Raw genomic sequence first — 57,671 nt, forward strand, 5'->3', positions numbered from 1 at the left:
CAGCAGTTCAAACGTTCTTGCCTACCGGATGGCCCCAAGGTAGGAAGCATCACACTTAGCCCCCGTGGGGATTGGCGTATGCCAAGTGATGCCAGTTCCGCTACCTGGTTGCGTGAAATTGAGGAGCTTTAAAAGCTCCTCACATTAATTCGACAGTAGATTTTTATCTTCGCTTAAGCTATTATAAAAGAAAACCAGAGAATGTCAGCTTCTCAATGTTCTGATTTATCCTTTATTATCGACTTCTTTATTCACACGCCTCTGATATATTGCTACGATCTCATTAGCATCTCTCAGCAAATTCTGAGCCAATGGAGTTCTCGCCGCCCTTGTTCCTGTTAATACACAACGAACATATACATCTGAGCAATCATGTTTGTCAGCCAAAGCAGTAGTTTTTACCATTTTAATGGTATCCCTAGTCAGCAGTTTAAATTTCTTTGTCATTCTGTTTGTTTTTTATCGTCTTGTTTTTATTATATTTGTATATAAGAAAACGATTTGCAAAGTTAATAGATTTATATCTAATTTAAAAATTTTTTGGAAACTTTTTTTCCAACTTTTTATATGACAGCTAAAAAACGAATAATTAAGTACTTGAAATACAAGGATATTTCACAATACGACTTTTCAAGACGAACCAGACTATCAAACGGATATTTAAACTCTGGCGAGAATGTTACTTCCGCCAATCTGGACGCAATCACAAATATATTCAGAGATTTAAATCTAATATGGGTAGTCAAAGGAATTGGACCAATGATCATTCCGGAGGATACTAAACAATTAGGATATGCAATGGAGATGGAAGAAAATTCCGATAATATTTTGAATGAAGATTACCTGGACTGGACTGCGGAAGATGCTGATAAGAAATTATTAAATATGACTCCCCAACAACTCATCCATTTGAATAAAGCGTTCAAAATAGCCATCAGATCAAAAGACCAGACGATTCAAGCCAAAGATGATATTATTGTAACGTTAAAGGAAGTAATCGCCGAAAAAGAGAATTCAAATAAACTCAAAGATGAGATGATCCTTGAGTTACGACAAAAACAGTCCAAAGGGTAACCTACAGGCACCCTTTGGTTGATGGTAAATGAAATTGGTATACATCTCTTTTCACAGCCATCTTCATGGCGCGAGCCAAAGCTTTAAATATACCTTCTATTTTATGATGTTCGTTTTGGCCTTCTGCCTTAATATTCAGATTCATTTTAGCTGAATCGCTTAATGATTTAAAGAAGTGCAGAAACATTTCAGTAGGCATTTCGCCAATCTTTTCCCGTTTAAATTCAGCATCCCAAACCAACCAGGGACGACCTCCGAAGTCGAGAGTTACCTGACATAAACAGTCATCCATTGGGAGGGCATAACCATAACGTTCTATTCCCCGTTTGTTTCCCAAAGCCTGGTAAATGCATTCGCCCAAAGCAATGGCAGTATCCTCTATGGTGTGGTGCTCGTCTACATTCAAATCGCCTTTAACTTCAATTGTCAGGTTGATTCCCGAATGTTTACCAATCTGCTCGAGCATATGGTCGAAGAAACCCAACCCGGTAGAAATCCGGCAAGTGCCATCTCCATCAAGGTCTAACGCAATATAGATATCGGTTTCCTTTGTTGTGCGACGCACTTCGGCTTTACGCTCTCCGGCAAACAGGTATTCGGTAATACGATCCCAGTCGGTGGTTGCCAAAGCGCAATATTCCTCCAATCTGTTTTCTTTCAGAAGTTCGGTAGAATCTTGCAGGAAAACAGCGCGACACCCAAGGTTCTTAGCAAGTTCAACGTCGGTGGCACGGTCGCCAATAACAAAACTACCAGCCAGATCATACTCCGGGTTATCTATATACTGAGTCAACAATCCGGTACGGGGTTTACGTGTAGGCGCATTATCTTCGGGGAAACTACGGTCGATCAGAATATTGTCAAACGCAATTCCTTCACCTTCAAAGGTTTTCAGCATCAGGTTATGAGCAGGCCAGAAAGTATCTTCCGGGAAGGAAGAGGTACCTAAACCATCCTGATTGGTTACCATAACCAACTCAAAATCAAGTTTGGAACGGATAAAGCCCAGGTTGCGGAATACTTTAGGGTAAAATTCTAACTTCTCCAGTGAATCCAACTGGTAATCTACAGGTGGTTCAATCACAAGAGTGCCGTCACGATCTATAAATAGTACTTTTCTTTTCATTTTAATCTTCATATTCTTTTAGCGCTTCCATTAGCTGGTTATTCTCCACCCGGGTACCTACGGTGATTCGCAAACAGTTTCCACAAAGGGCAACCGAATGACGGTTACGCACAATAATCCCCAAAGATACCAGATAGTTATAAATTTTCACCGCATCGGTTACGCGGGCAAGAAAGAAATTAGCATCGGAAGGAAAAACCTGTTCTACACAGGAAAGCTTTGCAAAATCCTTCATAAAAGACTCCCGTTCTTCAATCAGCATCTTTACCCAACGTTCTATTTCGTAATACTTATGCAATGTATTAAGCCCCTCTTTCTGAGTCAGCAAATTCACATTGTACGGGTACTTGATCTTATTGAGAAGGCCGATTATTTCGGGAGAAGCAAATGCCATTCCCAAACGAATAGCTGCCGATCCCCAGGCTTTTGAGAATGTCTGCAAAACAATAAGATTTGGGTATTCGCTCAATTGCAACAACATGGAAGGAGCACCAGAGAAGTCACTATATGCCTCATCTAATACTACCAAACCATCGAATTCATTGATTACTTTCTCTACTTCCGAACGAAGAAGTTCGTTTCCTGTAGGATTATTGGGCGAACACAGGAAAATCAGTTTGGTATGTTCGTCTGTTGCAGCAAGCAATTTATCCGCAGAAAACTGAAAAGAACCATCCAATAAGACCTTCCGGTATTCCACATTGTTTACGTCGGCGCAAACCTTATACATACCGTAAGTAGGATCTATAGCCACAACATTATCCTGAGCCGGTTCGCAGAAAGCACGGAACACCAGGTCAATCGCTTCATCACTACCATTCCCCAGGAAGATTTGCTCCGGCAACACTTTCTTAATTCTCGAAAGTTCAGACTTCAAATCATGCTGTAAAGGGTCCGGGTAACGGTTATTGGGCGAGTTATACGGATTTTCATTCGCATCAAGAAATACGGAAGCCGTAAAACCTTTATATTCATCGCGAGCCGATGAGTAAGGCTTAAGATTCCAAATATTGGGACGGGTAAGTTCCTGTAATGTTTTCATATCTGTTTTTTATTAGTAGTAAGAAGTAAGGAGTAAGGAGTAAGGAGTAAGGAGTAAGAAGTTAGGTATATTTTATTTTAGCTACAGTACATGACCTAGCTACTAACTTCTAGCTACTAGCTTCTTACTTCTAATCTCACCGTTATAGCATTCTTATGCGCATCCAACTCTTCATTTGCAGCCATCACTTCTATGGCAGGACCTAATATAGCCAAACCCTGAGGTTGAATTTCCTGAAAAGTTATTTTCTTGATAAAACTATCCAGACTCACACCACTGTATGCTTTTGCATAACCATTGGTTGGGAGTGTGTGGTTTGTACCCGATGCATAATCTCCTGCACTTTCGGGGGTAAGATGTCCCAGAAATACAGAGCCTGCATTGGTAACCTGCTGAGCCAGCTCCATATAGTCCTTAGTTTCAATAATCAGATGTTCGGGGGCATACGCATTGGTCAGTCGCATGGCTTCTTCCATATCCTTTACGAGTATCAGCTTACTGTTTTTCAATGACTTCTCAGCGATATCCCGTCGTTTCAGATAGCCCAACTGACGCTCAACCTCATACATCACGTCCTTTTGCAGTTTTTCGGATGTAGTAACTAATATCGCCTGGCTATCCACACCATGTTCCGCCTGCGACAATAAATCGGCAGCCACAAATACAGGATTAGCGGTTTCGTCTGCCAATACCTCTACTTCCGACGGACCAGCGGGCATATCAATAGCGACATCACGTAGGCTAACAAGTTGCTTGGCAGCCGTTACATATTGATTCCCCGGACCAAAAATCTTATAAACCTTTGGAATACTCTCAGTACCGTAGGCCATAGCACCAATAGCCTGGGCGCCACCCACTTTGAATATCTTGCTTACACCTGCCAGTTGAGCGGCAAACAATATAGCAGGATGGATTTTCCCCTGTTTATCGGGTGGGGTACAAAGCACAATCTCCTTGCATCCGGCAATCTTTGCCGGAATCGCCAACATCAGTACAGTAGAAAATAACGGGGCAGTTCCACCTGGTATATAAAGCCCCACTTTTTCAATGGCCACGGCTTTCTGCCAACACGTCACTCCATCCATCGTTTCTACTTTCTTCCCTTCAAAACGTTGGGCAGCGTGGAAGGTTTCAATATTACGCTTTGCCATATAGAGCGCAGACTTCAACTCGATACTTACCTTAGCATCTGCCTCTTTCAGTTCCGCCTCGGTCACGGTTAATGAACTCAACTCCACTTTGTCAAAGGTTGAAGCATATTCAAGCAGTGCTTTATCTCCGTCTGCCTTAACCTTATTTATAATTGTGCGAACTGTATCGAAAAGACTCTCTGTCTCCAATACCGGGCGCTTCAAGATCTCTGCCCATTGTTCTCGTGAAGGATTCTTATATATTTCCATATATCAAAGTATCATTTTCTCAATCGGCAATACGAGGATACCTTCTGCTCCCAGTGCTTTTAGCTTTCCGATGATTTCCCAGAAACGTTTTTCGTCCAGAACGGTATGTACAGAGCACCACCCTTCTTGCGCTAACGGCATTATTGTAGGGCTTTTCATACCCGGAAGAACAGAAATAATCTCTTCTACTTTATCTTTCGGGGCATTCATCAATACATACTTTTTATCTTCGGCAGCTTCCACGGCATTCATGCGGAAAAGAAGTTCGTTCAGGATTTCTTTCTTTTCGTCAGTCATTCCTTTATTACCGATAAGTAATGCTTCGGACTTCATCACCACTTCTACTTCCTTCAGGCGGTTGCTAACCAAGGTCGATCCGGAACTTACAATATCAAAAATTGCATCGGCCAGTCCTATTCCAGGGGCTACTTCCACCGAACCGGTTATGACATGGATTTCGGCTTTTACCCCACGAGCACTCAGAAAGTCTTCAAGGATGACCGGATAAGACGTTGCAATCTTCCTACCATCAAACCACTCCACTCCCGGATATTCAATATCTTTCGGCATAGCCAGTGATAAACGACACTTGCTGAATCCCAGACGCTTAATGATTTCGGCATCTTCTTTCTTTTCAGCGTATTCATTCTCTCCAACAATACCCAAATCTGCTACACCTGTAGCTACAGATTGAGGAATATCATCGTCGCGCAAGAACAAAACCTCAATCGGAAAGTTAGACGATTGTACCAATAATGTACGTTTTGCTGGTCTAAGTTTAATATCCGACTCGGCCAATAACTCCATTGTTTCTTCAAAAAGACGGCCTTTGGCCTGTACTGCAATTCTTAACATAACATCATTTATAATTTAGACGAAAAAAGGCTTACCATGATCCGGTAAGCCTTGTTATTATATTATCTTCATACACAATATCCTATCTGCCCACCGAGTTATCCGTTAGGTAAATGATGATGATGTGTAGTTGAAATTATCATAATTTTCTGTTTTAATGCGACAAATGTATAGTATTTATTCCAATACTCCAAACTTTTATCACAAAAATTCATTCTTCGACGTCACAAGAGTGAAAATGCATTTCAGTTTCAGACTTCTCCCGTGAAAAAGTAAAGTAAGTACAAACAGCTTTCGTACATAATTCATCTTTAGAATCATACAAACCAGCTTCAACAATTACGATATTGCGTTTCGTCTCTACGATACGAGCGCGAAGTGTAATATGTTCGTCTGTTGTCATGATGGGTTTCATATAGCGGGTTTCCATTTTAGACGTCACCCCTGTGGTTTGTAGTTTCCGCAGAATAACCCAGGCGCATATCTCATCCAGCATTACAGCCTGAATGCCACCATGCAAGGTGTTGATCCATCCCTGATATTCCGGACGGGGTTTCCAAACGCTAATCACTTCGTCGCCCTCTTCATAAAATTCCATTTTTATACCTGCCGGATTACCCGGTGCACAACCGAAGCAATTATATCCTTCTACTCCCTTCCAGGGGTTAATAATCTTTTTCATCTTCCTATCGTCTTATTTATAGTATACATATTTTCGTTCTTCATAACCCACCGGAACATCATCAACATATTTAATCCGAAGCACCCAATTTCCCTGATTGTCATTGCTGAATTTATATTTATAGGGAACTATAGGTTGTCCCTCGAATTGCTCCGTTCCCGAAACTAATTCGCCTTTGGTACTGTATTTATAGGTAAAAAGATCACGTCCCACACCTGGAATTTTTGTGAACTGCTCTTCAAGCAGTCGTCCCCGGAAGTTCCAGTATCGCCTCACGGAATAGAGTTTCTCCCCTCCTTCCGCATGAGCAACAGGGTTTACACCAACCTGTTGTCCGTAAGGGTTATACTCATAACTTACATCGCTATATAACGTTGCATCCGGGTTTTGCCAAACTTCCTGTATACAATTATATTCCAGATCGTAACGGAATGTTCCCATCCGTGTCATATCTCCTTGCGCATTATGCCTGACCTTTGACCTCACATTGCCATCCCGGTTATATGCCCAGAGATCATAAGATTGCACAGCATTGCCGGATGATTTATGCGTTTCCTTCTCAATGCGTCCATTCCCGTCATATTCCCATTCGGTTTTACCGATCAAAGCTCCGGTAGCAGCGTATGTTTCTTTGGAGAGTTTCCGGCCGTCTTCATCAAAACGATATTGGCAGGATTCTCCTATCCTATCTCCTTTATATACCACTTCACTGTTTGTAGGTATGGGAACATAGGCTATCTGTTCGAAGCTTTTCACTTTTCCACGTAAGAGCATATCATCCAGATCGGTTCTTTCTCCGTAATACTCAATGTCCCGTAAGGTTATTGCTTCGGGAACCCCATTCTTGCTCTCGGTCATTTTCACCCAATGATGATTCTCATCATACTCAAAGACTGCATTTTCCCGTTTGGGTTTACGAAGATACTCCGCAGCAGTAACGACAAAACGAGGTACTAACCAAACAGTATCAGTTTCTACAAAATCTCTCACAAATTGCTTTGCCGTGGTGCTGGTTACCATAACTTTCGACTGGCCGCCATCTTTGGCGTATACGATATCGTATGTGGTTGATTTTCTTTCATCCAGGTTGTCTACCACACGTTGAACAATCCTATCCTGATCATCGTAACTCACACTTTTTACGTAATGGTCTTTTCTGTTTAGGTCCTTTTCCGTAACCTGTACAATACGGTCTTTTTCGTCATACTCATATGCATATATCGTCCAGACATCTCTTACACCGGAATAGTCGGCCTTTTCGATAAGCCTGTTCTCATCGTCATAGAAGTAGACATTCTTCCCCTGGGTACTTGCATTAGGGTTAAGTAGATTCTCTATTACTTTCAGACCTTTCTTGTTGAACTTAATAAAGCGGATTCGTTCTATCACCGGGCCCGTGGTCCATGTTGTATCTTTCTGTACAGCTTTATAGGTCACCGTACGTACAACCATTGGGGTTTGATTCTGGGCATAACTTTCACCGAATAGCGCTAAGGATAGAAACAATAACAGGATATATCGCATCGTATATAATTTAAAAGATACCAAATGTATAATCTATTTTTTATAGTTCTTCAGCCCTTCCTGTAGGAACTTTACATACTTATTAATATCCTCATCGTATGCATATGACTTATTGAGTGGCTTGCCTTCGTTATCAATTAAAACATAGAAAGGTTGTGCGTTTGCCCCGAACTTCACGCGTTGCAGATAGCTCCATCTGTCTCCTAATGTACGCAACGTCCGCTCGCGTCCATTCTCTGTCACTTTAATATGCTCAGGCAGTGGTTGTTTGTTATCTACGTATAGGGTGATTAAGACATAATCATTGTTGATGATCTGGCTGACTTTCGGATCTGTCCATACGGCAAGTTCCATCTTACGGCAGTTTACACAACCATATCCGGTAAAGTCGAGCATCACGGGTTTTCCGTTTTTGCGGGCGTACTCCATACCTGCATCGTAATCGTCGAATTTGGCGTGTACTTCTTTGGTGTACAGGTTGAAATCCTGTGTATTCATGGGTGGAGCAAAGGCACTGACTGCTTTTAATGGCGCTCCCCAAAGGCCGGGTATCATATATACGGCAAATGCAAGAGAGATTAATGCCATAAAGAAACGTGGAACGCTGACTTTGGTGTTATCGTCATCGTGCGGGAATTTGATCTTACCCAGCAGGTATACTCCCAGCAGGGCGAATAGTACGATCCATAAGGCCAGGAAGGTTTCACGGTCAAGGATACCCCATCCGTAAGCCAGGTCGGCAACGGATAAGAATTTCAAAGCAAAAGCCAGTTCGAGGAAACCTAATGTTACTTTTATTACATTCATCCATCCGCCCGATTTCGGCATAGATTTCAACCAGGAGGGGAACAGGGCAAACAGAGTAAACGGTAGAGCCAGTGCCAGAGCGAAACCGAACATACAAATGGCCGGTCCGACGATGTTTCCGGTTGTAGCAACCTGAACCAATACAAAACCAATAATAGGACCTGTACATGAGAAAGAAACCAATGCCAGTGTAAAGGCCATCAGGAAAATGCTGATCAATCCGCTGGCTTGCTCGGCTTTATTATCTACAGAAGTACTCCACCTGGATGGCAAGGTTATTTCGAATGCACCAAAGAAAGAGGCTGCAAAAACAACCAGCATCAGGAAGAAGATGATGTTGAATATGGCGTTGGTAGACAGGGCGTTTAAAGCATTCGGTCCGAAAGCCAATGTAATTACAATGCCCAATGTTACATAGATCACCACGATTGATATGCCGTAGGTTATCGCATCACGGATACCTTTTGCCCGGTCTTTCGTACGCTTCATAAAGAAGCTCACTGTCATAGGTATGATAGGCCATACGCAAGGGGTGAACAAGGCAAGTAGTCCGCCAACAAACCCGGTAAAGAAGATATATAACCATGACATATCTTTTTGGGAGGTTGTTTCGCCAAAGGATTGCAACTCAGTGATGACGGGCGACCACCAACTGCTTGAAGAAACGGCACTGGTCTGTGTATTTTCGGTAACGTCTTCGCCGCCTAAAGTGCCCAGTTCAAGGGGTTTGGTTTCTACCACACTTGCCGCCGGTTCTTCGGTTTTTACTTCCTGAGGGTCTTTAGCCTCTACTTCTGCTTTTGCTGTTTTAGAAACTCTTCCCGAGAAGGTGAATGGCACCTCGGTTGGTGGCAAACAGGTTTCATCATTACATGCACCATATTCCAGATAGCCGGTAATGGTATATTCCGGTTTGGTGAACTTTACTTTCTGTACGAACTCGCCTTTCTTTTCAAAGTAGCGCACGTCCATCTGGAATATCTGGTCGAACTTCTTCACCTCATTGCCACGGGGTTTGAGTTTGCCTACGGCCTCTACTCCATCCGTACGCTCGATATTAAATGATGCGGAGATGGGTCCATCTTCCAGATCGGTTGAATACACATGCCAGCCGGCTTCTATTGCCGCAGTAAATACAATTTCGGCTTCTGTGTCGGATAGCGGATGTAAGGCTGTCTTAAACTTTACCGGATCGTATATCTGTGCGTTTATTACAACGAAAGCACCCAACAACAGCGTGAGTAAGGAAGTAATCTTTTTCATAAACAAAGTTTCTTTTTAGAATTCATAATCTACACAAGCCCTGTTCTCTTTTGCGTCGGCTATAATCTTTCCGGCGGCAACATGTTCGGGGTGGGTAGCGTAGGCTTTCACGTCTTCCAATGAATCGAATTCACTATATAAAGCAATGTTCCAGGTTTCTGCCGGATTGATATTTAACCCGACTTCTATTTTACGGATAAACGGAATTTTAGCAGGAAGGCTTTCGATAGCAACCTTAAATCGATTCATAATATCCAGCTTTTCTTCCTGTGTTATTTCGTCTCTCAGTTTAAATATAACAATATGCTTTACCATAGATTTGTATTTTTAATTATTTCTGTATATTTGTATTACGCAAAAATACGTCTTTTGCTTTAAATACGCATTAAATATAGAATAAACTGATGTTAATTATAGGAATTGCAGGTGGTACAGGGTCGGGAAAAACCACTGTTGTACGCAAAATTATCGAGAGCCTTGAACCGGGCGAGGTGGTTTTACTGCCTCAGGACTCGTACTATAAAGATAGCAGCCATGTTCCGGTAGAGGAACGGCAGAATATCAACTTCGACCATCCGGATGCTTTCGAATGGAGTCTTTTGTCGAATCATGTATCCATGCTCAAAGAGGGACAGAGCATCGAGCAGCCTACTTATTCTTATTTAACCTGTACGCGTCAACCCGAAACGATTCATATAGAACCGCGCGATGTGATTATCATTGAAGGTATCCTGGCTTTATGCGATAAGAAGCTGCGCAACCTGATGGACCTGAAGGTTTTTGTGGATGCCGATTCGGACGAGCGCCTTATCCGTGTTATCAAACGTGATATCAGGGAACGCGGACGTACGGCGGAAGCGGTGATGGAGCGCTACACGCGGGTGCTCAAACCCATGCATCAGCAATTCATTGAGCCTTGCAAACGTTATGCCGACTTAATTGTTCCGGAAGGTGGGAAAAACAAAGTGGCTATTGATATATTGACTAATTATATAAAGAAACATTTATGATTAGTAGCTAGTAATCCTATGAAAAAACTACTTTATCTGTTTTTGCTCCTCCTTATTGCCGTTATTGCCTGCAAGAACAAGCCGGTGAGCCAAGAGAGTGTGGCGTATGATTTGCCGCAGATCAAGGATAGTGGAGAATTAGTTGTACTCACCTTATACAGTTCTATTTCATACTTCAACTACAGGGGTCAGGAAATGGGTTTCCAATATGAGCTTAGCGAACAGTTTGCCAAAAGTCTGGGGCTAAAGCTGCGTGTTGAAGTGGCTAATAGTGTTCCCGAAATGATCGATATGCTTTTGGCCGGCGATGGCGACCTCATAGCCTATCATGTGCCCATTACTAAAGAACGGAAAGACAGTCTGCTCTTTTGTGGGGAAGATGTGATTACTCATCAGGTGTTGGTCCAGAAGTCGGGCAGGGATATTCTAAAGGATGTTACCGAACTTATTGATAAAGACGTCTATGTAAAACCCGGTAAATATTATAACCGCCTGGTTAACCTGAATGACGAGCTTGGCGGAGGTATCCGCATTCACCGGGTGGAGAATGATAGTATTACTTCCGAAGATTTGATTGCACAAGTGGCGCAAGGGAAGATTCCATATACGGTGAGCGACAATGATGTGGCCCAACTTAACAAGACTTATTTTCCTAATTTGAATATCGGTTTATCGGTCAGTTATGACCAGCGGGCTTCGTGGGCCGTACGCCGTGATTGCCCTGAGCTGGCAGAAGCGGCCAATGCCTGGCATAAGCAAAACCAAACTTCGCCGGAATATACCGCCAGTATGAAGCGTTATTTTGAGGTGAGCAAGGCTATACCTTATGCGGCTATCCTGTCGTTAAAGGATGGGAAGATCTCTCACTATGACAATCTGTTCCGGAAGTATTCTAAAGAGATAGGCTGGGACTGGCGACTGCTGGCTGCCCTGGCGTATACCGAATCGAACTTCGATACCACCGTTGTATCCTGGGCAGGTGCGCAAGGGTTAATGCAACTTATGCCTTATACGGCCAAAGCAATGGGTGTACCTCCGGGAAAAGAACTCAATCCGGAAGAGAGCATCAAGGCTGCCGTAAAGTACATTGGGGTAACAGAGAAAAGCCTCCGCATGGTTCCCGACAAAAACGAACGCATCAACTTCGTGTTGGGAGCATATAATGCCGGGGTTGGCCATATTTATGACGCCATGGCTTTGGCCGAGAAATACGGGAAGGATAAATACGTATGGTTCGATAATGTGGAGAAATATATATTATTGAAAAGTAACGAAGAGTATTTTAATGATCCGGTATGTAAATACGGGTATTTCCGCGGAGGAGAAACGTATACTTTCGTACGGGTGATTAATCAACGATTTGACAACTACAAATCCAAGATAAGCGGCAACGGGACTCAGTGAGATTAACGCCTGAGTCTTACCGGGGAGCAACAAAACAGTTTTTAGAGGAGACTGACGATAGAGTCTCACATTCCATCACGAGTTTCACGGTTTGGAGCGTTCTGCTCCAAATTGTGAAACGAAACAAAACGTAGTACTTTTCGTAGTGTTCCGGAACCGTCCTGCCAGTGGGGCCACTCTACATATATATTTTCAAAAACGTGCTAAAAGTAGCACTCATTTCGTTAGAACCCTTTATTCATGGGGGATATAAGGATGAGACTTCCTCTATTTCCTGCTAGCACTCATATAGCACTACTATCACACGCGTGACTGGTGCAATTGGACGAGGTTTTGTTTGATGATTTCTCAGGTTTCAATTGCCGGTTTCATTTTACTTTCTCCACCTAGGTGGGGAAGCCTGCCCGATGTACATGGGGATGAATTCCCCACCTAGGTGGAGAAAGTGAAGTGAACCAGGAGTTTGAAATCTCTACAAGTAGAACGTCAAATTCAATCAAACCTCACCCCAATAGTTTGATGCTAGCAAGTGACACTAGAGTGCTAGCAGGAAATAGAGGAAGTCTCATCCTTATATACCGCATGAATAAAGGGTTCCAACGAAATGAATGAGACTTTTTACACGTTTTTATATAATGTGATGAGGAAACCCTGGGTATTAAAAGCATTTTAGTTTTACTCGTTTTTGTGGGGTTTTGATGTAAATGATTAGCTGTAGGGGCGGTTCGCGAACCGCCCGAAAATGGTTTTCTGTATATTCTGTGCATTGGGCGGTTCGCGAACCGCCCCTACAGTAATCCTTTCCTTTCCAATCCAATTCACCCGCCGAGCCATCCCAATCATGAGTAGCCAGCATGATTATATATTGAAAATAAAGAAGTTTTGCAGCAGTCTCAACAGGCACCGCACTCCAATAATAACCTCTTAAACTACTGTTTAAATAGCTTGTCGATCCATAACCGGACATTCAGGATACACCCCGACAGGAATAAAACAGTAAGAAGTGGAAGCAAAAGATAACAGGAAGCGTGAATTAAAACCGCTATGTCAGCCAAGGGCTTTTAATTCAGATTTTGTGTGATCTGCATTTCCAGATCAGATATAATGATAGTCAGTTCAATGGAATCCAGATCAAACTCCTCGGACCATAAATGAATGTTTCTTTCATCATGGTATACACTCTGATAAGTTTCCTCAAGGGCAATACTCTTTTGTTCAGCCCGGGATGGTTTCTTTTTTACCGGGGCTATGGCACTCACAACATTTACTATCTCTATGGAATCTACGCCCAACGAGTCTTCAACAAGTATCTCCGGTATAGTATCCTGGGGAGCAGGAACCCAACGAACCTCTTTGTCTTCAGAACTACAGCCACGACAACCTGTAAGCGTAGAAAATAGTATAGCGACTATAGCCGTAAAAAATACAGCCATAGCCACCTTACATATTTGGATTAAATAATGCATGCGAATAATACGAGTTAGACTAGAAACCTTTTTTCAGTTGAGCCAATGCATGGTGAGCTTCTTCAACACCGTTGGCGGCAGCCATCTGAAGATAAACTTCGGCTTTATCACGATTGCCTTCGAGTATATACAGGAGGCCCATATTATTGAAAGCAGCCGGATTGGTCGAGAAGGGTTCCAGGTATTTACGGGCACGTTGCGTATCTTTTTTAATCAACGCAACGGCAGCTGCATTGATATTGGCTTCTGCATTGTCGGGAAACAGGCGGGCCGATAAATCAAGCATGTCATTGTATTCGGTAGAACCACGTGGATAACTGTTTGCTACGGTAAAGAACTCGGTTACAGTTAATGTACTTGAACCGGTAGCCAGCACACGACGGCTATCTTCAAGGCTCAACGGAGCACGCGTATATGCAATCTCGTAATTTATGCGAGGCACTTGCGGGAAGATGCGGTCGCGAAGGAATTTATAAGGAACCCCATCGGCCAATTGTATCAACATGCGCTCACGCCCCTGATTTACATCCACGGTATTAATAACATCCAGAACAGCGTCGCGGAACATCATATCCGTACGTTTTACCAATGAAGATATAGAGTCCCAGTCTTCCGGAATCCAGTTTACTTCCAATGGTGCCTTGCCGGATACACGGTATTCGCGCAAATAGTCTTTCAAAGCAAGGCCACGGGTGGCGGCTTCGCGTTCGTTGGTACGGTGATCGCCTATAGGAGCACCATATCCTGTAATGTGTACGTAAGAAAGATCATTTCCGGCCTGCGATTGAACGGCACTGATCAAATCGCGTAAACGATAGTAGATTTCGTAATGTTGTTTCTTTAATGCACTTTTCTTTAAATCGCTGGAGATTTCGAAGGGGAAAGTGCCACGAAGGTAGTATAACTTACTGGCCTCTTCTACCGGGGTTACTATATTTATAAGCGACAGAAACCGGGAATCGACACCAGGAGCAATGCGGGGAGCAGCTCCACGGGGAATGGATATTCCGTCGGCTATTTTATCTTCATAAACAGTAGCTTGTTTTCCGTTGCATGCACATTCTTCGATACGGAGAAATAACACACTTTCTTCCATCCATTCCCTATATGGCACTGTTACTTTATAGGTAAAGAAACGGGCGCTCTTCTTATCATCACGGATAACTACGGATGGAGAAACAAAATCACGCGATTTTTTCTCGTCCGCATTCTTCTCGCGGGTATATGCTTTATGCATATCTGTTCCATTGATCAGTACGGATGGCAAGGATAGGCTATACGACGGAGTGCGTAGCATAGGAACTAAGGTTAATGATTCATTGGAGGGAAGACGAAGTGCCTCATAATTTATGTCCATCTCCACCTGCAACTGGTTTTCTACCAGAGAAAAACGTTGGCGGCTAACATAGATTTGCCCCTTATATGCTTCTTGGGCTGTCACGAATAGAACAGGAAATTGAAGCATGAATAATAAACAGGTAAACAGTTTCTTCATTTTATCATTGTATTATTTGCACATTTATCTTAAAAAGGATCAATCACTTTATTATTGTGTTTGCAAACGACAATAGAACTTCATGCCTCAACCCGACAAGAGTGAGATTCATGTTCCTGTTCCATTATGTTTTTCAAATTAACATAACAAATAGTTTATTAAAAGCGATAGAGGACAAAACGTCATTCTACATACTTATAACAAGAGTCAGCAAAACCTTTAAAAAGCTTCTTGGCATAATAATCATCTACATCGAGCAGTAATATAGTCTTTACCAGTGCAAATACGTCAGCATAACGTCAGCATATTACTTATCATTCATACTCCTAAACAGTTGCCGGAAAGCAGTTATTTGTTTTATTTACTACAAAAATGGATATTTCATGGCAATTCACCAAACTTTTGGGATTGTTTTTTAAATCAAAAACTTTTATTTTATAGGACTAAGTTAAGGGAAGAGGACTTATTTTTTGGAATTTTTTATACTTATCGTATAACATGGAAAGGTAAAAGCGGTTCTGGAATATGACGAATCCACCCCCTACCCCCGCCAGCGGGGGACAAGCGAGGCGCTTGAGCCAAGATTCCTGCGGCATCGTATCCCCCGCTGGCGGGGGCAGGGGGTGGATGTTGTCATTGGTAGGAACGAAGCAATCCAGCTTATATGTCTTGTGAACTGGATTGCTTCGGGCTAGCCCTCGCAATGACGATGCCTTGCCGCTTATCGCCGCTCAATCCTAATCGCTGCACCGCCTCCGGCGGCACGTTTCAGCACAATTGTACTTTCGGAAGTTACTTCCATTTCTTCTATCGTAACCGGATAGGGATTGGATTGATAATCGGCTTCATCACCATCTCTGAATATCTTCGCCTGATAGGTCGCTCCCGGTTCAAGGAATGACAGTTCCAGATTAAGTTCGCGGGGGTGGGCGTTGGTTATACTGCCGATAAACCAATCATCGCTGTTCCGGTCTTTGCGTACGATGGTTACATATTCGCCGATCTTTGCCTCGGGCACCAGGGTTTTTGCCCAGGAAGTGGGACAAGAAGTGATGAATTCAAATTCCGGTGCTCCTTCGTAGTTCTCGACCATATCGGAAGCCATTTGCAAAGGGCTAAAGAGAACAACACTCAGTGCCAGTTGCTTGGCTCTTGTGGTGCGTGGGCGGGTATTGGGATGAAGTACATTATCATCGTAGTTGAATGTTCCCGGAGTAAAGTCCATCGGGCCGGCCAGTCCGCGGGTGAAGGGTACAATCGTTGTATGTTCGGGAGGGCTTCCACCATCGGCGGCAAAAGCATCATACTCCTGCCCTCTTACTCCTTCCTGGGTCATCAGGTTCGGATAAGTCCGTTGCAATCCGGTAGGCATTACCGGCTCGTGATTGTCGATCATGACGTGATACCGGGCAGCGGTTTCAATGACTTTGCGATAATGGCGAACGCCATATTGGCTGCTATGATATTCCTTTCCATCCAGCCGTGGACTTACATAACCTGTTTTCACGGCATTGATGCCTAACTCCCGGCAAAGCGCGAAAGCGGAATCCAACTGTGCTTCGTAGTTTTTGGTTGCTCCGCCGGTTTCATGATGACCGATCAGACGCACTCCTTTAGAAGCAGCATATTGGGCAAGGCCGGACAAGTCATAGTCGGGATAAGGTTTGGTAAAGCTGAATTTATCGCCTTCTTTTGTCCAATCGCTGTCCCATCCGTAGTTCCAACCTTCGACTAATACGCCCGAGAATCCGTGTCTGCCGGCAAAGTCAATATATCGTTTGGTATTTTCGGTTGTTGCACCGTGGTTTGGCCCCTGATGCCAGGTATATGCACCGGTATGCATTCCCCACCAGATGCCGACGTAGCGTCCCGGCTCGATCCAGGATGTATCTTCTATTTTATTAGGCTCGTTGAGGTTGAGCATGATACGCGAAAGAATCAGGTCGCCGGGGGTATCGGCGATGATAACCGTACGCCAGGGAGTGGAAAAGGGAGCTTTAACGAACGCCTTCTCACCTGTCGACCAAGGGGTCAGGTCCGCTTTCAGTTTCTCTGTTCCTGCCTGCGGTGTCAGGTTCATTGCGGCATAATCAGTCAGGTTGGCTTCGTGGATAGTCAGGAATGAGCCATCGTTTATTTCGATGGTCAGGGGCGTGCATACGGTATCGAGCGCACTCACCGGAGCCTTTTCGTATAATCCTTCGTAGTATTCGGTATGGTAGGCCGGGATAGACCAGGCCTCTCCCCCTTTGGATAGGGCAAACTCGGTCCATTCGTCCATTACGACGAACTCATTCAGATTTGGCTGCTCCGGGAAGTGGTAGCGGAACCCGATTCCATCATTGAAAACACGAAAGATAACATCGAACGTTCTTTGTTTGTTTGTTTTTTCCTTTACAGTGACGGTCATTTCGTTGTAGGTATTGTCGACCGTGATTTCCTCTCCCCAAACCTGGTTCCACTGTTCGCTGAAGGAGGCGTGCGCCACCTGCGTTACTTCCAGATCTTCGCCTAAGGCTCCGTCGGCCAGTGTAAATCCCAGAAATGACTTATTGAGAACCGGGTTGCCGGCTCTGGACACCTGGTAATATAAACGCCCGTTGTCTGTTCCGACAGACAATGCGATGGTGCTGTCGGGGGAAGTAACCGTTGTTTTATTCTCTTGCGAACAGGAGAACAAGATACAGGGCATAATTAATAATAAAAGTATCTGTTTCATGATTTGTTATAATTACAATTTATTCAATATTTCATTGGCTTTTGCATCCTGCAATGAAATGAGATAGTAGAATGCCTGCAAGAGTTGTTTCTGCTTTTCTTTATCATCACTGTATTTCTTCTTCAATGTATAATATTTGTAGATGTTTTCGAGATGCGATGTGCCGTAGCTCACTTTGGTAAAGCCTTGCACCTTCTCGAGGAAGCGGTATTTGTACTCCTGGGTGGGTTCAATCATGGTACCTTCGCCTATGTCGTTCCAGGTAATCAGTTGGAGATAATCTACCTTCTGTTCTTCGGCCAGTTTCAACAGGCGTTCGATCAGTGCGCCATTCTCGGGGTCGACAACGGCACCGGCGGCACCGCCTGCACCACCTTCTTTATAGTAGTCTTTGAATCCGGGGTATGCGGCACCGATCAGCTCGCCGAAATCGGCCTGCCGTCCGTACAGTTCTCTTATCTTGGTTTCGTTTTCGTCTACCCAGATGTAGCCACCGGCACCGTTGGTGTATTGGCTGTCGTTGACCAGATCGAGGAAATAATATATAGGAAAGAAGGCTGGTTTGTGAGATAATCCGGAAAATACCTGATACCAATTGAGTGGCTTTTTAAGTACGATAGGTCCGAAGATGAGCAACAAGGGATTGCCGTCTATCTTGATGTAATTACTCTTCTTAAAGAAGTTGTTCTGAAGGTAAACCATATCCAGCCGGGCCTGACTGATGCGTCCAGACTCGTCCAGACCATCTTCCAACGTACGGTCTTCGTAAACGATGGCAAACTCGAGGCCTACCTTATCCAGCGCGGCCACGATGGCCTCAGTGTTTTTCAGCAAGCCGGCATAGTCGTTTACCTTCCGGGTTCCGTACCAGTCGATGAGGATGCCATCTATTCCGGCGTATTTCATCAACAGGAAGTGATATTCCAACACGTCAATATCGCTCGAGGCGTAAGGGCCGATCAGCGGATAGTAATGCGCAGCTATTTCGCGTTTGCCGCTGGCGTCTACTTTGTTGGGATCGCAGTTGTTCATGGTCCAGTGGTATCCCCACTTGCCGTTATTGGTTTCGGGGGTTTCGAACCAGGGCATGTAGTGTGCCCAGACTTTCGTTTTGTTAGGCTTAGTGACAGCCACGGGATCGAACTTTTCTGTTTTCCCGGTGTCGCCACCATCTCCTTCGGAACTATCACTGCTGCACCCCGCAAATAGTAACATAAGGAGGAGGCAATATAGTATTTCTTTGATTCTATTCATATTAAACTTCGTTTATGTCTTATTCAAACCACCGGTTGGTTTTATTGTCGCACACAACTAGTTGTACATCTAGTTGGTGACCACCTGTACATCTAGTTACTAACCAGATGTACAACTAGTCATTCATACCTCTAAGAGATAATTCACTCTCTCCTTAGCATAAAAGGCGGAAACAAGGAGAGAAGCCACAAAAAACCAACTTCTATATATTGAAAACCTATTGATAATCGGGGTTCTGTTCTAACTTGGGGTTCAGTGTAAGCACATTGGCCGGTATGGGGAATACTTTCTTGTATTGCTCTGTTTCCGTTTCCTTTTCCCACCAAGGCTTGAAGAATGTGCCGAAACGGATGTTCACCGTGCGGCGCAGCCCTTCGAACACGAACTCATGCTTCCATTCTGCATCGAGGGCATCGAGCGACAGGGAGGCCAATGCATCCAATCCGGCACGGGCACGGAGCTGGTTCACCAGCGACAGGGCTACGGCTTCGTTTCCCAAGCGGAAGTTGGCCTCAGCATTCATCATGATGATTTCGGCATAACGCATCAGTACCCAGTCGTAGTCGCGCTCCCACTTGTCTTCGGCATGTACGGCGTATTTGTGCAACCGTGCACCTTCCACGAGTCCGGCATCAGATATGCTGCGTACTTCTTCGGTGTAGATCAGTTGGTCGCCCTTATCGGTAATAATTACAGAACCGGTAGAGAGGTTAATCTGCTCGCCAATCAAAAGGGATTTGCGGCGGACATCTTTTTCTTCGAAAGAAGAATACAAGCCCGGTTGCGCGCAAATACCGTTGGCCGCCCATTGCCAGATGCCTGCCGGGTCGAACGCATACTTCTGGTCGTTGTTATAAGTCATCGAGGCCAGGTAGTTTCCACGGGTTCCCATGGCATTATCGAAAGTTGCGGCGAGCATAATTTCCTGCGATTTCTCGTTGTCGCGGGCAAAGTTGGTAGAATATTCGGGCTCGAGCATATATCCCCTAACCTTGTCGCAAGCGGCAATACAATCTTCCCAGCGTGCGGTATTGGTATAAACTCCGGCATTCAGATAGATACGCGCCAGTACACCGTAAGCTACGGCCTGGGTGAAGCGACCGTAAACCGGATTGGGGTTCAACAGATCGACAACCGCCAGCAGTTCTGTTTCAACAAACCCGAACACCTCTTCGCGGGAAGATTTGGCGGGCAGCCCTTCATCTTCAAAGTTGGTAGAGATAGGCACTGCGCCGAACCGATCTAACAGCAGAGAATAGTAGTAGGCACGTAAACCGCGCAACTCGGCCTTTACATTGTCTTTGGCATCATCGGTCAGGCCCGATTTATCGACCTGATAAATGATACTGTTTACACGGGTAATTCCGTTGTAGCAGTATTTCCAGTAAGACTCGAATAACTTGTTGTCCGGCTTAAACACGTGCCGCTGTATGTCCTGATACACACCGCCGTCGTACCAGTCGGGTCCGCGGGTTGGTATGCAGGCTTCGTCGGAAACCGTTTCGTCGAGGAAGAACACAAACTCACTGCCCACCCAACAGGCCAATCCTTCGGGCGTATCGTATCCCCGGAGCGAAGCATAAGCTCCTCCTACAATGGTAGCAATTTCAGAATCGGTCTGGCCATATTCATCCATCGAAACCTGGTCGTATAGCCTTTCGTCCAAGTCGGTACATGCACACACGCATGCCACAAGACCTACTATCAGTATTGATTTTATATTGATTCTCATATTCTTGATCGTTTTAAATCTTTAAAAAGTAATGTTAACACCTAGCGAAAAAGTACGCGGACGCGGATAGAAGTTAAGCAAATCAATGCCCGGGCTTCTCAGTGCCTCGCTGCTGATCAGTTCGTCGTTTCGCACCTCAGGGTCCAGTCCGCTGTATCCTGTAATGACGAACAGGTTTTCACCGGTCAGGTAGAAACGTACCTTCTCGATTCCGATTTTCCTGGTGCCCGGCAATGTGTAGCCCAACGTAACCGCCTGAAGACGGAAGAATGAACCATTTTCAATCCAGTAGTCGGAATAAACCACGTTAGCCGATTTCACACCGCTGCTCAGGTAATCGTCGGGCACGTTCTGCCCCGGCAAGCGGTTGTTTACATACAAACACATGTTGGTTGCGTTCAGGATTTTTTGCCCGAACATTCCGTAACCGGAAGCGCTGAAATCGAAGTCCTTGTAGGTCATACTCATGCCGATACCCAGATTGAACTTAGGCAGTGCGCTTCCCAGGTAAGCCGATTCTTCGGGGTCTTCAATGATGAACTCTCCGCTCTCATCCAATCCCTGGCAACGGGGACCGAAGAACGCGCCCGTCGGATAGCCCTGCTTGATCATCTGTGTGTACGTAGTCGATAGTCCGGGCAGCCCGTGCAACTCTCCCGAAGGAGTGCCCAGGTTCTGGAAGTTTTCATTCGACAGACTGGTTATTTCCTGCTTATTATAAGAGAAGGTGACGTTGGCATCCCAGGTGAAATCTTTTGTAGATATGATACTTCCGTTCAGTGAAAGCTCAAAACCTTTGTTCACCAGATCACCCACATTGGCCAACATTTGACCGTAAAGGTACGGAGGTTGTGGAACGGGATAAGTCCATAATAAATCGCTGGTTTTCTTGTGGTACAGTTCCAGCGTACCGTTTACCCGGTTGAATATGCCGAAGTCAACTCCTACGTTATACTGGGTAGTCGATTCCCACTTCAAGTCAGAGTTTGCATTCTGTGATGGAGCATAAGAATTCTTCCATGTTCCGGTTGTCGCATCATAATAAGCGCCTCCCGAAGGGCCTAAGATAGCGAGTGATTTATATTGTCCGATACCATCCTGGTTACCTGTAACCCCGTATCCGAAACGCAATTTCAGGTTATTCAGCCAACTGGCCGTCGGCTTCATGAAAGCCTCATCCGAGATGCGCCATGCTACCGATGCCGATGGGAAATATCCCCATTTGTTATTGTCGCCAAAGCGAGATGAACCGTCGGCACGCAGGGTCGCAGTCAGCATATAGCGCCCCAACAGATTGTAATTTACACGACCAAAGAAGGAAGCCAGGTTAGCTTCGGTCTTTGAAGACCATACATCGCCCATGCGGTAATCGAAACCCGCGCCGAGGTTATTATATAAAAATGCGTCCGTATCAAAACCCTGGCGTTGTGCACCAAATCCTTCGCCAGTATAGTTGAGGTAAGAATAACCCGCCATAGCGTTGAACTTATGATCGGCACCGAAGTTAGTGTCGTAGCTCAGATATGTTTCCAACTGCATATTACGGTTGTCGTATTGCTGGCGTCTTCCTATTCCACCATCATTCTGACGATAGGCGTACGAAGGTTCATAATATCTGTCTTGCCAGGAGTTATACTCGTATGATGCGTTGGCGGCAGCTTTCAATCCTTTCATAAGCTCCAGTTCCACCTTGGCATAGCCAAACAAGCGGTAACGTGTTTGTTTGGAGAAATAGTTTTCGTTGTACTCCACCGGGTTGGCCGTGTTAGTACCACTCACCTGATTGTAATTACCATCGGCATCTTTCACCGGCAAAGTCGGGTTTTGGTTGATGGCGTAATTATAGATACCATAGAATCCGGTATCCGGCTGACGGTATTTATCGTACGTTGCGCTTAATCCCATATCGAGTTTCAGGCGTTTGTTCAGTGCATACTGATAGGCAGAAACGCTACCCGCCAGGCGGTCCATATAGCTTTTCTTCACAATACCCTCATTAGATTGGTAAGTTACCGATGCGCGGTATCCGCTGGTTGGGCGCGAATTGCTCATAAACAAGTTGTGCGAGTGGGTAACGGCTGTGCGTTGCAGTTCGTCTATCCAGTCGGTATTGCCACCATAGTCTATGGCATCTTTCAGGTTGTTCTCTCTCACATAATCCCTCCATTGGTCGGCCGAAAGCATATCTATTTTATTGGCAGCCTTACCAACGGCCACATATCCGTTGTATTCAATGCTTTGTCTTTCAACATCGGTGGCACGGTTGGTGGTAACGATGATAACTCCATTGGCACCGCGCGATCCGTAAATAGCCGCCGCCGAAGCGTCTTTCAGTACGTCAATAGATATAACCTCGGTGGGTTGAACGGTATTAATATCAACTCCGGGAATTCCATCCACAACAATAAGTGGCGAGTTGCTTGCCGAAAGTGATGTCCCCCCTCTCAGGCGTAACGAAGTACCAGCAGCCGGGTCGCCCGAGGCTTGTACCACCGAAAGGCCGGCGATCTTTCCCTGCAACATCTGCTCGGTAGAAGTGATGACCCCTTTCTTTAGGTCTTTCGCACTTACAGAAGCAATGGCTCCGGTTAGGTCCGACTTGCGCATGGTACCGTAACCGATTCCTACGATAGTCACCGCATCCAGCATCACTGCATCCTCTTTCATCCGGATGTCCATCGCAGCTTTTGCCGCTTCGGTTACGGTAGAATAACCCACATAAGAAAAGGTTACCGTCTCTCCTTCTGTGGCGTTGATTGTGAACTTACCGTCCATATCGGTGATTGTTCCTGTAGCATTGCCCAGCGTCACACTTACACCGATTAATGGTGCGTTATACTCATCCGATACGGTTCCCGTAACGGCTATCTGCTTCTGTGCATATATCGAATTGGTGAAACACGCCAATAGCATGATCAGCAATAATGCATATTTAGAATATCTCTTCACATTCATTGTATTATCATTTTGTAAGGTTATCAACTTCTACCAATGGAATATCGCCGTTATAGATGGCTCTACCGTTTTGGTCTTTAATTTGCATATTGATTTTCTTAATATCCATCCCGCCAAATTCTTTGACTATATTGATAAATGCACGCTGGCGGGTCATTGCACCTTCCATGTCGCCTGTCAGCACTTTGCTGCCCCCGGTGATGGTGTAAGATAGTCGTTGCCCCCGGTCGTTATTGTCGCGGGTGATAATAAGGACATCGTTCTTACTGATCTTCATCGGGAAGAAGAACAAATGTGGCGGTGGAGGTTCGGGAAGTCCGGGAGCCAGGATTTTAGGAGCATCCCAGGCACCGGCCCAATCGCTGTTTCCGTCAAATTTAGCTACCACCCAAACAATGTTCTCCATGATATATTCTTCGGTTACGCCGTAATATGTCTCAGGAACAAAGTCTTTCTTATAGATACCATTACCCAGGTGTTTGAACTGTGTCTTTTCGCGGATTTCGGGCAACCATGACTGGAATTGCTGTTCAACATCCCAATCATTCAATCCACTATGCAAGTGTACGGTAGAAGGGGCAGGCAGGAATCCATCGACCAGGTTTGCATTGAAAAGCAGGCTTAATGTGCTGTTCAACTGGAAGTCGGCCGGACCGTAAGAGGTTTGTTTCTCGCTCTTTACGAAGTCTCCGATAAAATCAACAATAGGACGAGACAGTGTACCGGTTGCTCCGCCGCCTGCGGCCTGGATATTGAAGTAAAACTTCTGCTCGGCATAAGCAAAGATTTTTTCGGAAGTCAGTCCATAAAATTCCGTAGGGGTAAAAGTGAAACTCCATATTCTGTTTCCTTCATTCTTCAACGGGAAGGTTACACCCGGCTCGGAAGGCTGCCATGTCCAGAATAAAAGTTCGGCATTATCTTCTAATGTTGCTGCACTGGCAAAATCAAAGTACCAGGTAATCTCTTCATCCATAGTATGGATGGCAGGTACCGTCCACATCTTATCGGGGTCGGCAATGGCCTGAGCCTGAAGTGAAGACCACGCAAACAGCATGCACCCTATTATAAATATCAGTTTTTTCATACGACTATTGGTTTTTGATTAACTTGTATTGATAAGAAACATAAGCGACTCCACCGGTGTAGCGGGTCATTTTCAGATCCATCTCGGCCACCGATCCGGGAGTGGTAACAACGTTCAGCCGCCCGATCAAAGCAGTCTTTGCCGCATCCGAATAAAGGTTGATTGCAGGAAGGGCTCCCGTTGTGGTTGGAAACGGAGAGTTTAACGCCCAGTATCCGCTGGCAGGAAAGAGTTCGGGAGCCGTACCACTTACCTGATAGGTAGTTGGCTGGTTCTTTTCATCGACATTGAGTGCCAGACCAAAAGTCACAAAGTCGAACTGATCAAACAGGCTGATTTCTTTGGGGGATATTCCCAAAGCATTGGCTGTTTCGTCAATTAAAGAAAGGTTGGTTAATAGCCAGTCACCATTTACTTTCTCATACAGGGTGATGGGTTCAACGTACTTCCCGTCGTCCGTGTCATTACATGCCGTAAAGGCAGCAACTACTATAAACAGGAAAAGAAAGGCATACAAAGGTTTTAATGCTTTCATAGAACTGTAAGTTTTAAATTAGAAATTATGATTAACTCATTTGTTGTAATGCAAAACTACAGAGCTGAAACGGCAAAAAGAATTTACCTATGAAATATATAATGAAATTTTGGAATGGGAAGAGTATAATAAACTAAGAGTCAACCGCTTAACAAAACGACTGACTCTTAAAAATATAATCAAAATATGGGTTAATCTACAGACTTAATTTCCATAATCCGCTGCTCAAACAGCTCATTAGGGACGATAGATTTGTTTTTCACCTTGGTCTTGTAGGTGTTAATGGTGTTCACAGAATAATTCAGGAAGTTTGCTATACGCTCGCTTTCAAGAATACCGAGACGTATCAAGGCAAAGATGCGCATTTCGGCCGTTAGGCTTTTATTTTCAATTCGTACACGATCTTCCGGCTGAAAGAGTTCATTGTACGCGTTTATAAATGTAGGAAACAGTTTCAGAAAGGTTTCATCGAAAGAGGCGTACATGTTTTCCCTTTCCTTCCGCAAGTCGGATTCTTTGAACATGGCACGCAGTTCTTCGTATTGCCGTGCAGCAATTCTCCGGTTTGCCAGTTTATACAGATGCTCTATCTTATTGATATACTCGGAGTTGATGTAAAAGGAAGAGCCGATATATTCGTCTTTGATATTACTGACTTCGGTGAGTTGGTTGTTGGCGTTCTGCAATTGCTCTCGCCGTTTTTCAATGGTATGCCGCGCTACACGGAGTTTGCGCACCTGCATATAGATAATGGTAATAGTCAGTATCAGAAGAAGGGATAACAAAGATACGCAGATCACAAACCACATCAGTACATTGCGTTGTTTTTCAACAGCAGCAAAACGCTCGTTTTCTATAATAGGCAAGATAGAACTTACTTCGAGTTTACGATGGCGGGCATTATAGAAGTTGGCATCTTCGAGGGCAAGCTTTACATATTTATTCGCCCGGTCGATGTCGCCGGTTTCGTAGAGAAGCGTTCCCAGGTTACGCAGGGCGGTAGTTTCTTTGGTTGCAGATTTAACATCACCAATAGCAGCCATAGCCATATATATTTTGGCTTTATCTTTATTGTCCTGCAACCAGTATACATATCCCATGCTCGAAGCAGTCATCGCAATCATGTGATCGCTGATGGACTCCATTTTCAAAATCGTATCGAATGCATTGAGCGACTTCTGAAAATCTCTTTTCTTCATTTGCTGGAGTCCGTAGGAGTACCACCAATCAGAGGAATGTTTGGGGAGTACGTTCAATAAAGAATCACTGTACAGATTTCCCAAAGCAGTATATTCACTAACGAACGGATCTTCTCGGATATAGTCTACTATATCATAATATAAGCGGGCACGAAGCGAATAGTAATTCGATAGGTCTTCATTGTTCCTGGACACCGGATAGGTGTTATCCATAATCTCAAAGGCCTCTTTAAATAAGCCCGACGAAAGAAGACAGAAGACAACAGCCTCGTTTGCTCTTACAACATAGGCCTGATTCTCTAACTGCAAGGCTACGTTTAAGGATTTATTGGCATAGACATAGGCCGAATCGTATTTATAGGATTTATATTCTTCAAACAGATCCTGGTAGATGTGGAACAACTTGTCTTTACTATTTACCGAAGCAAGTTCTTTTCTCGACTGGCATATATGTTCTTCTTTCTGGCGGATGTAGACATTACTTTCGGCAATATGAAAGTCAAGCTGCGTCAACAGCGAATCTAACGTATGACCGGTAAGGGGAGTATCAATAGCTAGTAACAGAAGAATAGCAAACAGGTATCTAATTTTCATATATACAGATTGAGGTTTGTTACAAAGATAAAAAAAGTTTTTCACGGACAGGGGCTATCCATGAAAAACTATAATTTGTTTTTATCTTTATAGAGTTAACCCAAAAGCCATTGATTACTGTAGGGGCGGTTCGTGAACCGCCCCTACGGTTATATAGGATAATCCGATAAGTTTATCAGGCCTTTACTCCCAGCTTGCTTTTAGTCATCAAGCTAACCACAACCATAGCTATGATAGACAGTGGAAGGGCAAATACAATCGGGTCTATCATAGGGAAAGGGTAAGATTCGATCAATACTGTCTTTCCAAACAAGGCTTTGCAGATTCCCATAGTTGCTGCCTCTTTCTCATGCAGGAACACCAATGCAAAGATACTAGCCAATGCTCCGGTCCATAGACTGGCTAACGCTCCCTGGCGGGTAGCACGCTTCCAATACAGGGCACAGAAGTAAGACGGCAGGAAAGAAGAGGCACAGATTCCCATAAACATGGCTGTACCGCGGGCAATGATATCATTAGGCAGCATATAGCAAATAACATAACTGACTAATATTGCAAAGAGTATTCCGATACGAATAACATTTGTCAAACGGCCTCTTGAGCGGGGTTTGTATGTACCATAAATATCCGAACCGGCTGATGCACCCATCGTATGGAACTGCGAGCTTAATGTAGACATGCTGGCGGAAAGGATACAGAGCATAAATATAGCTGCAAACCAATCGGGCATGGCTTTAGTGATAAAGTATGGAATAATTTTATCAATGTCTTTTATGACTTCGGTTGCCACAGCGCCTTCTGTCTCTAAAAAGAAAATATTACTCAAAGCACCTACATGGTAGATTGCCCCAACGGTAATCAATATAAATAAACTACCGACAAATACACCACGATTAAGTTGCTTGCTGCTTTTTACTGTCATAAAGCGAACAACCAACTGCGGTTGAGCCAGACAGCCAAGTCCTACCCCCATAATCAGGGAAGTAACCAGGGTAAACCATTGCGATGATCCTGTAACAGGCATGCGGGTCCAACCCTGATGTCCGAGTTCCTTAAATCTCTCCGGAACAAGAGGAGCCATCTCGGTTAGTCTTTCATTAGCTTCGACAAAGCCCATACCAATGGTTTTATAGAACCAGAAAAGCAGAAACAACATACAGGAGAACATGATTACGGCTTGCATAGCATCGGTGTACATCACTCCTTTCATTCCTCCGGCAATAACGTATGCAGCTACTACAAGGGTAAATACCAATAAGGCTATATTAAAATCTATCTGGAATATCTGTTCGATAAACACTGCCCCACCCTTCATTACAACGGCGGCGTAAAGCGGCATACCCAGGAAGATGACAGCGGCAACAAACACCTGAACTCCACGCGAACGGTAATAACGTCCCAAGAGTTGCGGGAATGTTCCAACGTTCAGCTTCGCTCCTAACCTACGGGTACGCAAACCGAAGAGGATAAAGGCAATAACTACCCCAATAAACATATTGAGGAAACAGAGCCATTGGATTCCCATACCGAAAGCGGCAGACACTCCTCCAAAACCTACGATGGCAGAGGCGGAAATAAACGCAGCACCATAGGATAGTGCCATCACAATGGGGTTCATACCACGTCCTCCAACCAGATAGTCACTGGATGAGGTTGTTTTCTTATACCCTAAAAAGCCCAGAAAGGCAATAAGTAGCAAGTAAGCTACTACAATTAATCCAAGAACAAATGTACTCATTACGCTTCGTCTTTATCGTTATCTTTATTCCAATACTTGATACCATACCAAGCTGCAAAAAGTACACATATCACAGAGAGGAGATAAGGTAAATAAATCAATGGATCTTCTATTCCAAACATTTCGTTTCAGTTTTTAATTAAAAGTCGGTGCAAAAGTAAGGAATTTATTGAATATAATGCAAAAAAGATAGAAATTAGTAGAAGAATGAGGTAAAAGCGCAAGTAAGATCGTGTTTTTAGGGGCAAAAGAGAGGTTAATGGTTTTATTTATACTATTTTGGTTGTTTTTGATTAGTTTTGAATGTAAATGATTTACTGTAGGGGCGGGTCGCGGACCGCCCCAAAAAGGGTTTTTTTTTAATTTTTGGCATTGGGGGGTTCCCGAACCCCCCCCCAAAAANGGGGCGGTTCGCGAACCGCCCGAAAATGGTTTTCTGTATATTCTGTGCATTGGGCGGTTCGCGAACCGCCCCTACAATAATCAATTCCTTTCCAATCCGTTATGAATACAAACAACTAAAACAAATTCAGTTTATTCTTTTGAGCTTCCTCCAACGATACGATATTCTTTTCCGTAGTTTCTTTCTCTTCTCTTAACTGCTGATATTCTTTATTCAACTCTTCTGCTAATTCATTTTTCAATTCCGGATTCATTAACCGGGCGGCAACGCCAGCATTCTGCGAAGCATCCTTCAAATGAACCACCGGGGCATTATAAACCGGAGCGATTTTTAGTGCTGTATGCAGTTTGGAAGTAGTGGCCCCGCCTACAAGCAATGGAATATGCAGACCAGCTTTTTGAAGTTCAACAGCTACGTGGACCATTTCTTCCAGTGATGGAGTGATCAATCCGCTTAATCCGATCATATCTACTTTATACTCAATGGCTTGTTGAACAATCGTTTCGGCGGGTACCATCACACCTAAGTCTATGATTTCATACCCATTGCAAGCCATGACCACAGAAACAATGTTCTTACCGATATCGTGCACATCCCCTTTTACAGTGGCCAGAAGAACTTTACCGGCAACTTGGGTGCAGTGGCTCGCCGCTTTTTCCGATTCGATAATAGGTTGCAGGATAGACACCGCCTTCTTCATGGTACGGGCTGTCTTTACCACTTGTGGCAAGAACATTTTACCATCGCCAAACAGTTCGCCGACTTTATTCATCCCTCCCATCAGTGGACCTTCAATAATTTCTACCGCTTTATCATATAATGGTAAAGCTTCGCTCAGGTCTTCTTCCAGAAAATCGCCGATACCTTTGATCAGTGCGTATTGCAGACGCTCTACCACACTTCCCTGACGCCATGCATCTTGCACCACCGCCGGGGATTGCGTCTGATTTGCTGTTGTGTTCTTTAATGTCTCTGCAAGTTCAATCAAACGTTCGGCTGCATCGGGGCGACGGTTCAATACCACATCCTCGATCTTTTCCAACACATCTTCGGGAATATCAGTGTACAGCACAGAAGTAGCCGGATTCACGATTCCCATATCCAACCCTTGTTTTATGGCATGATAAAGGAATACAGCATGCATGGCTTCACGTATGTAGTTGTTGCCACGGAAGGAGAAAGAGAGGTTGCTGATACCTCCACTGATATGAGCACCCGGCAGGTGTTGTTTGATCCACCTCACGGTATGTATAAAGTCTACTGCGTAATTGTTATGCTCTTCAATTCCGGTAGCAATGGCCAATACATTGGGATCGAAGATTATATTATGCGGATCAAAACCAACTTCACCAACGAGCAAACGATAGGCGCGTTCGCATATTTCGATTTTACGCCCGAATGTGTCGGCCTGTCCTTTTTCATCAAAAGCCATGACCACTACGGCTGCACCATAGCGGTTGATTGTCCGGGCATAACTGAGGAATTTCTCCTCTCCCTCTTTCAGGGAGATGGAGTTGATAATGGGTTTTCCCTGAACACACTTTAGCCCGGCGAGAAGCACTTCCCATTTTGAAGAGTCGATCATTACGGGCACCCGGGCTATTTCCGGTTCCGAAGCAATCAGGTTAAGGAAAGTGGTCATTTCTTCTTTAGCGTCCAGCAGTCCGTCATCCATATTGATGTCGATAACCAATGCGCCGTCTTCTACCTGTTTGCGGGCGATGCTTAATGCCTCATCGTATTTCTTCTCTTGAATAAGTCGCAGGAATTTACGCGAACCGGCCACATTGCATCGCTCACCGATATTCATAAAGTTCATTTCGGGCTTGACTTCCAGCAGTTCAAGGCCGGAAAGCCATAAGCACGCTGGTTTAGCGACAGGGATATGAGGCTTTGCTCCTTGGATCAGAGCTGAGTATTCTGCTATATATTCGTTGGTTGTACCGCAGCAACCACCTATAATATTAATCAGTCCTTCATCAACATATTCTTTGACCTGTACGGCCATCTCTGCCGGAGTCTGATCGTATTGGGCCAGACTGTTGGGCAATCCGGCATTGGGGTAAGCGCTTATATAATAAGGAGCACGGGCAGCCAGTTGTTCCAGAAAAGGTTTTAGCTGACGGGCACCGAACGAGCAGTTCAGACCGACAGAGAATACATTTGCATGCTGAACGGAAGCCAGAAAAGCATCCAGTGTTTGCCCCGAGAGCGTACGCCCACCTGTATCGGATACGGTAACGGAAAGCATCAAAGGAACTTCTATTCCGGTAACATCCATAGCTTGCTGAGCAGCAAAGATGGCTGCTTTTGCATTCAGGGTATCAAAAATGGTTTCGATCAGGATAGCATCTACACCGGCGGTCAGGAGTACTTCCATTTGTTCCTGATATGCAGTAACGAGTTCATCATAGGTTATGGAACGTAGTGCCGGGTTATTTACATCGGGCGACATGGATGCCGTTTTATTGGTGGGTCCTATGGAACCGGCTACAAAGCGTGGTTTATCGGGATTCCTGCGGGTGTATTCATCGGCTACTTCACGCGCCAGGTTTACGGCAGCCTGATTAATCTCACGTATATAATCCTGTACGTGGTAATCGGCCATCGAAATGGTGGTTGAACTGAATGTATTGGTTTCGATGATATCGGCGCCTGCTTCAAGGTATTTCCGGTGAATGTCCTGTATCACATCCGGACGGGTGAGGCATAAAAGGTCGTTGTTTCCTTTCATCTGCCCGGGAATGTGAGTAAAACGTTCGCCACGGAAGTCCTCTTCCGTCAGGTTGTATTGTTGTATCATGGTACCCATGGCACCATCGAGTATAAGAATGCGCTCAGAGATGAGTTGCGGAATAGTTTTTTTCATTTTTCTGTCTGCCTATATATATGATAAAACGGCGTACCCATACCACCAGCATGGCAAAAAGGATACGGGTGCCGACTATAATCCAAAAGTTTATACCTAATGCCACAAAAAGCAGGGTATCTTCGAGTAAGGAATGGGAAATGGCCAGGTGATGATTCACCGTGTTGGCATCTTTCAGGGTGAGGTTCCCCTCTTCTACCATATCTGCCATGATTGCGCCTCCATAGGCCAAGCCGATTACATTGCCGACTATCCATAAGAACGGGGAACTATCGGGAAGGCCAAACACCCGCATCAGAGGGCGTAACGGGCGGGAGATTGCGTCGATGAGTCTGAACTCGGAGAGTAAGCGTTGCAGGATCATCAGGGCGGTTACGATAACAAGAATCGTTATAATCAGGGTCAATGAGGAGTATAGCCATGCAACCAGTACAGCACCGAGAGAGTTGAATTGCTCAACTTGTGCCGTTTGCATAAAAGGCGTGTCATTAACCGGCAACACATTATTCAGAAAGAGTGCGGCCACAAAAGCCATACTGATTCGAAGTACTACCATACCCCAGAATGAGGACCCGGTTTTCTTGGTCACGGCACATTCTACAATCAGGTTATGGGCGATAAGACACATCACGGCAAGTATGGTTGCTTCGCGCATGGTCATAGCCAGTGAGGTCATAACTGCAATGGCAGCATAGAGGGGAAGGAAAATGCTGGTGATAAAGACGATGGCGGTAGCGCCGGGTAGTCCGACCAGATTGAATAAGGGATGGAGGTATTCTGCCAGATAGTCTATGATGCCGTAATATTGAAGCAAGCGGACAAGCAATGAAACGGGAAGTATGATTTTTAATAACCATAAGGATAGCTTACCCGACCGGGGTAGAGCCTCACGAACACACTTGAATACACGTTCTTTCATACTGCGGTGAGGCTATTAATAACTTTTCCTGATCCTATCCATATCGCGACGGTCGTCTTTTTCCTTAAGCGACTCGCGTTTATCGTATTGTTTCTTACCTTTAGCCAAGGCGATGACCACTTTAGCCAGTCCTTTTTCGTTGATAAACATCCGAACGGGCACAATTGTGAATCCGGTTTCTTTGGTTCCGCGTTCGAGTTTCTTTATTTCTTTCTTATTGAGCAGCAGTTTACGATCTCTGCGCACCACATGGTTGTTGTATGATCCGTAAAAATACTCTGTTATGTGCATGTTCTTCACCCACATTTCGCCTCTTGTCAAAAAACAATAGGTGTCGACAAGACTGGCTTTACCCATGCGGATGGATTTGATCTCCGTTCCGGTAAGGACAATCCCGGCTGTAAAGGTTTCGATAAATTCATAATCGAAACTTGCACGTTTGTTTTTTATATTTACAGAAGGCTGTTTCATCTTAGTAATGCTAGTTTAGTATAACAAGTAATTTACTGAAAAGCATGTGAATACCTGTTGGGCACACAATGAGTAATACGGAGGCTATTAATGTATATTTCAGACGTTGACTTTCTTTTATCTCCATCAGCACATCTGCTCCTACCCATACTACATAAATAATATAAAATTGCAGGATTAAAGCGATCAGGCCAAATTCCGGCAATATTCCGGTTACTATATTGACCAGGAAAGTGACCACTAGTGCATAACCGGTAAATTGCTGCACCAGGGGCATATCGTTTGGTAGGCCAAACATTTTCACTCCCAACTCATTGATGATGTATGCGGCAAGAAAGTATCCGCCAAACAATGCAACTGCTACAACGCAACAGTTCTTCATGGCTATCTGGAAACTCTCAGGACCACCCCAACCGTTGGTAAATAACGAACCGAAGAAAACGGAAAGGGCGCATAAACCAATCATAGGATAGACAAAAGCTGTAAACACCTTTCGTCTATCCTCTTCCAAACGAATTTCCTCCCAGGCCTTGGCCGGAGAGGAAATTAGTAGTAGTGCTATTTTAAATAGTTCTTTGTAGTTCAATATTTAGGAAATTGGACTTTAATCGTACTTGTCGTTTTCAACTCAGTCTCTTCACCTGCTTGATCTAGCCCCTCGCAAACAACATATGCACTATAATAACCATCCTTGTCTGCTGTTAGGTTTGGATACTGTTCTTTCACTGTACTTTCAGTAGGCAAGTAATAACTTATAGCTTGATTAGTATAAGTATTTCCTTTCTCTATGTTTGTAGTACAAGCTATCTTGAAATAAACAATATTATTTTCAACACGATCTATAAACAAACTAAAATCCGAAGTAGAGACATCTTTATCGTAATAATGAGCAAAACAAACATTTAAATATCCATTTGCCGCCCATAACGGATAATCATATATACCAAGAAGTGGAGTCACCGATTCTTTTGGTTCATAAGAAGCAGAGAGTTCTTGAAACTCCATATCATATGACTTAAAAACAATCTTGTATTCAGTTACTCCTTCTTTAAAACTCTCACCCTCAAAAAGTTCGTAAGATATAAAAGCACGTTCAGGAATACTTCCATCTGACTTAACCATCTGTTGGGGATTCTGAGGAATAAATGTAAGTCCATCCTCTGTTTTTAAAGATGACACATATAAGCCACCACCAGAATTAATAGTGACAAAAGCTTGCAGAGTATTATCACTGTCCGAATCCAAGCAAGAAGTAAATGTAGTTCCCATAAAGACGGCTACTAACGCCATCAACGCAATTTTCATTTGTTTCATAAGTTCTCTATAATATTTTAATATGTTTTCCTGGCGTGCAAAGATAAAAAAACATAGAGAGAAGCACACCTTAATCTCTCCTTTTTTAATCTAGTTTAATAGATAAATGCAAAAGGAGATTAAATACTGCATAGGTTACTTAATTATTTTTGCAAACCACCAACCATTCTCCCAGATTCCGTTGTTCTCCATCAAAGTTTACTCCCACTTTTATTAGTTGGCGAGCATCGGAAGTATAGGGAATCAGGTAGCCTTTGTTGTCTATTTGCTTTAGCGCCTCTTCGGCGCTACCATCGAGTTTGAATTCGAATACATAAATGTAATTCGATGTCCATACCACGGCATCCGCGCGACCTTGGGCACTATGCACTTCGGTCTGGGTGAATTGCCCCATAAGTTTGAAGATGAGATAGAAAACTACCTGATAATGCTTCTCCGTACGTGTGTTCAGTTCGTAAGGAAAGTCAGCAAAAAAGGCACGCATACGGGTGAGGAAAGCATCGACATTGCCGCTACGGAGTTCGTTAACAAAACGACCGATATAGAAAGGCGTTTCTACAGCAGGAATACAGGTATAGAAAGGAGCCACAAAGTTAAGAAATCCATACCTTACCTCTTCGTTGGGATAGCCTAGTGTATAAAGTCGAAATTCTTCGTCGTAATCCTTGATGGTGAGGTATCCGCTTTGGTAAATCATGGGTACAGGATTGTAAACATCTGCACGGTCGTCGGTAAGAGAGGCGGCGGTTACTTCAATGCCATCCAGATCGCGCAGGTCGTAATGGGTTTTCTTGAGCATCTCGGCCAGGAAGGTAGGTGTGCCGCTGGCGAACCAGTAGTTTTCGAACATTCTATAAATAACCTCCGTTACGTAATTTCTCAAAGCTTTGGATGCCGATGAGGTAACGGCTGGACGAGGCAGTATATTTAGAGTTATTCATATTATGGGTTATAGAACGTTCTTATAAATATTGTGCACAAGTATGATTATTCCCAATATACCTTATATAATAAATATCTTCTTCATAATTAAAGAAAACATACCATTGTGTATTATTATTTTTCTTGAAAACGGAGTAATACAAATTCTTTCCGTATCGGTTGAAATAAGGAGGTGCCTTTCTTTTGGGGCATTTAGGCAGTGATAAAACAATATCATGAACCAAATCCGTCACATACTTATCAGCGCTCTCATAGGATCCAAAATACTCTTTTTCATAAAGCAATTCAGTTAGATCGTATAAAAACCCTTCCGCCGAAGGAGCAAAAAATATACTCATTTATCAAAAAGCTTCTTGATTCTTGGTCTAACTCTTTCAAGTAACTCTTCGGCTGTCAGCCCCTCTTTCAGGTCCTCATCCGTAATCGTGCGTTCTTCAACAACAAGGCGCACTAATGTTGAAGAACGTTTAATTACAACCTCCTCTGTTTCAGCCAAATCAAGGTATTTCTTTTGCTCTGATCTAAATTCTGTCGGGCTTATAACTATCATATTATATGCATTTATGGATTATAAAACAAATATACGAAAAATCGTACGTTAACCAAAGATACAAAAAAACGAATCACTCTTTTATCAATTCACAAATAGTATCGATAAAGTTCTTTGCTTGTGGATATAAATCATCTACCAACACGTGCGGTTCCACGTGCTTGCGATCCATACAGTATAGTTTTTGCTGTAGGGGATATATCTTGAATTATAGTTTTTATTTGTTTCAAGATGTCTGTTTTTTCCATAACTGCAATTGTTATTTCATTTTTAAACTATCTTTTTTCTATTATGCCATCACACAAAGATAATGATTCCGGAATTATAATACTGACAAACAATCTACAAATCTTCCTAAATCCTATTCATAACACTTAAGGATGCTTGAAATAACTTTGTTTTCCTTCCTTTACTGTTACGAATGAGTTTTTAATGCATATAATTGGGGATGTTAAGTCCACATACGATTTCTTTAAAATCACCCCAAAAGTGGCACTCCGCGATTTAAGTCATTGATCCATAATTCATAGAGAGTGACACTTCTCTTTCAAACTGCCAGCACCCATATAGCACTGCTAGCACACCGCAGAATAATTATTTTCCGTTTGTTGCGCCATTGTCACGAATCGATGGTTTCTTCCGTCACCCGCGCTTATTCCTTTTAGTTACATTCGCACCAGATAAATTTATCAGAGAAATAAGCATTCGCTCTTCCCGACGTAGGTCGGGCAACCGTCGCCACCTACATGGGGAAAGTCTCCCGATCTAGGTCGGGAAGAGCGGATGCAAGTTGTATAACCATTTAACGAAAATATCAAATGCAATCTTATGTAGTTCGTTCCAAGAAAGACAAAATCAGCAAAGATGGGAAACTCCTATACTATGCCGTGCCTGTGCTTAACGGGCAAATCACCCAGAAAGACCTGGCCACCGAAATATGCGAAAGAAGCGCACTCGAAGAGGGCGATGCCCTATCGGCCTTCAACACACTGAAACGGCTGATGCAGAAATACCTTTCGCAAGGCAAATCCGTGCGACTGGAAGGCATCGGCACATTCTACGTCTCCGCCAGTAGCGAGGGATGCGAAACGCCCGAAGCATGCACCCCCGCCAAAGTCAAGGCGCAACGCGTGTGTTTCACGGCCGACAAGGAATTGCGCGCCATCCTGTCCGAGATAAAATACGAAAGAGTAAACCGACCTAAAAAAACAAACCGATGAAAGTAACCCAATATCGTAACGATGAAAAGGTACACACGCAACGTACCCTAAGTATGGAAGCCACTATAGCGGCCATGCAAACAGAAATTAAAAGTAAACCGGTAAGCAACATGCGCGATAAGCTGACGTGTGCCCTGCCGGGAGTGAAGTACGAATATGTTCAAAAGGTTCCCCTTTTGGCATTCGGCGGCAGTTTCCGGAAAAACGGTAGTGAACAAACGATGGATTCATATAACGGACTGGTCCTATTGGAGATCAACAACTTGGCCAACCTTACCGAAGCCCGGAAGATACGCGACAAAGCCGCGGCGCTTCCGCAAACCTTTCTGGCATTCGTTGGCTCAAGCGGAAAGAGCGTAAAAGTGTTCGTTTCCTTCTCGCTGCCCGATGGTTCACTGCCGAAAACCGACAACGAAATCGAGAAATTCCATGCACACGCCTATCGGGAAGCAGTCAATTGGTATCAGCCTCAGCTTCGGATGGAGATCAACCTCCGTAAACCCTCACCGCAGAATACGGTACGCCTGACCTTCGATCCCACCTTATATTATAATCCGCAGGCCATGCCCATCCGCATGGAGCAACCCCTGCACAGACCGGAAGAACCGACTTACACCGAAGTTCAACAGCGCATCGACGACCCGTTGCAACGCCTGCTGCCCGGCTACGAGCGCCATTACATCATCGATACCCTGTTCGAAACCTGCTTGTGGGACGCCATCGGGAAGATCAACGGCCTGCAAACAGACAAGGACCTGCACCCTTTCTTCGACCAATTGGCCGAAAACTGTTTCCGTTCCGGCATTCCCGAAGAAGACGCCATCCGGTTCGCCCTTGCCAAGGAGAAACTCAGAAATTACGAACACCTTGCCCGCGCCACGTTCCGCAATGCGTACACGCTTGGGAAAATGTTCGGCGGAAAACCCTGCATTTCATCCGCCATGACGCTCACGGCACAGCTCGAAGAGTTCATCCAACGCCGCTACCAACTGCGCCGAAACACCATTAAAGGTATAGTAGAGTATCGGGAACTGAAATCATTCCGGTTCGATTTCCAGCCCCTTACCAAGCAAACAATGAACGGCATGACCTGGAACGCCCTTTCCGAAGGCATCGGAGCATGGGATGCCGACATCCGCCGCTACCTGGACTCCGACCGGATACCCGTGCATAACCCCATCGAAGAATACCTCCACCAACTCCCCCGCTGGGATGGTAAAGACCGCATTCGCGAGCTTGCCGCACGCATCACATGCAACAACCCACGTTGGCCCGACCTGTTTTACCGTTGGTTTCTATCCATGGTAGCCCACTGGCAGCAAAAAGATCAGCATCACGCCAACAGCGCCCTACCCCTGCTTGTAGGCGATCAGGGCTATGGTAAATCGACCTTTTGCCTCAACCTGTTACCACCCGAATTGCGCGATTATTACACCGATAGCGTGGACTTCGGCAAACGAAGGGACGTGGAACTGGCATTGACCCGCTTTGCACTGGTCAACCTGGACGAGTTCGACTCCATCGGCCATTCCTACCAGGGATTCCTGAAACACATCGTCCAAAAGGCCGTTGTACAAACCCGCCGTCCGCACGGAACAGTCACCGAGAAGCTACGCCGGTATGCCACCTTCATCGCCACAAGCAACAATTTCGACCTGCTGACCGACCCGACAGGCAGCCGGCGTTTCATTTGTATCGAAGTTATCGGGATGATCGACTATACCCAGCCCGTTGACTACAAGCAGCTCTATGCCCAAGCCGTACAAGCCATCCGGAATGACGAACGATATTGGTTTACGCATGAAGAAGAAGCCTATATCACGCAGTCCAACCGCCGGTTTACCGTCTCTACTCCCGAAATGGAAGTTGTAGACCTATACTTCCGGTCGCCCGCGAGCAACGAGGCGTACAAGGAGCTGACCTGCGGTGAAATCATCAGGAAAGTACAATACAAAGACCCGAACTTTAAATGCAGTCGCACCACGGCCATGACGCTGGGAAGAGCCCTGAAAGGCAGATTCCCCAACCGCCGGGCCTCGCGGGGACAGCTGTACAAGGTAGTAGAGATAGAGCGCGAATGCTATTTATGACACTGGAGTGCTAGCAAAAAAACAGAGAAGTACCATTCTTACTCTGCCCATGAATAAAGGGTTTCGATGAAATGAATGGTACTTTTCTTTGCTTTTTTAGTTTTGCATAGAAGAGAAGGAAAGCGAGATGCTTGTCCCCCGCGAGGCTGTGTAAAAACTCAGAACCAGGTACGTCATTGCGAGTCGCCACTATATTAAAATATAGAACTATTTGTAATGACAATATCCACCCCCTGCCCCCGCCAGCGGGGGATACCTGCAGCATCGTATCCCCCGCTGGCGGGGGCAGGGGGTGGATATTGTCATTGGTAACCGTAGGTGAAGCAATCCAGTTCACAAGGCATATAACCTGTGAACCGGATTACTTTTGATCGAGTTTCTGAAGATCTGTCATGCCCCTACTGTTCTGAAACCCCTCATGTACTATCCTTTCCAATTCCTTAAAACTACACTTCAGTGTAGTAGATGCAATAGAGAAGGGAGTTCCACACATTCTATCATTCGCCTTCAAGCCCCTCCTTTTAAGTCCTTTGGCCTTACTGAGATAATATTCAGGGTTCACTGTATAAATAAGTAGAAACTTCGTGGAAGAAATTTCCATGGTTTCTATATGCGTAATATCTTCCCACTTAATCACCCCAATACTCGAAGCATAATTGCTGTCAAGAATTCCATTATCGTCAATAGTCAACCCTACGTTTTTACTAAACATCTTCCTTGCTCCCAAGATGCCCGTCGCACCAAAGAATACAACACCCATTACGCCTACTTCTTTTACAAATGTAGAGGTATATCGTGTATGATTATCAGCAAACCCCGTTAACAAGAGCACTCCAAATACAACAAACAAAATTGAACCAATGACTACGAGAAGCAACTTTGCCTTACTCAACGGTATTTCAATTTTCTCCATAAATTTTAGTAGTTAGAAGTAAGAAATAAGAAGCTAGAAGTTAGAAGCTAGAAGTCAGAAGTAAGAAGTAAGAAGTAAGTAGAGACAAGACCTAGCTTCTTACTTCTAGCTTCTGACCTCATCTAATCTCCCCAAAAAGTTCCAGATGCTCGTCTACATACTCCGCTACTTGCGTAGTAACCAACTCTTCCATCTCAAAATAAGTCTCCTCCATGTCATCGAACACCTCAAACTGTTCATACATCGCCATAAATTCATCTTCTGTACGTTCACGCTCCAGTTCGGCGCGATTCGCATCATAGATTTCCTTTGCCTTGTACACCAATTTGGAAAACTCCTTCGCTCCCCACAGGCGCATGGCTTTAGCAAAAGGGTTATCAAAGATATAAGCTCCATAACCGTTCTGTATGAGCTGGCAGAAACCTCCCGTCATAATCTCATCCCTGAAAATCTGATAAGAAAGCAAAGCATGCTGCTCACCTGTTAACAACCCCATGTTTTCTGCGTTCAAACCGCCACCAAGCACTTCCAGATATTTATCCGTAAACACCTGTATAAACTCATCCATTCCCTCAAGGGCAGCTTTCTGCAATGCCGATTCCTGTATTTCAATCATATTTCAGTAGTTAGAAGTTAGAAGTCAGTAGTTAGGTCAATAGAAAACGATATTATAAAGCAGGAATAAAACCTAGCTTCTAACTACTGACTTCTAACTACTGAACAAAGATACATATTCCGTTTAAATGCCGATAGCCTACTCGCGAATTAAATTGCAATCCCGACTTTACAACCCGCCCAATCCTGTCCATTAGTTTCGCTTTTAATCCAAAAAACTATCAAATCGCCAATTGCACAACCAAATAAAACGACTACCTTTGCGGCGGCTAAAAGAATTACGTTTACTATTCACGAACCGGAATAAAGTACTCCAACTTCAATCGTAAATCGTAAATAGTTAAATCGTAAATATTAATACAGTGACTACAAATTATATTATTTTACTTAAAAAGGCAAATTATGACTTATTCACATGAAGTGGAACACATGTGTGTTGTGAAGAAGGGTCCTAACCACGGACCAGCTCCCATTCCTGAAGAAGGCAAATGGGTAAAATCTAAAGAAATAGTTGATATTTCAGGTTTGACACATGGTGTAGGTTGGTGTGCTCCTCAGCAAGGTGCTTGTAAACTGACATTGAACGTAAAAGAAGGTATCATTCAGGAAGCATTGATCGAAACTATCGGTTGCTCGGGTATGACCCACTCTGCCGCTATGGCTTCTGAAATCCTTCCGGGCAAAACAGTGTTGGAAGCATTAAACACCGACCTTGTTTGCGATGCTATCAATACAGCTATGCGCGAACTTTTCCTTCAAATCGTATACGGACGTACTCAGAGTGCTTTCTCAGAAGGTGGTCTGATTATCGGTGCCGGACTGGAAGACTTAGGTAAAGGTCTTCGCAGCCAGGTAGGTACACTTTACGGTACATTGGCCAAAGGCCCTCGTTACCTTGAAGTGGCCGAAGGTTACATCACTCGTCTTGCCCTTGACAAGAACGATGAAATCTGCGGATACGAATTCGTACACATGGGAAGATTCATGGACGAAATCAAAAAGGGAACCGATGCTAACGAAGCATTGAAGAAAGTAACCGGAAACTACGGTCGTTTCACCGAAGAAGCCGGAGCTGTTAAATTCATTGATCCACGTCACGAATAAAATAAGGAGGAAATACAATTATGTTATTTGAAAGTTACGATCGTCGTATCGACAAGATAAACGCTGCGTTGAACGCTAATGGTATTGCAAGCATCGAAGAAGCAAAAGCTATTTGTGATGCTGCTGGTATTGATCCTTATAAGACTTGCGAAGAAACTCAACCTATCTGTTTTGAGAATGCAAAGTGGGCTTACGTTGTAGGTGCTGCCATTGCTATCAAAAAAGGTTGCAAAGTAGCTGCCGATGCTGCCGAAGCTATCGGTATCGGTTTGCAGGCATTCTGTATCCCCGGTTCTGTAGCCGAAGACCGCAAGGTAGGTATCGGTCATGGTAACCTGGCTGCGATGTTGCTTCGCGAAGAAACTAAATGCTTCGCCTTCCTTGCCGGTCACGAATCATTCGCTGCTGCCGAAGGTGCAATCAAGATTGCTGCTAAAGCGGACAAAGTTCGCAAAGAACCTCTACGTTGTATCCTCAACGGTCTGGGTAAAGATGCTGCTCAAATCATCTCTCGTATCAACGGTTTTACATATGTACAAACTGAATTTGATTACTTCACAGGTGAATTGAAAGTAGTTCGTGAAATCGCTTACTCTGATGGTGCCCGTGCAAAAGTAAAATGCTACGGCGCTGACGACGTTCGCGAAGGTGTAGCTATCATGTGGAAAGAAGGTGTAGACGTATCTATCACTGGTAACTCTACTAACCCAACCCGTTTCCAACATCCAGTTGCCGGTACTTATAAGAAAGAACGCGGCTTGACTGGTAAACCATACTTCTCTGTTGCTTCCGGCGGTGGTACAGGACGTACATTGCACCCAGACAACATGGCTGCTGGTCCAGCTTCGTACGGAATGACAGACACAATGGGACGTATGCACTCAGATGCACAATTCGCTGGTTCTTCATCAGTTCCTGCTCACGTAGAAATGATGGGATTCCTTGGAATTGGTAACAACCCAATGGTAGGTTGTACTGTAGCTGTAGCTGTGGATATCGCACAGGCTGCTGCGAAATAATCAGCTAATATACAATAGATTATATGGAAAGCCTTTCTCTTTATGGGGGAAGGCTTTTTCTATAGCCTTATCTCACTTGCACAGCTACTCCTCTACTATTTATACTGACTCACGCCAAGATAGATTTTATATTATGCGCTGGTTTTAGTATTTCTAAGACATGCAGGATTGTAAAGTCTAAAATAGCAAAAGTTCATTATTTGAGGGACTTATTAGCGACCATTTTTGCTAGTTCCCAGACATGGTCCCCAGATAAGATAAAATCTTAGTATTCAAGTTTAATCATATTTGAAAGAACTCCAAATTGTCTAATTCAAATTATTTAATGATTATGACGAGGAGTTATTCTTCAATTCACTTTACAATAAGAGAAAGTAAGGTGAGAAAAGATGGAACGTGCCCTATTGAGGTTGTAATATCCATCAATAAAATGAAATGTGTTTTCTCCACAGGAAAGAAAGTAAAGCTTACCCAGTGGAGCCAGAGTAAACAATGTGCTACTGGAAATGATGATGAATCTAAAAGTTTAAATCAGTTCTTAAAATCAGTAAAAGCCAAGCTTTATCGTAAAGAGACTGAATTAATAGACATGGGATACATTATAACGGCTGATTTACTTCGCGACGCTTATCTTGACAGAGTAGAACGTTTAAAAGATAAAACTTTCTTAGAAGTTCTCGCAGAGCATAATGCAGAACGCAAGACGATGGTAGGTAAAGGAGTTGCACCTGCAACGTACTGGGTATTTGAATACACTGAAAGAATCCTAAAGGAGTTTATTAAGGAGAAGTACAAAAGAGAGGACCTATATCTCAAGGAGCTTAACATAGGTTTCATACAAGGATTCCACGCCTTCTTACTCAGTAAGAAGAAGATGGGACAGAACTCATGTTCTAAACATCTAAAGTTCCTAAAAAAGATTCTTAATTTAGCTGTAGCAAACTCATACACAACATTCAACCCATTCAACGCCTATAGAGTAGAGCGTGAACCTGTAAACGTTGAGTTCTTGGATGAAGAAGAGTTGAGACGAATTATCAACTTTGACACACCCATACCTCGCTTTGAGAAAGCAAGAGATATGTTTCTGTTCGCTTGCTTCACAGGTCTATCATACATTGATGTGAAGACTTTAGGACATGAACACTTTGAAAAAGATGGTGAAGGAAGGATTTGGATTAAGAAGAGGAGAGTTAAGACAGGAGTCCTGTCACGCATTCCTCTCCTGCCTATTGCTAAACTCATACTTGATAAGTACAAAGGCTCTGGCAGGTTGATTCCAATTCAAGACCCTGCTGATATTAACAAGTATCTAAAGGATATAGCTATACTGTGCAATATCAACAAGAGGATTACATTTCATTGCAGCAGACATACGTTCGCAAGTACTGTAACTCTCTCTAATAACATTTCCTTGGAAGTTGTATCTAAGATGCTAGGACATACTAATACACGTATGACGACCCACTATGCAAAGTTAGTTGATAGATGTATTGGTGAGCAGATGGATAAGCTGATGAATGTTTATAATGAACTGGATTGATAACTACGATTATGAACTTGTAAATGAAACCCTCCTTAGTCAACAGTCACTAAGGAGGGTCTAATCTTACAAATGATGCAAATCTTACAATCAATCGTTGATATAAATACCGGCCGGATATTTATCAATCAACTATTAACTCGTCTACTTAGGTATTTCTGTATTTGGATTTTCTATAACGGGATTCTTCATTTCATCCGAAACGCCCCTGTAAACAGAGGAGAGCCCATTATCTAAAACGCAATACATACTTGTTTTGCCGTCAAATACGACATGTGTTGCTAAACTGAAAGAATCAATGCCTTTCGCCTTACATTCATTTTCGTATCTTCTGCTATCCAGCAAGCGATCCACACGAGCCAAGTAATCAGCACGACATTGGCCTATGTCATAACTAACTCTTAACTCATACAAAGCAAATTCGATACATGCCCATTTCGTGGAAGCTTTTTTCTCGAGCTGTTTACTATAAAGCTTCCTCGCTTTGTTCAGAACTTTATCCAAGTTCTCCTTAGGCCCGGAGTTCTTCTTCTTTTTTTTGAACTCCTTAGTACCGCCCTTGTCTTTGTTTTTTGTTTCATCACTCGCAGTACCGTTCGCTGCATTATCATTCTCCGCTTGTTTAATATTCTCGTCTATCATATTTAAATTATGAGAATATTAATAAAAACACTTTCAAGGCATAGCCAACAACACTTTAGGCCACGGTTTGCGCTCTAAGTTATAATCTAAATCTCGAAGCAGAAGTTGACAAACCTCAACCCTTACCTCTCAGTCCTCCGGAGACATTTGTATATATACAAATGGCGTGCCAGAAAGCGTAAATGAGAGCAATGGCATAGTTTTAGGATTTAAGCATGTGACATAGCGTCACGCTGACATATTGTCACTGACAAATGGAATTGCAAGGCTTTTCTTTACAGATTGCGAGATTTATCATACAAAACGACAAAACCAATAAGAAATCATTAGGGCAAAGACCGTATCTGCTATATATATTAGTCAGAGTAAGCGCAATTACTATTTATTCGTAACCATTCGGTGTCCCCCGTCTTGACTTAATCCTTCTTTTTTAGATGTTCTCTTATAAGAACTTACAAAACATTCAGAGGCCTATCAGAGTTTTTTAGAGTTTTTCTTGTAGTTATGTGGTAGTAGTTCGGCTAGGTCTTTCGAGTAGTCGTTATCGTAATCGTGTATGTGACTAATCGTATTTACCATCCAATCCCGGAAGTTTACTTCTGCTGCTTTACAGCAACCCAGCAAAGAATACATCACTGCTGCATCTTCGGCTGCATCATGATTTCCACAGAAGAGATAGTTCTTCCGTCCCAATGCCAGTGTACGGATGCTATTTTCCGCCAGATTATTATCCAATCTATAGCGTCCATCCAAGTGGTAACGAGTCAGCCTGTGATAAATTTCATACGTATATTTGATAGCTCTTCCAATCCGCCCTTTGGGTAGGACATTAGGGTATTCTTTTACCAACCATTTCTCAAACGCTACGAGTATGGGATAAGCTAATCTTTCCCGTAAATCAGCACGCTCATCATGCGATAGATTCTGCCGATCGGCTTCTCTTTCAAGTTCGTATAGCAAGCCTATTTGCCCAAGAGCATATTCAGCTCTGGCTTTATCTTCCTTCAGAGCTTCTTCGAACTTGCGTCTGGCGTGAGCCCAACATCCTAATGGTAGAACGCCTTTCTTGTGCTCGTACATTTTATAGACTTCATAACCATCCGTTTGCAATGCGCCACGGAAGCCCTCCAGTAGTGGCAACACTACTTTCTGTGCTCTTGAACCTCCATCGTAATGGAAGAACTGCAAAGGTTGCATGACAGAGCGAACCAGCCAAATGTAACCTTTGACGGTTTTGTGTTTCTCTTCATGTACTACAGGAAGAGTGGTTTCATCTACCTGGATATAGTCGGTCAGTAATACAAGTTCCTTCAATCGGTAGTATAAAGGACGGAGTAAATCGGCTGTATCCTTAAACCAGCCATTGACTGTAGGGGGCGGGAGATTCATGCCCACTTGCTTTAACATCTGTATCTGCCGGTAGAAAGGAAGATGATTCACATATTTGTTAATCATCAACTCGGCAAGTAGTGTTACTCCGGCATAACTTCGGGAAAGAGGTTGATACTTGGAAGGAGTTTTGGCGGTAACCACAGGACTGTTGACCTCCAATTCTTTATTCTTGAGTACGTACTTATGACGGACAATTCGACGAACGTAACATTTACCCGGTTCAAATTCCAGCACTTCGGTAACTTCTGGTTCTAATTCAGTCCAGTCCGCAGGATTCGTAAAATCATCAGAAGTAGGGTAAACATGTTCCTCTATGCGAGGAAGTGTTTCCGGCAATGGCTTGCGTACCGGTTTTTCTTTTAAGCGTTCACGGGTGCGCCTTTCACGGAAGTTTTGGATTTCTCTCTCAGCTTTCTCGGCAAGTTCTTGCTCCTGGGGCAAAAGGTCCAGCCCGTCAAAGTCTAATCTACGTTGGCGAGGATCTTCATTAACAAATCGCTCGCTGGATTTACCCCATATACGACGTCTAAGATAAGCCACCGTACTTTCAAGGGATACAATACGGTCTTGTTGGGTAGAGATTCTCTGTTCATAATCAGCTTTGATAACATCAATATCTATCTCCGGAGAAAGCTTGCTTTTGAGCCGCTGATTTTCTTGGTATAGATGGTCACATTTATCCAAAAGAAGCTGGATAAGTTCGCTATTCTCATTACTGTTTTCTGACATGAATATCTCTTACTTTTTACTCCGTAAAGATACAGAAAATCAGTGAGTTATTAAAATGATTTAGGTATAAAAATACCCTTTACAAGGGTTATTTCCAACGTTTTCTCCGGGTACACGTTGAGGGATCAATTCCTTGGATCATTAACATTAGATTTTGCCAATTGGTAATATAGACGGAATCATCTTCTTCGAATGAAGGAAGTCTGAAACTGCCTTGCTCAAGTTTGAGATGGTAGATAACCAAGCCGCCACTTTCCATGTGAAGGACTTTCATACTGGTTAGGTGGCGGTTGATAAAGATAAAAGCATCTCCACTTCGAATATCTTGTTTCATCAGATCGGTAACGATACCACTTAGCGTATAGAAGCTTTTACGCATATCCGTAGGAAATGGATAGAGATAATAGCGCAGGGAATCACTTAGATTAAACATAAACTACTCTGATAAGAAAATTAGAGATCGCAATAAACGAAGATCTGCATTTGCAGGCAAATGAAGTTTAACGCCATTGGGGTAAATGATTTCACAGAATGCCTCCTTTACTGTATTCTGGGTAAGTAGACTGTGGTCTACTTGGGGGTTGACCGAAGAACAAGGTTGGAGAGCCAAAGGTAAAAAACCGGAAGGAGTTACTGGTGCAGACTCGGCAGATTTTAATTTCTTCTGCCAATAGTAAAACTTGGCTTCGTTAATGCGCTCGTTCGAGCAAAAGTCACGAATGGTAAGACCACTGGAACGGAAGCGCGCATAGGTATCGGTAAATTCTTGGAAGTTCCACATAATTATAGTTTTGGAACAAAAGTAGACCAAAACTACAATGCGGGAAAGACGAGGGACACCGAATGGTTACATTTATTCAGCCAGAGAGACATCTGCTCCGTAATATAAATAAGTTTTCGAAGTTGATAAAGCTATATATATTGGTTGGAGTATCACCAATTAACAATTACCTTTGCAATCCTTTTAGAAGCACTGTGATATGCTTATAGATAGCCCGGCTTCGCCGGGAATTAGTAAGAGACTACATGAGATATGCTTCTACTTTTAAAAAGAGGGATTTGAGACATACGATTAAACAGTATATATAAAGAGAAGTGAAAAACCGAGTCTCAAACAACAGGTAAAACCACTTTAAATAGCAATTATGAACGAATTTCAATTAATACTGGAAACGAAGAAACTGGAATTGAAACAATACATGACTGATTTGTATCCAGAAGGATTGCCCGGTAATAGTATCGTAAATAAAGTACTTACAGGTATTCGTGCTACTACTTGTGAATTGGATGCCAAACGCCATAGCATCATAATAGTTCCAAATGTTCCTGTTATTGACGGAAAACAAGTTAAACATCCGAAGATATTAGGCGTACGTGCGGGAATTAAAGAACCAGAGATTATACCCTACCTGAACGATAAGAAGATCAAATATAAGAAGATATTGGTAACACCAGAGAGTTATTGGAGAGTGAAGAATGCTGTTCAAAACACTAAATTCAATCTATTTACAGATTTCTTCTTTATGATAGATGAGTGCGAGAAACTTGTACAGGAAGCCTTCTTTAGAAAAGAAATAATTGAACCGTTTTTCGATTTCTTTGAATATGAGAATAAATGTATGATTTCTGCAACCCCACTATATCCGAACCTAAAGGGATTTGTAAACCATAACTTTAAACTCATCACCATAAAGCCTACTTATCCATATCAAAAGGATTTATCACTCATAGGTACTAATAACGTATCAGAAGAAGTTGTTAAGCACATACAGAATCGGAAAGGTAAACTTGCTGTGTTTTTAAACTCGCTTGAATATGCCGAGCAAATAATAGAAAAAGCTGGAATTAAGGAAATATGTAAGATATACACTTCTACAGATGAAGTGCCTAAACTAACTAAAGCAGGCTATAAGGCTGCCGATACATTTGCCTGTGGTGAAGAATTAGAAGACGTTATGATCTTTACAAGCCGTTTTTATTCTGCTGTGGATATAGATATGACAGAGAAGCCGGACGTCTTAATGGTTACTAACTGTATATACAAGAGACAGACAATGATAGACCCGTTTACTCATGCTGTACAGATTCCGGGGCGGTTTCGGGCAGGATTCGGGAATATAACTCATATTACAAACTCTAATCCTAACATTGAAGTTAGAACAAGAGAAGAGTTAAGCAACGAGATTATCGAAGCTAAAGCATTTTATGATGAGATTAGTAAATTAGATAGTACTTCTACTTCTGGCGCTCAACTATTACTAAGATGTATTGAAGAAGAATCTATCTTATCGAAATTCATATTTAAAACCGGAAAATACAAAGGACAACTTAATCCTTTCTTAGTTGAATGCTATCTACAACAGAAGAGGATTGAAGGTTTATATTCTGAACTTAGGTTGTTACAGAAAGGCTACAGGGAAACAGGACACTTCAACGTTTCTTATGAGTATATGAAGTATGAAGAATGTGAGAAGAATAAAACAACGAAATTAACCAGAGGAAGGAAAATAGAGATTCTTTACATGATTAAAACTTTATTACCAGACAAGACCAGTATGGGCTTAAACCTCTTCTTACGAACGGAGAAAGCAGAGGCTAAACTGGAAGCATTACAACAGGAAGCACCTGTATTTTATGACTTTTATAAAGAATTTGGTTCAGATGCTATTATAGAGTTGGATTATGACTTACGCAAGATGAAAAGTGAGCTAAAGCCTGTCTATAACAAGAAACAGTATCTCATTCCTAAAGCCGAGGTACAAGAATCATTTACATTGAAGGTTAAATATTCTGAGAAGGTTATTAAAGACACTCTCCAACGGATTTATGATAAATACGAACTTAAAGATTATGACGGGAAACCTTTAGTTGCCGAGGCAAAGGATTTGAAACACTATTTTGAAATTTCTAACCGAATTTCTATTCCGAAGTCACGAGAAAAGGGATATATGCCACTTGAGAAGCTGATATAGTGAAAATATCTATGATTTGCGACATGACTTTTCAGTCGTCTATAATAGACCTCATAAACCTTGTGTCTCAAATTGGCAATATATTGAGTTAAGATGTATATAAATTCAGAATTCCGCTACTCCAGAAAACTCCAGAATGGAGTTTTCCAATTAATAAGGATCTAACACAGATAGCTTACATATTGGAATCCGAAAAATATCCGATATTACATAAAAGCAAGTTCTACCCTACAGACCTATAAATCTGGGAATTCAACTTAAATCCGAAAATTACCATTAAGATACTTCACAACATCATCCCGAAGTATCAGATTTCTAAGCATAAGTGAGTTAAATCCCTTATAAATTCAAATCTTAGATATGGCATCTGCCCATAATTCAGAAAACATGGCAACAGATGTACTTTAACTCATTATATGAAAGTTGGTAACTCATCCGAGTGAATATAAAGCAATTTTATATCAGAGTAACTTGAGGCATGCCATATTTATCAATTCCAATCATAACCGCATCATCCTTATTAATTTCATTATATAGGCGGCTGTCTATTTCATATCTGTAAACCTCATCTCCGATTTTCACTAAAGCGAAGTATCTATCAACAGCTTTCATCTTTTGTTCAAACAGACTGGGAAAGAGGTCGCTTAAAACGGGTATAGTTAATGAACCGCTTCCAGCTTCATAGTCTTGCTTGAATTCCTTATCAATAACAATTCCTTTTTGCATATCACTTTATTTTGAGACTTCCGTTACTATCCAAATTTAACGATTTAATTAAGATAATACAGGAATTCGGAGCAGAAAGCATATATAAGACAGATAATATTTGATTGAGGGGCACTTCTACTTGAAAATCTTTGGTTGGTATGAAACTTGTAAAAGCCCTATATAAACTGAAATTTTAAATATTCCTACCTACTAATTTTTAACGAAGAGAAGCATATAAAATCTACATATCCGATTTGAAACGGATTCCACGCATAAATATACCATACTTATATATTTCTACCCCTCCCCATAGAGTTATATGCTATAGATACATATAAAGTCGTTTTTCTGCTATGCTCGTAAGATATAATCTTAAAAATGCTATGTAAATGAAGCACCTACTACTCTCACGATCCCTCCCGGAGCTTGATATATAAAACCATTTAAATTATCGAACTTATGGCAGAAAATTTCAACTTATTTAAAGTTAATGAGGTACGTATGACTTATAAATCTAAAGTTAAAGCATCCGAAAGACCAAAACTTACGACTTCACAGGAAGTTTATGAACTACTGATGAAGATTTATGATGAGAACACTATTGAGCTAAAGGAGTATTTTAAAGTAATACTTTTAAATCAAGCTAACAAAGTGTTGGGTGTACATAATTTGAGTTCTGGTGGTATAGATGGGACTTATGCAGACGTGAGACAAATCCTACAGATTGCAATTCTTAGCAATGCAATTGGGATTATAATATCACATAACCATCCATCTGGAAACACTTCTCCAAGCGTTAACGATAGGAAGTTAACTACTACGATTAAACAAGCCTGTGATATTATGAATATTCGCCTGCTTGACCATGTAATCGTGACTAAAGATGAAGGCTATTATTCATTTACAGATGAAGGAGAGCTACTATGAAGACTATATTATCTATTATACTCCCGTTTCTTATGGCAATACTGTTTATCTGTCCCCTTACATGGATTTACCTTGCATATAAAGTTCCTTATGATGAAAGAAGAAGAGTTGAGCAAATGACAGGTAAGAAATAAAGTAATCACTAATATAGAAAGTGAATGCTATACTAATAATCAGTAAGTTACGAATCCGTTCTGAAATCGGGTTTGGAAAAGCATTCACTTTCATTATAAACCTTATAAAACTGAATATTATTATGAGTTTGAAATATACTAATACTACAGCCGATTTTTTAGACTGGAATGAGGCTATGAATTTAATTCGGAATCTATCCAGAGATGGGAGCCATAAGATGAGCTTACTAATAGCTATAGGCTGTTTCTGGGGGGTACGAATCAGTGATATATTATCTCTTAGATGGAATCAGATACTTAATACAGATGAGTTCACCATTCAGGAACATAAGACGGGTAAAAATCGTACTATCCGAATCAATAACCAGTTGAAGAAGCATATAACAGACTGTTACAAGCATATAAGTCCTATAGGCTTAAATTCTCCCATATTAGTTAGTCAGATGGGAACTACATATTCTATACAGCGTATTAATGTGATTTTGAAAGAGATCAAAGTGAAGTATAAACTGAATATAAAGAATATTAGCTGCCATTCTCTTAGAAAGACCTTTGGCAGACAGGTATATAATCAAAATTCAGAGAGTGCGGAGCTTGCGCTGGTTAAACTCATGGAATTGTTTAATCATTCATCCGTTTCAATCACTAAACGATACTTAGGATTAAGAACGGAGGAACTACTACAGACCTACGAATCATTATCTTTCTAAAATGATTTTTTGTTTAGGATTTTACTAATATAAACCTTTTCGCTACCTTTAGCCCGAATTCCAAGCCTACTAATGCGTTAGTGACTGGAAGGACTAAATTGTTGGAAAGGTGTTATTGACATTATCTTCGTTTCTTGAATTCTCGCAGATTTAATGAAATGGTATGAAGATGATAGCAGTTGCATCTACACCTTTGTTGTATATTTACCTCTCTACAGGTTTGCATACTCTATAAGGTGTGGTGCTCTGCTTTATCCATACCATAGGCATGCGAGAAGCCAAAGAAACGGGTAAAGTTTGAGTTTCCACACCTTTTTTCTATTTATAATATACTTCATGTAGGAAACCATGAGGTGAAAAAACCTGTAAGTACTATGTTTAAGAATTTAGATGCTATTATTAGCAAGTGGAGCAAAGGTGAAAAAATCGTTGCTGCCCTATTTATTCCCATTTTAATTTTTCTAGTCGCTTGGGCTCTCACTGCATGGATGGGGAGAGATTGGCTAGTCTATTGTTCTGTAATAACTATTGTTCTCACCTTCATTCTTGAGATGAGAATATTTAAACACTTCTGAATTATGAAAAGAATAACTATTTTATTGTTAGGAACTTTGTGCTCAATATTAGTGTATTCACAGGTTCCGTTCTCGACTTATGAATCCGTCCCAAGAAATGGACAGCAAACTACACCGCAATATCAAAAAAAAGAAGTTCAGTTTCAAACAACAGCAGGTTACTACTACGATAGCTATTCAAAAGATTTCAAACGTATAAGAATAAAGATAAATCCGGTGAGCAATGGTTATGGCGGAGCTGTCATCTATTTAAGAGCGACATATAATAGTGATTATGATGTGTGGGCTGAGTGCAATGTACAAGCTTCTAAAGTTGAAAAATATTCTGATGGAGATTTCTTTGCGAATCGGTTTGAATGGAAAGTTCAAGACCGAAATGTTGGAACAATCTACTTTAATTATTAGTATTTATGAAAGCAAAGTTATTACTATTCATCGTATTCTCGCTTACATTCACTTCTATATATTGTCAACAGGTTAAGAGAGCAACTTGTATAGATGGAATCTGGGGAGAATGGAAAGAACAGTATGGAGTGATGGTTATTGAAGATGCTGGACTAATTATATATTCCAAGCATAATCATCCCTCAGACTATGTCTTTAGATTACAATTATTGAACTATCAAGGTAAGGCAAATAAGAAGGATAGGAAAAGAAAAATAAAGAATGAACAGTTCTATGAATATCAGGGAACAGTGGAACTCTTTACTTTTTATGAAGATGCAAATACAAATGAATCAGCAAAAAATTTTACAGAACAGTCACTTGGACATACGGCATCTAAAAAAGAAGCTGCAAAGAAGATTACTTTACCTGCTACAATAAAGATACAGCCGCGAAGAAAAGGTTCAGATATATATTATATATTCTTTGATAGTTTTGGAATGGCAGTAGGCTACTTCTAAATAAGTTATGTTATAAAAAAATAATTATTACAAAATGAAAACATTTAGATTATTAAGCTACCTATTGGTGGTAGCACTAAGTTTTAGTTTCGTATCATGTTCAGACGATGATAACGATGATGATCCTGATTATTCTGTATCAATAGTTGGCAGATGGGAACTAACCTATGCTAAATATGATTGGAACTTCGGTGACGGTAAAAAACAAGAAGAGGGTGCAGAGAGCGGTTTCTTTAGAATCTTTGAAAGTAATGGAAAGTGTTATAGTTATGAACCAGACTATGAGACCGAAGAAGAGGCGAAAAAGTATTATTACAGCTGGACTATTAAAGATGATAAGTTAACTCGCAAGAGTTCTTTTGAAGATAATACTGTTACAGAAACTATCGTGGAACTTACTGATAATAAACTCGTGATAGATTGGTATGAAGACCTTGGAAATGGACAGTATGACCATTCTGTAGAAACATACACGAGAAAGAAGTAAATCATTAATAATTGGCAGGCGGGTTAGCTCGCTTGCTGCTCCTTATACTAAGATTAAATGAAATACACTATAAATGCTATACTGTTATTAATCGTATTATCAGCCTGCACAGAAAGTAAGCAATCTCTGGAAAGGAATTCTACTATAGATTCTACCCTACAAAGTAAGACTTGCAGTATATTGAAAGATAAGCTATCTGAAATAGATGCTCCGTCTGGACAGATTATAGTAATGGAAACCAAAACGGGTGAGATTAAAGCAATGGTAGGACTGGAACGGAGAGACAGTGCAACTTATCAATCATGTAGCAACTTTACCTATAGACGAGAAACAGGACTTATACACCCGATTTCATTACTAATTGCACTAGAATCAGGAAAAGCATCTATAAACGATACTGTAGATACAGGGAAAGGAGAATATCTAGTCTACGATGCAGTAATGAGAGATCATAACTGGAAACGTGGTGGATATGGTGAGTTGACCTTAGAACAGGGTATAATGCTAAACTCCAATATCGCTACTATCAAAAGCATAGAGAAGTTATATGGAGAAAATCCTCAAACTTACTTTGATGCCTTAGAAAGAATGAGCTATGGAAAGCCTGATAGTATATGTGGACTAACGGATATGAAGCCTGTAAACTTTGTAACCCCGAATCATAGTACATGGAGTGATAAAGTGCTTACATGGTTTAGTATTGGTTATTATCAGCAGATTTCACCGATACAAGTACTTACGTTCTACAATGCTATAGCTAACAATGGAGTGATGGTACAGCCACAGTTATATAAGGATTCTATTCATATTATTAATCCACAGATAGCTTCTAAGGAAAATATCACTTATATGCAGCAAGTACTTGAAAAAACAGTATTAGATGGCTTGGGTAAGTCTGCCTACTCCGATAAGATGAAAATTGCAGGTAAGTCGGGTATAGTACACTTAGACACAGAGAATGGTATAGATAGATATGGAGTTGAGTTCTGTGGTTACTTTCCAGTGGATAATCCAGAATATACTGTAATTGTATCTATAGATAACGTTGACTTGTTTGCCTCTGGTGGATTAATGGCAGGGGATATATTTAAAGAGATAGCAGATTACATACTAAATAACTAATAATATGGGAGGAGTTATAACGATAGGAGAAGTATTAGTGACGATTTCTAATTCTAGGATGAAGACATAAAAGACATTTTGATATTTAGCATCACTTTATATTTAAAATTCAAATCAGATTTCTACCTTTGTGAATAGAATTTATGTATATGCCAGCTTAATAAACTAAAAAGGACTTATTAGCGACCACATATTAATATTTTAGAGATTTATAAATTAAAGAGTTCTTTCAATTATTGATTAAAACACTATTTATCAAGACTTTAAATAGTCTGTATAAATTAGAGAGGTACCTTCCTGTCAGCTTCTTACGGAATGACAGACACAATGGGACGTATGCACTCAGATGCACAATTCGCTGGTTCTTCATCAGTTCCTGCTCACGTAGAAATGATGGGATTCCTTGGANNNNAGCTGTAGCTGTGGATATCGCACAGGCTGCTGCGAAATAATCAGCTAATATACAATAGATTATATGGAAAGCCTTTCTCTTTATGGGGGAAGGCTTTTTGTTTGGTTTCACCCCGTTTGTTCTTCAAATCCACTTGCACCACTCCCCTACAATTTACCCTTATTTTTTTTGTGACGATATCGTTTTATAATCATCAATTTACTCTCAGAAAAGCCTCAAATTTGAAAGATTTGCGACGTATTTGCGACGGACTTTTTATACCGTCGCAGAACAGGTACTTGTGGAGAACTCTCATAACTCTTCTACTTATTCAATCAGCATATCACAATTATATGGCCAAATCAAAGTGAATCATTATATTTGTAGAAACCATTTATATACACATATATGGAATACATTCATGATCTAGTAAATCCAAATACGAAAAACACACTATGTTTATACTTCATGGCACCAAGACCTTACGGATCAAAAAATACATTGATAACCGTATAAAATGCGAAGAGTGCGGTTCATACACACATATCTTTAAAGTATATCAGGATTATTTCCATATCTTTTTCATTCCATTTGTTCCATTTGGAGTAAAAAGGATAACCTCGCAATGCAGCAAATGCGGCTTTGCCCTTAATGGACAGAAAAAAGATTTCTATTTAGATCAAACCCGTACCCCTAAATATATGTACAGTGGAATTATTCTGATAGTATCAATTATCACCGCAGCGATCTTACTGAACCTCCATAACCAAAAGCTTAAAAAAGAGTATATTGCAAATCCGATGATTGGCGATGTATATTTAATAAAAGGAGAAGCAAATAACAATGAATATTACTTCATGAAGGTCAAGCACATAATTGAGGATAGCATCTACCTGATTCCAAACTCCTACATCTATAGCCGGTTTGTCACTAAATTTAATGAAAAAGAAGATTATTTCAACCTATACTATTTAATGAGTACATCAAAAGATCATCTGAAAGAGCTACTGGAAGAAGGTAAAATAAGATCTGTCGAAAGAGACT

Annotated in this window: 49 protein-coding genes and 4 pseudogenes (2 of these 53 cut by a window edge); 18 read left to right on the forward strand and 35 right to left on the reverse strand. The window is 42.4% G+C overall.

The features are described 5' to 3' along the window. Positions 1-132: the 3' end of an NAD(+) synthase gene (locus tag D0T87_RS15870; protein WP_163176123.1), read on the forward strand. 1,791 nt of this gene lie to the left of the window's left edge; 132 of the gene's 1,923 nt are visible here — the last part of the coding sequence; the start codon falls outside the window, past its left edge; its stop codon occupies positions 130-132. Positions 133-225: 93 nt separating this feature from the next. Here D0T87_RS15870 and D0T87_RS15875 read toward each other — a convergent pair whose 3' ends face one another. Continuing rightward, on the reverse strand, positions 226-447 hold the full coding sequence (locus D0T87_RS15875) for a hypothetical protein (RefSeq protein WP_163176124.1): 222 nt from the start codon (positions 445-447) through the stop codon (positions 226-228). 312 nt (positions 448-759) lie between these two features. On the opposite strand from D0T87_RS15875, the gene D0T87_RS24240 reads away from it, so the two are divergent. Beyond that, a complete protein-coding gene (locus D0T87_RS24240) occupies positions 760-1,074 on the forward strand; it encodes a hypothetical protein (RefSeq protein ID WP_203558701.1) in 315 nt (104 codons plus the stop codon). 1 nt (position 1,075) lies between these two features. On the opposite strand, the gene hisB is transcribed toward D0T87_RS24240, so the two are convergent. From hisB to D0T87_RS15920, 9 genes and pseudogenes are all read right to left on the reverse strand, one after another. After that, complete coding sequence (hisB, locus tag D0T87_RS15885; RefSeq protein ID WP_163176126.1) at positions 1,076-2,200, reverse strand: bifunctional histidinol-phosphatase/imidazoleglycerol-phosphate dehydratase HisB; 1,125 nt, start codon at positions 2,198-2,200, stop codon at positions 1,076-1,078. A 1-nt stretch (position 2,201) separates the two neighbouring features. Continuing rightward, entirely contained in the window at positions 2,202-3,242 is a 1,041-nt protein-coding gene (hisC, locus tag D0T87_RS15890) for a histidinol-phosphate transaminase (RefSeq protein ID WP_163176127.1), read from the reverse strand. A gap of 116 nt (positions 3,243-3,358) precedes the next feature. Then, positions 3,359-4,642, reverse strand: a complete 1,284-nt coding sequence (hisD, locus tag D0T87_RS15895) for a histidinol dehydrogenase (protein WP_163176128.1) — start codon at positions 4,640-4,642, stop codon at positions 3,359-3,361. 3 nt (positions 4,643-4,645) lie between these two features. Then, the gene (hisG, locus tag D0T87_RS15900) at positions 4,646-5,497 is read right to left on the reverse strand and encodes an ATP phosphoribosyltransferase (RefSeq protein WP_163176129.1); all 852 of its coding nucleotides are present in this window, start codon (positions 5,495-5,497) and stop codon (positions 4,646-4,648) included. Positions 5,498-5,708: 211 nt separating this feature from the next. After that, positions 5,709-6,179, reverse strand: coding sequence for a PaaI family thioesterase (locus D0T87_RS15905; RefSeq protein ID WP_163176130.1), 471 nt, complete (start codon positions 6,177-6,179; stop codon positions 5,709-5,711). Positions 6,180-6,191: 12 nt separating this feature from the next. Continuing rightward, positions 6,192-7,703 (reverse strand): RHS repeat protein, encoded by a 1,512-nt coding sequence (locus D0T87_RS15910; protein WP_163176131.1) that lies wholly within the window; start codon positions 7,701-7,703, stop codon positions 6,192-6,194. Positions 7,704-7,736: 33 nt separating this feature from the next. After that, positions 7,737-9,161, reverse strand: a pseudogene (locus D0T87_RS15915) (protein-disulfide reductase DsbD family protein); the annotation flags it as partial. A 128-nt stretch (positions 9,162-9,289) separates the two neighbouring features. Continuing rightward, positions 9,290-9,773: pseudogene (locus D0T87_RS25135) on the reverse strand (protein-disulfide reductase DsbD domain-containing protein); the annotation flags it as partial. Between the two features lie 15 nt (positions 9,774-9,788). After that, on the reverse strand, positions 9,789-10,088 hold the full coding sequence (locus tag D0T87_RS15920; protein WP_163176133.1) for a Dabb family protein: 300 nt from the start codon (positions 10,086-10,088) through the stop codon (positions 9,789-9,791). A gap of 89 nt (positions 10,089-10,177) precedes the next feature. Here D0T87_RS15920 and udk point away from each other — a divergent pair, with 89 nt between their 5' ends. Beyond that, positions 10,178-10,783 (forward strand): uridine kinase, encoded by a 606-nt coding sequence (gene udk / locus D0T87_RS15925; protein ID WP_163176134.1) that lies wholly within the window; start codon positions 10,178-10,180, stop codon positions 10,781-10,783. 18 nt (positions 10,784-10,801) lie between these two features. Then, positions 10,802-12,187 (forward strand): transporter substrate-binding domain-containing protein, encoded by a 1,386-nt coding sequence (locus D0T87_RS15930; protein ID WP_163176135.1) that lies wholly within the window; start codon positions 10,802-10,804, stop codon positions 12,185-12,187. 1,061 nt (positions 12,188-13,248) lie between these two features. Here D0T87_RS15930 and D0T87_RS15935 read toward each other — a convergent pair. The 18 genes and pseudogenes from D0T87_RS15935 to D0T87_RS16015 form a co-directional block, all read right to left on the reverse strand. Beyond that, a complete protein-coding gene (locus D0T87_RS15935) occupies positions 13,249-13,620 on the reverse strand; it encodes a hypothetical protein (protein ID WP_163176136.1) in 372 nt (123 codons plus the stop codon). Positions 13,621-13,672: 52 nt separating this feature from the next. Next, positions 13,673-15,148, reverse strand: coding sequence for a DUF3868 domain-containing protein (locus D0T87_RS15940; RefSeq protein ID WP_163176137.1), 1,476 nt, complete (start codon positions 15,146-15,148; stop codon positions 13,673-13,675). 721 nt (positions 15,149-15,869) lie between these two features. Continuing rightward, positions 15,870-17,867 carry a glycoside hydrolase family 97 protein gene (locus D0T87_RS15945; RefSeq protein WP_163176138.1) on the reverse strand — a complete coding sequence of 666 codons (1,998 nt, stop codon included), beginning with the start codon at positions 17,865-17,867 and terminating at the stop codon, positions 15,870-15,872. A gap of 12 nt (positions 17,868-17,879) precedes the next feature. Next, positions 17,880-19,121: a glycoside hydrolase family 71/99-like protein gene (locus tag D0T87_RS15950; protein ID WP_163176139.1), complete on the reverse strand. Its 1,242-nt coding sequence runs from the start codon at positions 19,119-19,121 to the stop codon at positions 17,880-17,882. Between the two features lie 217 nt (positions 19,122-19,338). Then, a complete protein-coding gene (locus D0T87_RS15955; RefSeq protein WP_163176140.1) occupies positions 19,339-20,853 on the reverse strand; it encodes a RagB/SusD family nutrient uptake outer membrane protein in 1,515 nt (504 codons plus the stop codon). Positions 20,854-20,874: 21 nt separating this feature from the next. Then, positions 20,875-23,808, reverse strand: a complete 2,934-nt coding sequence (locus D0T87_RS15960) for a TonB-dependent receptor (protein WP_163176141.1) — start codon at positions 23,806-23,808, stop codon at positions 20,875-20,877. A gap of 7 nt (positions 23,809-23,815) precedes the next feature. Then, a complete protein-coding gene (locus tag D0T87_RS15965) occupies positions 23,816-24,895 on the reverse strand; it encodes a hypothetical protein (protein WP_163176142.1) in 1,080 nt (359 codons plus the stop codon). 4 nt (positions 24,896-24,899) lie between these two features. Next, positions 24,900-25,430 carry a DUF5004 domain-containing protein gene (locus tag D0T87_RS15970; RefSeq protein WP_163176143.1) on the reverse strand — a complete coding sequence of 177 codons (531 nt, stop codon included), beginning with the start codon at positions 25,428-25,430 and terminating at the stop codon, positions 24,900-24,902. Positions 25,431-25,621: 191 nt separating this feature from the next. Then, positions 25,622-27,223, reverse strand: coding sequence for a DUF6377 domain-containing protein (locus D0T87_RS15975; RefSeq protein ID WP_163176144.1), 1,602 nt, complete (start codon positions 27,221-27,223; stop codon positions 25,622-25,624). A gap of 175 nt (positions 27,224-27,398) precedes the next feature. After that, positions 27,399-28,961, reverse strand: coding sequence for a sodium:solute symporter family protein (locus D0T87_RS15980; RefSeq protein WP_163176145.1), 1,563 nt, complete (start codon positions 28,959-28,961; stop codon positions 27,399-27,401). Then, complete coding sequence (locus D0T87_RS25140) at positions 28,961-29,083, reverse strand: symporter small accessory protein (protein WP_370526865.1); 123 nt, start codon at positions 29,081-29,083, stop codon at positions 28,961-28,963. The genes D0T87_RS15980 and D0T87_RS25140 overlap by 1 nt, the downstream gene beginning before the upstream one ends. 396 nt (positions 29,084-29,479) lie before the next feature. Further along, a complete protein-coding gene (metH, locus tag D0T87_RS15985; RefSeq protein WP_163176146.1) occupies positions 29,480-32,233 on the reverse strand; it encodes a methionine synthase in 2,754 nt (917 codons plus the stop codon). Further along, positions 32,202-33,152, reverse strand: coding sequence for a nucleoside recognition domain-containing protein (locus tag D0T87_RS15990; RefSeq protein ID WP_163176147.1), 951 nt, complete (start codon positions 33,150-33,152; stop codon positions 32,202-32,204). The genes metH and D0T87_RS15990 overlap by 32 nt, the downstream gene beginning before the upstream one ends. A gap of 15 nt (positions 33,153-33,167) precedes the next feature. After that, on the reverse strand, positions 33,168-33,623 hold the full coding sequence (smpB, locus tag D0T87_RS15995) for an SsrA-binding protein SmpB (RefSeq protein WP_163176148.1): 456 nt from the start codon (positions 33,621-33,623) through the stop codon (positions 33,168-33,170). A gap of 10 nt (positions 33,624-33,633) precedes the next feature. Beyond that, a complete protein-coding gene (locus tag D0T87_RS16000; RefSeq protein WP_163176149.1) occupies positions 33,634-34,209 on the reverse strand; it encodes a Yip1 family protein in 576 nt (191 codons plus the stop codon). Continuing rightward, a complete protein-coding gene (locus D0T87_RS16005) occupies positions 34,206-34,937 on the reverse strand; it encodes a hypothetical protein (protein WP_163176150.1) in 732 nt (243 codons plus the stop codon). Before D0T87_RS16005 ends, D0T87_RS16000 begins: the two co-directional genes overlap by 4 nt. A 139-nt stretch (positions 34,938-35,076) precedes the next feature. Then, positions 35,077-35,787 (reverse strand): annotated as a pseudogene (locus D0T87_RS16010) (PD-(D/E)XK nuclease domain-containing protein); the annotation flags it as partial. A gap of 426 nt (positions 35,788-36,213) precedes the next feature. Next, the gene (locus D0T87_RS16015) at positions 36,214-36,429 is read right to left on the reverse strand and encodes a hypothetical protein (protein WP_163176151.1); all 216 of its coding nucleotides are present in this window, start codon (positions 36,427-36,429) and stop codon (positions 36,214-36,216) included. Positions 36,430-37,247: 818 nt separating this feature from the next. Here D0T87_RS16015 and D0T87_RS16020 point away from each other — a divergent pair. Both D0T87_RS16020 and D0T87_RS16025 read left to right on the forward strand, forming a co-directional pair. Beyond that, the gene (locus tag D0T87_RS16020) at positions 37,248-37,649 is read left to right on the forward strand and encodes an HU family DNA-binding protein (RefSeq protein WP_163176152.1); all 402 of its coding nucleotides are present in this window, start codon (positions 37,248-37,250) and stop codon (positions 37,647-37,649) included. Then, entirely contained in the window at positions 37,646-39,739 is a 2,094-nt protein-coding gene (locus tag D0T87_RS16025) for a BT4734/BF3469 family protein (RefSeq protein WP_163176153.1), read from the forward strand. Before D0T87_RS16020 ends, D0T87_RS16025 begins: the two co-directional genes overlap by 4 nt. Positions 39,740-40,100: 361 nt before the next feature. On the opposite strand, the gene D0T87_RS16030 is transcribed toward D0T87_RS16025, so the two are convergent. Together D0T87_RS16030 and D0T87_RS16035 are read right to left on the reverse strand one after the other, a co-directional pair. Beyond that, a complete protein-coding gene (locus D0T87_RS16030; protein WP_163176154.1) occupies positions 40,101-40,652 on the reverse strand; it encodes an STM3941 family protein in 552 nt (183 codons plus the stop codon). A 118-nt stretch (positions 40,653-40,770) separates the two neighbouring features. Further along, positions 40,771-41,268 carry a DMP19 family protein gene (locus D0T87_RS16035; protein WP_163176155.1) on the reverse strand — a complete coding sequence of 166 codons (498 nt, stop codon included), beginning with the start codon at positions 41,266-41,268 and terminating at the stop codon, positions 40,771-40,773. Between the two features lie 401 nt (positions 41,269-41,669). Between D0T87_RS16035 and D0T87_RS16040 the strand changes: the two genes are divergently transcribed. The 3 genes from D0T87_RS16040 to D0T87_RS16050 all read left to right on the forward strand — a co-directional run bounded on the left by D0T87_RS16040 (position 41,670) and on the right by D0T87_RS16050 (position 44,933). Next, positions 41,670-42,371: an iron-sulfur cluster assembly scaffold protein gene (locus D0T87_RS16040; RefSeq protein WP_163176156.1), complete on the forward strand. Its 702-nt coding sequence runs from the start codon at positions 41,670-41,672 to the stop codon at positions 42,369-42,371. A 20-nt stretch (positions 42,372-42,391) separates the two neighbouring features. Next, positions 42,392-43,390 (forward strand): GGGtGRT protein, encoded by a 999-nt coding sequence (locus tag D0T87_RS16045; protein WP_163176157.1) that lies wholly within the window; start codon positions 42,392-42,394, stop codon positions 43,388-43,390. Positions 43,391-43,721: 331 nt separating this feature from the next. Then, complete coding sequence (locus tag D0T87_RS16050) at positions 43,722-44,933, forward strand: site-specific integrase (RefSeq protein ID WP_163176158.1); 1,212 nt, start codon at positions 43,722-43,724, stop codon at positions 44,931-44,933. Positions 44,934-45,077: 144 nt separating this feature from the next. Here the strand turns inward: D0T87_RS16050 and D0T87_RS16055 are convergent, their stop codons facing one another. The 4 genes from D0T87_RS16055 to D0T87_RS16070 form a co-directional block, all read right to left on the reverse strand. Next, a complete protein-coding gene (locus tag D0T87_RS16055) occupies positions 45,078-45,575 on the reverse strand; it encodes a hypothetical protein (protein WP_163176159.1) in 498 nt (165 codons plus the stop codon). A gap of 474 nt (positions 45,576-46,049) precedes the next feature. Continuing rightward, complete coding sequence (locus D0T87_RS16060) at positions 46,050-47,696, reverse strand: IS66 family transposase (protein ID WP_163176160.1); 1,647 nt, start codon at positions 47,694-47,696, stop codon at positions 46,050-46,052. A gap of 88 nt (positions 47,697-47,784) precedes the next feature. Beyond that, positions 47,785-48,129 (reverse strand): IS66 family insertion sequence element accessory protein TnpB, encoded by a 345-nt coding sequence (gene tnpB / locus D0T87_RS16065; protein ID WP_163176161.1) that lies wholly within the window; start codon positions 48,127-48,129, stop codon positions 47,785-47,787. A gap of 3 nt (positions 48,130-48,132) precedes the next feature. Next, positions 48,133-48,477 carry a hypothetical protein gene (locus tag D0T87_RS16070; RefSeq protein ID WP_163176162.1) on the reverse strand — a complete coding sequence of 115 codons (345 nt, stop codon included), beginning with the start codon at positions 48,475-48,477 and terminating at the stop codon, positions 48,133-48,135. Between the two features lie 364 nt (positions 48,478-48,841). On the opposite strand from D0T87_RS16070, the gene D0T87_RS16075 reads away from it, so the two are divergent. Next, entirely contained in the window at positions 48,842-50,668 is a 1,827-nt protein-coding gene (locus D0T87_RS16075) for a hypothetical protein (RefSeq protein WP_163176163.1), read from the forward strand. A gap of 456 nt (positions 50,669-51,124) precedes the next feature. Here D0T87_RS16075 and D0T87_RS16080 read toward each other — a convergent pair whose 3' ends face one another. Continuing rightward, the gene (locus D0T87_RS16080; RefSeq protein WP_163176164.1) at positions 51,125-51,394 is read right to left on the reverse strand and encodes a hypothetical protein; all 270 of its coding nucleotides are present in this window, start codon (positions 51,392-51,394) and stop codon (positions 51,125-51,127) included. Positions 51,395-51,835: 441 nt separating this feature from the next. Here D0T87_RS16080 and D0T87_RS16085 point away from each other — a divergent pair, with 441 nt between their 5' ends. The 8 genes and pseudogenes from D0T87_RS16085 to D0T87_RS16120 form a co-directional block, all read left to right on the forward strand. Further along, entirely contained in the window at positions 51,836-52,303 is a 468-nt protein-coding gene (locus tag D0T87_RS16085) for a RadC family protein (RefSeq protein ID WP_163176165.1), read from the forward strand. A gap of 256 nt (positions 52,304-52,559) precedes the next feature. Continuing rightward, complete coding sequence (locus D0T87_RS16090) at positions 52,560-53,147, forward strand: tyrosine-type recombinase/integrase (RefSeq protein WP_163176166.1); 588 nt, start codon at positions 52,560-52,562, stop codon at positions 53,145-53,147. A gap of 578 nt (positions 53,148-53,725) precedes the next feature. Beyond that, positions 53,726-54,127, forward strand: a complete 402-nt coding sequence (locus tag D0T87_RS16095) for a hypothetical protein (protein ID WP_163176167.1) — start codon at positions 53,726-53,728, stop codon at positions 54,125-54,127. Between the two features lie 5 nt (positions 54,128-54,132). Next, positions 54,133-54,627 (forward strand): hypothetical protein, encoded by a 495-nt coding sequence (locus D0T87_RS16100; protein WP_163176168.1) that lies wholly within the window; start codon positions 54,133-54,135, stop codon positions 54,625-54,627. Positions 54,628-54,661: 34 nt separating this feature from the next. After that, a complete protein-coding gene (locus D0T87_RS16105; protein ID WP_163176169.1) occupies positions 54,662-55,114 on the forward strand; it encodes a lipocalin family protein in 453 nt (150 codons plus the stop codon). 57 nt (positions 55,115-55,171) lie between these two features. Beyond that, on the forward strand, positions 55,172-56,236 hold the full coding sequence (locus D0T87_RS16110; protein ID WP_163176170.1) for a penicillin-binding transpeptidase domain-containing protein: 1,065 nt from the start codon (positions 55,172-55,174) through the stop codon (positions 56,234-56,236). A 303-nt stretch (positions 56,237-56,539) separates the two neighbouring features. Then, positions 56,540-56,644: pseudogene (locus tag D0T87_RS16115) on the forward strand (GGGtGRT protein); the annotation flags it as partial. 438 nt (positions 56,645-57,082) lie between these two features. After that, positions 57,083-57,671: the 5' portion of a zinc-ribbon domain-containing protein gene (locus D0T87_RS16120; RefSeq protein WP_163176171.1), read on the forward strand. It continues 68 nt past the right edge of the window; 589 of the gene's 657 nt are visible here — the first part of the coding sequence; the start codon lies at positions 57,083-57,085; its stop codon lies off the right edge, out of view.

The sequence above is a fragment of the Bacteroides sp. 51 genome (assembly GCF_010500965.1).
Lineage (GTDB): Bacteria > Bacteroidota > Bacteroidia > Bacteroidales > Bacteroidaceae > Bacteroides.

Excerpts from the sequence above, each read along its gene's own strand:
- D0T87_RS15875 (WP_163176124.1), bottom strand. The coding sequence starts at position 447 with ATGACAAAGAAATTTAAACTGCTGACTAGGGATACCATTAAAATGGTA.
- D0T87_RS24240 (WP_203558701.1), top strand. The coding sequence starts at position 760 with ATGATCATTCCGGAGGATACTAAACAATTAGGATATGCAATGGAGATG.
- hisB (WP_163176126.1), bottom strand. The coding sequence starts at position 2,200 with ATGAAAAGAAAAGTACTATTTATAGATCGTGACGGCACTCTTGTGATT.
- hisC (WP_163176127.1), bottom strand. The coding sequence starts at position 3,242 with ATGAAAACATTACAGGAACTTACCCGTCCCAATATTTGGAATCTTAAG.
- hisD (WP_163176128.1), bottom strand. The coding sequence starts at position 4,642 with ATGGAAATATATAAGAATCCTTCACGAGAACAATGGGCAGAGATCTTG.
- hisG (WP_163176129.1), bottom strand. The coding sequence starts at position 5,497 with ATGTTAAGAATTGCAGTACAGGCCAAAGGCCGTCTTTTTGAAGAAACA.
- D0T87_RS15905 (WP_163176130.1), bottom strand. The coding sequence starts at position 6,179 with ATGAAAAAGATTATTAACCCCTGGAAGGGAGTAGAAGGATATAATTGC.
- D0T87_RS15910 (WP_163176131.1), bottom strand. The coding sequence starts at position 7,703 with ATGCGATATATCCTGTTATTGTTTCTATCCTTAGCGCTATTCGGTGAA.
- D0T87_RS15920 (WP_163176133.1), bottom strand. The coding sequence starts at position 10,088 with ATGGTAAAGCATATTGTTATATTTAAACTGAGAGACGAAATAACACAG.
- udk (WP_163176134.1), top strand. The coding sequence starts at position 10,178 with ATGTTAATTATAGGAATTGCAGGTGGTACAGGGTCGGGAAAAACCACT.
- D0T87_RS15930 (WP_163176135.1), top strand. The coding sequence starts at position 10,802 with ATGAAAAAACTACTTTATCTGTTTTTGCTCCTCCTTATTGCCGTTATT.
- D0T87_RS15935 (WP_163176136.1), bottom strand. The coding sequence starts at position 13,620 with ATGGCTGTATTTTTTACGGCTATAGTCGCTATACTATTTTCTACGCTT.
- D0T87_RS15940 (WP_163176137.1), bottom strand. The coding sequence starts at position 15,148 with ATGAAGAAACTGTTTACCTGTTTATTATTCATGCTTCAATTTCCTGTT.
- D0T87_RS15945 (WP_163176138.1), bottom strand. The coding sequence starts at position 17,867 with ATGAAACAGATACTTTTATTATTAATTATGCCCTGTATCTTGTTCTCC.
- D0T87_RS15950 (WP_163176139.1), bottom strand. The coding sequence starts at position 19,121 with ATGAATAGAATCAAAGAAATACTATATTGCCTCCTCCTTATGTTACTA.
- D0T87_RS15955 (WP_163176140.1), bottom strand. The coding sequence starts at position 20,853 with ATGAGAATCAATATAAAATCAATACTGATAGTAGGTCTTGTGGCATGC.
- D0T87_RS15960 (WP_163176141.1), bottom strand. The coding sequence starts at position 23,808 with ATGAATGTGAAGAGATATTCTAAATATGCATTATTGCTGATCATGCTA.
- D0T87_RS15965 (WP_163176142.1), bottom strand. The coding sequence starts at position 24,895 with ATGAAAAAACTGATATTTATAATAGGGTGCATGCTGTTTGCGTGGTCT.
- D0T87_RS15970 (WP_163176143.1), bottom strand. The coding sequence starts at position 25,430 with ATGAAAGCATTAAAACCTTTGTATGCCTTTCTTTTCCTGTTTATAGTA.
- D0T87_RS15975 (WP_163176144.1), bottom strand. The coding sequence starts at position 27,223 with ATGAAAATTAGATACCTGTTTGCTATTCTTCTGTTACTAGCTATTGAT.
- D0T87_RS15980 (WP_163176145.1), bottom strand. The coding sequence starts at position 28,961 with ATGAGTACATTTGTTCTTGGATTAATTGTAGTAGCTTACTTGCTACTT.
- D0T87_RS25140 (WP_370526865.1), bottom strand. The coding sequence starts at position 29,083 with ATGTTTGGAATAGAAGATCCATTGATTTATTTACCTTATCTCCTCTCT.
- metH (WP_163176146.1), bottom strand. The coding sequence starts at position 32,233 with ATGAAAAAAACTATTCCGCAACTCATCTCTGAGCGCATTCTTATACTC.
- D0T87_RS15990 (WP_163176147.1), bottom strand. The coding sequence starts at position 33,152 with ATGAAAGAACGTGTATTCAAGTGTGTTCGTGAGGCTCTACCCCGGTCG.
- smpB (WP_163176148.1), bottom strand. The coding sequence starts at position 33,623 with ATGAAACAGCCTTCTGTAAATATAAAAAACAAACGTGCAAGTTTCGAT.
- D0T87_RS16005 (WP_163176150.1), bottom strand. The coding sequence starts at position 34,937 with ATGAAACAAATGAAAATTGCGTTGATGGCGTTAGTAGCCGTCTTTATG.
- D0T87_RS16015 (WP_163176151.1), bottom strand. The coding sequence starts at position 36,429 with ATGATAGTTATAAGCCCGACAGAATTTAGATCAGAGCAAAAGAAATAC.
- D0T87_RS16020 (WP_163176152.1), top strand. The coding sequence starts at position 37,248 with ATGCAATCTTATGTAGTTCGTTCCAAGAAAGACAAAATCAGCAAAGAT.
- D0T87_RS16025 (WP_163176153.1), top strand. The coding sequence starts at position 37,646 with ATGAAAGTAACCCAATATCGTAACGATGAAAAGGTACACACGCAACGT.
- D0T87_RS16030 (WP_163176154.1), bottom strand. The coding sequence starts at position 40,652 with ATGGAGAAAATTGAAATACCGTTGAGTAAGGCAAAGTTGCTTCTCGTA.
- D0T87_RS16035 (WP_163176155.1), bottom strand. The coding sequence starts at position 41,268 with ATGATTGAAATACAGGAATCGGCATTGCAGAAAGCTGCCCTTGAGGGA.
- D0T87_RS16040 (WP_163176156.1), top strand. The coding sequence starts at position 41,670 with ATGACTTATTCACATGAAGTGGAACACATGTGTGTTGTGAAGAAGGGT.
- D0T87_RS16045 (WP_163176157.1), top strand. The coding sequence starts at position 42,392 with ATGTTATTTGAAAGTTACGATCGTCGTATCGACAAGATAAACGCTGCG.
- D0T87_RS16050 (WP_163176158.1), top strand. The coding sequence starts at position 43,722 with ATGACGAGGAGTTATTCTTCAATTCACTTTACAATAAGAGAAAGTAAG.
- D0T87_RS16055 (WP_163176159.1), bottom strand. The coding sequence starts at position 45,575 with ATGATAGACGAGAATATTAAACAAGCGGAGAATGATAATGCAGCGAAC.
- D0T87_RS16060 (WP_163176160.1), bottom strand. The coding sequence starts at position 47,696 with ATGTCAGAAAACAGTAATGAGAATAGCGAACTTATCCAGCTTCTTTTG.
- tnpB (WP_163176161.1), bottom strand. The coding sequence starts at position 48,129 with ATGTTTAATCTAAGTGATTCCCTGCGCTATTATCTCTATCCATTTCCT.
- D0T87_RS16070 (WP_163176162.1), bottom strand. The coding sequence starts at position 48,477 with ATGTGGAACTTCCAAGAATTTACCGATACCTATGCGCGCTTCCGTTCC.
- D0T87_RS16075 (WP_163176163.1), top strand. The coding sequence starts at position 48,842 with ATGAACGAATTTCAATTAATACTGGAAACGAAGAAACTGGAATTGAAA.
- D0T87_RS16080 (WP_163176164.1), bottom strand. The coding sequence starts at position 51,394 with ATGCAAAAAGGAATTGTTATTGATAAGGAATTCAAGCAAGACTATGAA.
- D0T87_RS16085 (WP_163176165.1), top strand. The coding sequence starts at position 51,836 with ATGGCAGAAAATTTCAACTTATTTAAAGTTAATGAGGTACGTATGACT.
- D0T87_RS16090 (WP_163176166.1), top strand. The coding sequence starts at position 52,560 with ATGAGTTTGAAATATACTAATACTACAGCCGATTTTTTAGACTGGAAT.
- D0T87_RS16095 (WP_163176167.1), top strand. The coding sequence starts at position 53,726 with ATGAAAAGAATAACTATTTTATTGTTAGGAACTTTGTGCTCAATATTA.
- D0T87_RS16100 (WP_163176168.1), top strand. The coding sequence starts at position 54,133 with ATGAAAGCAAAGTTATTACTATTCATCGTATTCTCGCTTACATTCACT.
- D0T87_RS16105 (WP_163176169.1), top strand. The coding sequence starts at position 54,662 with ATGAAAACATTTAGATTATTAAGCTACCTATTGGTGGTAGCACTAAGT.
- D0T87_RS16110 (WP_163176170.1), top strand. The coding sequence starts at position 55,172 with ATGAAATACACTATAAATGCTATACTGTTATTAATCGTATTATCAGCC.